44 protein-coding genes, 4 tRNA genes and 1 pseudogene (2 of these 49 only partly in view) are annotated in these 57,325 nt (G+C 64.6%); 20 read left to right on the forward strand and 29 right to left on the reverse strand.

What is annotated here, in order from left to right:
- The 11 genes from coxB to MTAI_RS02335 all read left to right on the forward strand — a co-directional run.
- On the forward strand, positions 1-668 hold the 3' portion of the coding sequence (gene coxB, locus MTAI_RS02285) for a cytochrome c oxidase subunit II (RefSeq protein WP_027887462.1). Its footprint begins 400 nt before the window's first position; the window shows 668 of its 1,068 coding nt (coding positions 401-1,068); its start codon lies beyond the left edge, outside the window; the stop codon is at positions 666-668.
- 19 nt (positions 669-687) lie between these two features.
- A complete protein-coding gene (locus MTAI_RS02290; RefSeq protein WP_027887463.1) occupies positions 688-3,141 on the forward strand; it encodes a cbb3-type cytochrome c oxidase subunit I in 2,454 nt (817 codons plus the stop codon).
- Positions 3,142-3,277: 136 nt separating this feature from the next.
- A tRNA-Lys gene (locus tag MTAI_RS02295) sits at positions 3,278-3,353 on the forward strand.
- A 565-nt stretch (positions 3,354-3,918) separates the two neighbouring features.
- Positions 3,919-3,994, forward strand: a tRNA-Glu gene (locus MTAI_RS02300).
- Positions 3,995-3,997: 3 nt separating this feature from the next.
- Positions 3,998-4,073, forward strand: a tRNA-Val gene (locus tag MTAI_RS02305).
- Between the two features lie 200 nt (positions 4,074-4,273).
- Positions 4,274-5,137 (forward strand): DUF4384 domain-containing protein, encoded by an 864-nt coding sequence (locus MTAI_RS15670; RefSeq protein WP_027887464.1) that lies wholly within the window; start codon positions 4,274-4,276, stop codon positions 5,135-5,137.
- 216 nt (positions 5,138-5,353) lie between these two features.
- Positions 5,354-6,442, forward strand: coding sequence for an aromatic ring-hydroxylating oxygenase subunit alpha (locus tag MTAI_RS02315; RefSeq protein ID WP_027887465.1), 1,089 nt, complete (start codon positions 5,354-5,356; stop codon positions 6,440-6,442).
- 42 nt (positions 6,443-6,484) lie between these two features.
- Positions 6,485-7,000, forward strand: coding sequence for a hypothetical protein (locus MTAI_RS02320; protein WP_027887466.1), 516 nt, complete (start codon positions 6,485-6,487; stop codon positions 6,998-7,000).
- Positions 7,001-7,029: 29 nt separating this feature from the next.
- Entirely contained in the window at positions 7,030-8,556 is a 1,527-nt protein-coding gene (locus MTAI_RS02325) for a carboxylesterase/lipase family protein (protein WP_027887467.1), read from the forward strand.
- Positions 8,557-8,585: 29 nt separating this feature from the next.
- On the forward strand, positions 8,586-9,230 hold the full coding sequence (locus MTAI_RS02330) for a DUF5639 domain-containing protein (protein WP_036196938.1): 645 nt from the start codon (positions 8,586-8,588) through the stop codon (positions 9,228-9,230).
- 6 nt (positions 9,231-9,236) lie between these two features.
- Positions 9,237-10,097, forward strand: a complete 861-nt coding sequence (locus MTAI_RS02335; protein WP_027887469.1) for an alpha/beta fold hydrolase — start codon at positions 9,237-9,239, stop codon at positions 10,095-10,097.
- Here the strand turns inward: MTAI_RS02335 and perR are convergent.
- From perR to MTAI_RS02370, 7 genes are all read right to left on the reverse strand, one after another.
- A complete protein-coding gene (gene perR, locus MTAI_RS02340; protein WP_024049921.1) occupies positions 10,084-10,482 on the reverse strand; it encodes a manganese-dependent transcriptional regulator PerR in 399 nt (132 codons plus the stop codon). The genes MTAI_RS02335 and perR overlap by 14 nt on opposite strands.
- Before the next feature lie 103 nt (positions 10,483-10,585).
- Positions 10,586-11,485, reverse strand: a complete 900-nt coding sequence (gene hemC, locus MTAI_RS02345; RefSeq protein WP_027887470.1) for a hydroxymethylbilane synthase — start codon at positions 11,483-11,485, stop codon at positions 10,586-10,588.
- A gap of 53 nt (positions 11,486-11,538) precedes the next feature.
- The gene (locus tag MTAI_RS02350; RefSeq protein ID WP_027887471.1) at positions 11,539-11,781 is read right to left on the reverse strand and encodes a hypothetical protein; all 243 of its coding nucleotides are present in this window, start codon (positions 11,779-11,781) and stop codon (positions 11,539-11,541) included.
- 33 nt (positions 11,782-11,814) lie between these two features.
- Positions 11,815-12,243 carry a hypothetical protein gene (locus tag MTAI_RS02355; RefSeq protein ID WP_027887472.1) on the reverse strand — a complete coding sequence of 143 codons (429 nt, stop codon included), beginning with the start codon at positions 12,241-12,243 and terminating at the stop codon, positions 11,815-11,817.
- 37 nt (positions 12,244-12,280) lie between these two features.
- Positions 12,281-14,110 carry a menaquinone biosynthesis decarboxylase gene (locus MTAI_RS02360; protein ID WP_027887473.1) on the reverse strand — a complete coding sequence of 610 codons (1,830 nt, stop codon included), beginning with the start codon at positions 14,108-14,110 and terminating at the stop codon, positions 12,281-12,283.
- A 123-nt stretch (positions 14,111-14,233) separates the two neighbouring features.
- Positions 14,234-14,563, reverse strand: a complete 330-nt coding sequence (locus MTAI_RS02365) for a YraN family protein (protein WP_027887474.1) — start codon at positions 14,561-14,563, stop codon at positions 14,234-14,236.
- Positions 14,560-16,158, reverse strand: coding sequence for a PASTA domain-containing protein (locus MTAI_RS02370; RefSeq protein WP_223299679.1), 1,599 nt, complete (start codon positions 16,156-16,158; stop codon positions 14,560-14,562). Before MTAI_RS02370 ends, MTAI_RS02365 begins: the two co-directional genes overlap by 4 nt.
- 187 nt (positions 16,159-16,345) lie before the next feature.
- On the opposite strand from MTAI_RS02370, the gene MTAI_RS02375 reads away from it, so the two are divergent.
- The gene (locus MTAI_RS02375; protein ID WP_027887476.1) at positions 16,346-17,140 is read left to right on the forward strand and encodes a class I SAM-dependent methyltransferase; all 795 of its coding nucleotides are present in this window, start codon (positions 16,346-16,348) and stop codon (positions 17,138-17,140) included.
- A gap of 189 nt (positions 17,141-17,329) precedes the next feature.
- Here the strand turns inward: MTAI_RS02375 and MTAI_RS02380 are convergent, their stop codons facing one another.
- Entirely contained in the window at positions 17,330-18,283 is a 954-nt protein-coding gene (locus MTAI_RS02380; protein ID WP_027887477.1) for a carbohydrate kinase family protein, read from the reverse strand.
- A 73-nt stretch (positions 18,284-18,356) separates the two neighbouring features.
- On the opposite strand from MTAI_RS02380, the gene MTAI_RS02385 reads away from it, so the two are divergent.
- A tRNA-Trp gene (locus tag MTAI_RS02385) sits at positions 18,357-18,433 on the forward strand.
- A gap of 225 nt (positions 18,434-18,658) precedes the next feature.
- On the opposite strand, the gene MTAI_RS15675 is transcribed toward MTAI_RS02385, so the two are convergent.
- Together MTAI_RS15675 and MTAI_RS02395 are read right to left on the reverse strand one after the other, a co-directional pair.
- Positions 18,659-18,796: a hypothetical protein gene (locus MTAI_RS15675; RefSeq protein ID WP_182482379.1), complete on the reverse strand. Its 138-nt coding sequence runs from the start codon at positions 18,794-18,796 to the stop codon at positions 18,659-18,661.
- Positions 18,797-18,889: 93 nt separating this feature from the next.
- Positions 18,890-20,149 (reverse strand): replication-associated recombination protein A, encoded by a 1,260-nt coding sequence (locus MTAI_RS02395; RefSeq protein ID WP_027887478.1) that lies wholly within the window; start codon positions 20,147-20,149, stop codon positions 18,890-18,892.
- Positions 20,150-20,247: 98 nt separating this feature from the next.
- Here MTAI_RS02395 and MTAI_RS02400 point away from each other — a divergent pair, with 98 nt between their 5' ends.
- Positions 20,248-20,979 carry a nucleotidyl cyclase domain-containing protein gene (locus MTAI_RS02400; protein ID WP_223299680.1) on the forward strand — a complete coding sequence of 244 codons (732 nt, stop codon included), beginning with the start codon at positions 20,248-20,250 and terminating at the stop codon, positions 20,977-20,979.
- Here the strand turns inward: MTAI_RS02400 and MTAI_RS02405 are convergent.
- Positions 20,976-22,091, reverse strand: a complete 1,116-nt coding sequence (locus MTAI_RS02405) for a pyridoxal-phosphate-dependent aminotransferase family protein (RefSeq protein ID WP_027887480.1) — start codon at positions 22,089-22,091, stop codon at positions 20,976-20,978. The genes MTAI_RS02400 and MTAI_RS02405 overlap by 4 nt on opposite strands.
- A gap of 210 nt (positions 22,092-22,301) precedes the next feature.
- Here MTAI_RS02405 and dnaJ point away from each other — a divergent pair, with 210 nt between their 5' ends.
- The gene (gene dnaJ, locus MTAI_RS02410; RefSeq protein ID WP_027887481.1) at positions 22,302-23,378 is read left to right on the forward strand and encodes a molecular chaperone DnaJ; all 1,077 of its coding nucleotides are present in this window, start codon (positions 22,302-22,304) and stop codon (positions 23,376-23,378) included.
- Here the strand turns inward: dnaJ and MTAI_RS02415 are convergent.
- The 16 genes and pseudogenes from MTAI_RS02415 to MTAI_RS02490 form a co-directional block, all read right to left on the reverse strand.
- Positions 23,375-24,895 carry a CoA-acylating methylmalonate-semialdehyde dehydrogenase gene (locus MTAI_RS02415; RefSeq protein WP_027887482.1) on the reverse strand — a complete coding sequence of 507 codons (1,521 nt, stop codon included), beginning with the start codon at positions 24,893-24,895 and terminating at the stop codon, positions 23,375-23,377. The two genes, dnaJ and MTAI_RS02415, sit on opposite strands and share 4 nt — an antisense overlap.
- Before the next feature lie 99 nt (positions 24,896-24,994).
- Complete coding sequence (gene rny, locus MTAI_RS02420; RefSeq protein ID WP_027887483.1) at positions 24,995-26,770, reverse strand: ribonuclease Y; 1,776 nt, start codon at positions 26,768-26,770, stop codon at positions 24,995-24,997.
- 336 nt (positions 26,771-27,106) lie between these two features.
- Positions 27,107-28,156, reverse strand: coding sequence for a recombinase RecA (gene recA, locus MTAI_RS02425; protein WP_027887484.1), 1,050 nt, complete (start codon positions 28,154-28,156; stop codon positions 27,107-27,109).
- A 25-nt stretch (positions 28,157-28,181) separates the two neighbouring features.
- Positions 28,182-28,693: pseudogene (gene thpR / locus MTAI_RS02430) on the reverse strand (RNA 2',3'-cyclic phosphodiesterase).
- Positions 28,690-29,892, reverse strand: coding sequence for a CinA family nicotinamide mononucleotide deamidase-related protein (locus tag MTAI_RS02435; protein WP_027887486.1), 1,203 nt, complete (start codon positions 29,890-29,892; stop codon positions 28,690-28,692). The pseudogene thpR and the gene MTAI_RS02435 overlap by 4 nt, the downstream one beginning before the upstream one ends.
- Before the next feature lie 89 nt (positions 29,893-29,981).
- Positions 29,982-30,959, reverse strand: a complete 978-nt coding sequence (gene ygfZ, locus MTAI_RS02440) for a CAF17-like 4Fe-4S cluster assembly/insertion protein YgfZ (RefSeq protein ID WP_027887487.1) — start codon at positions 30,957-30,959, stop codon at positions 29,982-29,984.
- 285 nt (positions 30,960-31,244) lie between these two features.
- Entirely contained in the window at positions 31,245-34,676 is a 3,432-nt protein-coding gene (locus tag MTAI_RS02445; RefSeq protein ID WP_187388582.1) for a DUF7933 domain-containing protein, read from the reverse strand.
- Positions 34,673-40,183, reverse strand: coding sequence for a DUF11 domain-containing protein (locus tag MTAI_RS02450; protein ID WP_027887489.1), 5,511 nt, complete (start codon positions 40,181-40,183; stop codon positions 34,673-34,675). The genes MTAI_RS02445 and MTAI_RS02450 overlap by 4 nt, the downstream gene beginning before the upstream one ends.
- Positions 40,180-42,807, reverse strand: coding sequence for a hypothetical protein (locus MTAI_RS02455; RefSeq protein WP_245453140.1), 2,628 nt, complete (start codon positions 42,805-42,807; stop codon positions 40,180-40,182). The genes MTAI_RS02450 and MTAI_RS02455 overlap by 4 nt, the downstream gene beginning before the upstream one ends.
- 150 nt (positions 42,808-42,957) lie before the next feature.
- On the reverse strand, positions 42,958-45,651 hold the full coding sequence (locus MTAI_RS02460) for a beta strand repeat-containing protein (protein WP_027887491.1): 2,694 nt from the start codon (positions 45,649-45,651) through the stop codon (positions 42,958-42,960).
- A 15-nt stretch (positions 45,652-45,666) separates the two neighbouring features.
- Complete coding sequence (locus tag MTAI_RS02465) at positions 45,667-46,185, reverse strand: hypothetical protein (protein WP_027887492.1); 519 nt, start codon at positions 46,183-46,185, stop codon at positions 45,667-45,669.
- Between the two features lie 419 nt (positions 46,186-46,604).
- Positions 46,605-47,087: a hypothetical protein gene (locus tag MTAI_RS02470; RefSeq protein ID WP_027887493.1), complete on the reverse strand. Its 483-nt coding sequence runs from the start codon at positions 47,085-47,087 to the stop codon at positions 46,605-46,607.
- A 37-nt stretch (positions 47,088-47,124) separates the two neighbouring features.
- Entirely contained in the window at positions 47,125-48,456 is a 1,332-nt protein-coding gene (locus MTAI_RS02475) for a dihydroorotase (RefSeq protein ID WP_027887494.1), read from the reverse strand.
- Between the two features lie 14 nt (positions 48,457-48,470).
- Complete coding sequence (locus tag MTAI_RS02480; protein WP_027887495.1) at positions 48,471-49,403, reverse strand: aspartate carbamoyltransferase catalytic subunit; 933 nt, start codon at positions 49,401-49,403, stop codon at positions 48,471-48,473.
- Positions 49,400-49,945, reverse strand: coding sequence for a bifunctional pyr operon transcriptional regulator/uracil phosphoribosyltransferase PyrR (gene pyrR / locus MTAI_RS02485; RefSeq protein WP_013013042.1), 546 nt, complete (start codon positions 49,943-49,945; stop codon positions 49,400-49,402). Before pyrR ends, MTAI_RS02480 begins: the two co-directional genes overlap by 4 nt.
- A gap of 258 nt (positions 49,946-50,203) precedes the next feature.
- The gene (locus tag MTAI_RS02490; protein ID WP_027887496.1) at positions 50,204-51,208 is read right to left on the reverse strand and encodes a tagatose 1,6-diphosphate aldolase; all 1,005 of its coding nucleotides are present in this window, start codon (positions 51,206-51,208) and stop codon (positions 50,204-50,206) included.
- A gap of 114 nt (positions 51,209-51,322) precedes the next feature.
- Here MTAI_RS02490 and MTAI_RS02495 point away from each other — a divergent pair, with 114 nt between their 5' ends.
- Positions 51,323-52,243: a carbohydrate kinase family protein gene (locus tag MTAI_RS02495; protein ID WP_027887497.1), complete on the forward strand. Its 921-nt coding sequence runs from the start codon at positions 51,323-51,325 to the stop codon at positions 52,241-52,243.
- Here MTAI_RS02495 and MTAI_RS02500 read toward each other — a convergent pair.
- Positions 52,240-52,653, reverse strand: coding sequence for a (R)-mandelonitrile lyase (locus MTAI_RS02500; RefSeq protein ID WP_027887498.1), 414 nt, complete (start codon positions 52,651-52,653; stop codon positions 52,240-52,242). The genes MTAI_RS02495 and MTAI_RS02500 overlap by 4 nt on opposite strands.
- A gap of 40 nt (positions 52,654-52,693) precedes the next feature.
- On the reverse strand, positions 52,694-53,740 hold the full coding sequence (locus MTAI_RS02505) for an NADH:flavin oxidoreductase/NADH oxidase (RefSeq protein WP_027887499.1): 1,047 nt from the start codon (positions 53,738-53,740) through the stop codon (positions 52,694-52,696).
- A 208-nt stretch (positions 53,741-53,948) separates the two neighbouring features.
- Here MTAI_RS02505 and MTAI_RS02510 point away from each other — a divergent pair, with 208 nt between their 5' ends.
- From MTAI_RS02510 to MTAI_RS02525, 4 genes are all read left to right on the forward strand, one after another.
- Complete coding sequence (locus MTAI_RS02510; protein WP_027887500.1) at positions 53,949-55,094, forward strand: acyl-CoA dehydrogenase family protein; 1,146 nt, start codon at positions 53,949-53,951, stop codon at positions 55,092-55,094.
- Between the two features lie 71 nt (positions 55,095-55,165).
- Entirely contained in the window at positions 55,166-55,912 is a 747-nt protein-coding gene (locus MTAI_RS02515) for an electron transfer flavoprotein subunit beta/FixA family protein (RefSeq protein ID WP_027887501.1), read from the forward strand.
- An 11-nt stretch (positions 55,913-55,923) separates the two neighbouring features.
- Positions 55,924-56,865: an electron transfer flavoprotein subunit alpha/FixB family protein gene (locus MTAI_RS02520; protein WP_027887502.1), complete on the forward strand. Its 942-nt coding sequence runs from the start codon at positions 55,924-55,926 to the stop codon at positions 56,863-56,865.
- 388 nt (positions 56,866-57,253) lie between these two features.
- A protein-coding gene (locus MTAI_RS02525; protein WP_027887503.1) for a hypothetical protein crosses the window boundary here: on the forward strand, positions 57,254-57,325 show its start. Its footprint extends 519 nt past the window's final position; only the first 72 of its 591 coding nucleotides appear in the window; its start codon is at positions 57,254-57,256; its stop codon lies off the right edge, out of view.

Here is a 57,325-nt window from a genome sequence, read left to right on the forward strand (position 1 = left end):
AGTTCTGGTGGGACTTCCACTACAAGGATTACGGGGTTCGCAACTCCAATGAGCTGATTTTGCCGGTCGGTAAGCCCGTGCGCTTCGAGATTACCGGCGGGGATGGCACCAACTACGACGTTATCCACTCCTTCCGCATCGCCAGCATGGTGGGGGCCCGGGATGCCATTCCGGGTGTGGTCACGCACATCGAGGTGACCCCGGAGAAAATCGGCACCTACTACGGCCAGTGTGTGGAGCTGTGCGGGGCCTCCCACGCCAACATGCGCTTCAGGGTCAAGGTAGTCCCGCAGGAGGAGTTCGACCGCTGGATTGAAGGGGCCAGGGCCTTCCAGGCTGCCCAGCCCACCGATCCAACCTTGGTACGGGGGCAGGAGCTCTACAAGCAGCAGTGTGCGGGCTGCCACGCCCTCAAGGGGGTTTCCCAGGGGGCGCCGAGCAACCCCGACCTGACCTTCTTTGGCAACCGCACCACGGTGGGGGCCGGGATGTGGCCCAATGTGCCGGAGTACCTCGAGCCCTGGATCAAAAACTCCCCCGGCATGAAGCCCGGCGTTAAGATGCCGGCCTTCCCCAACCTGTCCGACGAGGATGTCAAGGCCATCGCCGCTTACCTGATGAGCCACAAGGTGGAGGGCCTCGACTTTAGCAAGCTGGAGAAGTTCTAACGGGAGGATTGAACCAACTATGGCTGTTGCAACACCACAAAGCACTTCCCGTATGGGATTCTGGGCCGCGGTCTGGGATCTGCTGACCACCAGCGACCATAAGAAGGTCGGCATGATCTACCTGGTCACCTCCTTCGTGGCCTTTGGGCTGTCCGGCCTGATGGCGGTGGCCATCCGCTGGCAGCTGGCAGGCCCCGAGCGGCAGTTCCTGGTAGGGGACGCCTACAACCAGGTGCTCACCCTGCACGGCGCCACCATGCTCTTCTTTTTCATCATTCCGGCGGGGCTGTCGGGTTTTGGGAACTTCATCCTGCCCCTGATGCTAGGGGAGCGGGACGTGGCACTGCCGCGCATCAACGCCTTTGCGGCCTGGCTTTTTGTGTTCTCAGCGGCGCTTCTCTACACCTCGCTGTTCTTCGGTGGGGCGCCGGACGTGGGCTGGACCTTCTATTACCCCTTCTCGCGCACCACCGGCCTGGGCACCGATTTCTTCATGATGGGCGTGCTGCTGGTGGGTCTTTCGAGCTTGCTGGGTGCGGCCAACTTCGCCGCCACGGTCTACAACCTGCGGGCCAAGGGGATGGGCCTGTGGAAGATGCCCATCTTTGTGTGGGCGATCTTCGCAACCTCCATGCTTTCCCTCTTCGCCCTGGCCGGCATCACCGCGGCCAGCCTGACCGTGCTGCTCTCCCGCAAGCTGGGCCTGAGCCTTTTCGACCCTGTCATCGGCGGCGACCCGGTGCTGTTCCAGCAGTTCTTCTGGTTCTACTCCCACCCGGCGGTGTACATCATGCTGCTGCCCTACCTGGGCATCGCCGCCGAGGTGTCCTCGACCTTCGCACGCAAGCCGGTCTTTGGCTACCGCTTTATGGTGTTTGCCCTGGTGGGCATCGCGGTGGTGGGCTTTCTGGTCTGGGCGCACCACATGTTTACGGTGGGCGAAAGCCTCTTGTTCCAGCTGGTCTTTGTGTTCTTCACCGTGTTGGTGGCGGTGCCCACCGGCGTAAAGATCTTTAACCTGCTGGGTACCCTGTGGGGCGGCCAGCTCGACTTCAAGACCCCGCTGCTCTTTGTGATGGGCTTCATGTTCAACTTCCTGCTGGGGGGGATTACCGGGGTCATGCTGGCGGTGGTGCCCTTCGACTACCAGGTGCAGGACAGCTACTTCGTGGTGGCCCATTTCCACAACGTCTTGATGGCCGGTTCGGGCTTCTTAGCCTTCGCGGGGCTCTACTACTGGTGGCCCAAGATCACCGGGCGCATGTACCCCGAGTTCTGGGGTAAGGTGCACTTCTGGCTCTTCCTGGTGGGCTACCTGATTACCTTCATGCCGCAGTACGTGCTGGGCTTCCTGGGGATGCCCCGGCGCTACTACACCTACCCCGACGGGCTGTACCTGTGGAACGAGCTGAACTTTGCTTCTACTGTTGGGGCGGTAATTCTGGCTCTGGGCGGTATTGCCTGGCTCATTGCTATGGTTCAGAGCTTCCGCCAGAACGTCAAGGCCCCCGACAACCCCTGGGGTGGGTACACCCTCGAGTGGGCCACCTCCTCACCGCCCCCCTCGTATAACTTTGCCGTGCAGTTCCCCACCGTCTTCAAGTCTGAGCGGCCCCTCTACGACTGGGAGAAGGAGGGCCTCAAGCCAACCCCAGTAGACCCGGCCACCATTCACTTGCCGGCCCCTACTGTCTGGCCCTTCATGACCGCTGTGGGCCTTTTGATTACCGGCATTGGCATCTCGCTGGCCCCCAATCTGGGCAATGCCCCAGTGGGTGGGGTCGCGGGCTGGGGTGGCTGGCTGGCGGTGGGGCTGGTGCTCTTTATTTACAGCCTCTTCCAGTGGGCGCTGCGTAAAGAATACGACCACCCGGTGGTGCACCACACCGTCACCGGTAAGTCCAACGCCTGGGTGGGGATGGCCTGGTTTATCGTCTCGGAGATCGCCCTCTTCGGCATTCTGATTGCGGGCTACCTGTACCTGCGCCTCACCGGCGCGGCGGTGCCGCCCGAGGATCACCGCCCGGCCCTGTGGCTGGCCCTGCTCAACACCTTCTTCCTGGTCGCCAGCTCCTTCACCGTTCACTACGCCCACCACGATCTGCGCACCAACAAGTTCTCGCCCTTCAAGCTGGGGATGCTCATCAGCATCCTGCTGGGGGTGGTCTTCTTCCTCTTCCAGATCTGGGAGTTTGCCATTGCCTCGGGGCACTACGTGGAAGCCCTGAATGCTGCCGGCCAGTCGGAAGCGGCCCAGAAGGCGGCTCTGTGGTTCACTGCCTTCTTCCTGATTGTGGGTCTGCACGGGGCGCACGTGTTGATCGGTGGTACCGGTCTGGCCCTGGCCTATGCCCAGGGTCTGGCGGGCAAGATTGACAGTCACGAGCAGGGCACCCTCGAGGGCTCCTCGATGTACTGGCACCTGGTGGACGCGGTCTGGTTGTTCATTGTGACTATCTTCTACATCTGGTAGTTTCCCCTGAACCGAGGGCCGGAATACCTCCGGCCCTCGGCTTTTTTGGTGTGCCCACGCTATAGACAACTTCGGGCCATTTGCCTATAATCTCTAAGGCTGTTGGGAGTTGTTGGCTCCACAGGCCTAAAAAATTGGACCGCTAGCTCAGTTGGTAGAGCAACCGACTTTTAATCGGTTGGTCACAGGTTCGAGTCCTGTGCGGTCCACCAGTCCAGGACGCAAAACCGGAGGATGATCAGTCCTCCGGTTGTCCGTTTTACGGTGATTCTACGGTTTATGGTTCAGGCTTTCGCACGGGGTTTGATACCAGATTTGGTTAGTTCGGCACCGGAAGGCGGCGAACTAACCCGACCGAAGTTATCCGCGTAGCGGAGGGCGATACCGCCCCTTGGAAGGGATACGCTTTCTTCGCCGAGCGTAGCGAGGGGTGTGCTCTAGGATTCAAAGAGATAGCCTCTGAATGTTTCTTGTTTGAAGATTATCTTTTTGAATCCGGTATGAGCGGGCCTTCAGGGTCGAGTACCCACCCGGCAAAGACTTCTAGAGGCTATTTTGAGCACTTGCTTAGCTCGGCACTGGAAGGTGTCGGACTAACCGAGTCTGGTAAGAGTGGCCCATTGAGGGGTGGGCCGACGGGGTTTCTGAAGACAAGCTCCATATCCAGCGCGCCCCTGCGCAGGTTCGGGGGTTTATCTTTACGAATGGGCGGCCCTATGTTACTCTGATGAACGGTCTTGTTGATGGGTTCATTCCCACAACAGGAGCGACTCCAGCGGCCCCATCGTCTAGTGGCCTAGGACGCCGCCCTCTCACGGCGGTAACAGGGGTTCGAATCCCCTTGGGGTCACCACACGGGCGACTAACTCAGCTGGTAGAGTGCATCCCTTACAAGGATGAAGTCGGGGGTTCGAGTCCCTCGTCGCCCACCACGTCCAGAACGAGAAACCCCCTTTATGCACCCTTTGCATAAAGGGGGTTTTGGCGCAACCAGGGTGCCATTGCTTCCTGCTATATCCAGGCTTCCCAAAGACCGGCTAAAGAATCGCTCAACGCCAGGATTAAGCTTTGCTGATGCGGGCTTCATAGCACTGGGTCGTCTCTTTCCTACCTTTGAAGCAGGAGGAAGGAGATGAAGCGACTGATGGCAACAAGCCTGCTGGGCCTGATGGCCTATGCCACGCCGGTGCTGAGCCCCCAGGGCATTATCGTCAACCCGCTGCCCACCGACCTCGAGGTGCAGACCTGGGTAGACCGCGACCCTGCGGGGTTGGGCAACGCGACCTACTTTTTTGGCGACAAGATCCGGATTTACACCCGTGTCAACCAGAACGCCTACGTCTACCTCTTCAACATCAACGCCAATGGGCAGATCGACCTGATCCTGCCCAACCCTTATAGCCCCAGCAACTATTTGCGGGCGGGGGAGACCTACAGCTTCCCGGAGCCTGGGGCGCGCTACGAGTTCACCATCGGCGGGCCGGCGGGGGTAGACCAGGTGCTGGCGGTGGCCAGCCGCCAGCCGCTCTCGCTCGCACAGATTGCCGATATTCGCAGCGGGCAGATGCGGGTGCAGGGGGCCAGCAACCTGGCCAGGGCGCTCTCGATTGTGGTTACCCCGCTGCCCGAGCGCGACTGGGTAAGCGCAGTGGTGCGCTACAATGTGCAGCCCCGCCAGGCGGTCAACCCGCAGCCCGTGGTGCCCAGGCCGCCCATCTACTTCATCTCGCCCATGCCGGGGTACTGGGTGAACTGGGAAGACCGCGACGACACCGAGTATCGCGTGGCCTACCGTGGTGGCGATCTGGAGCAAATTTTCAGCTACTATCACCGCGACCTGACCTCCAAAGGCTGGGTGAGGGTGAGCTTCAAGTCCAAGGGGGGCAAGAAGAATCTGGCCTACGAGGCCGAGTACCGCCGGGGTGGGGATAGGCTCGAGGTCAAGGTAGCACCCCGCGGCGCCGAGATGGTTGTCAAGCTGGAGTGGGGCAGATAGCGCCCCCTTGCCCATAGGCCCCCGCTGGAGGCGCGGGGGCTTTGCTTTTATAATTGCCCTATGCACCCCTGGCTGGATATTCCAACCAAACAACTGCGCTTTGCCAGGGCCATTATTTCCGCGGGTAAATAAAACCCCTTTCGCCCTCGTACAGTCGGGAGGCTGTACGGGTTTGGTCTTTTGAGCCCTCGATTCCAAGCACCATAAGGAGCAACCATGAACAACCTCGAGGTTCACCCCGACATCGCCCAGGCCTCCACCCTTCCGGCCCGCTTCTACCAAGACCCTCAGGTATACGAAGCGGTAAAAGAGAAGGTGTTTGCCCGAAGCTGGCAGTGGGTGGGCGACACCGACGACCTGAAGGCCCCCGGCACCGTCAAGCCCTTTACCTTGCTGGAAGGCTGCCTGGACGAGCCGCTGGTGCTGACCCGCGACCACCAGGATCAGCTGCACCTGCTCTCCAACGTCTGCACCCACCGGGGGATGCTGGTGGCCGAGAGCGGCGGCAACGCCCGCTACCTGCGCTGCCGCTACCATGGGCGGCGGTTTGGGCTCGATGGCTGCTTCCAGGCCATGCCGGAGTTCGAGGGGGTGGTGGGGTTCCCCAGCCCCAAGGACGACCTGCCCAGGGTGGCCTTCGAGACCTGGGGCCAGGGGAAGTTTTTGTTTGCCAGCCTGAACCCGCCGGTTTCGCTGCAAGAGGTGCTGCGCCCTGTGCAGGAGCGGGTGGGCTGGCTGCCCTTTCGCGAGTTTTACTTCGAGCCCTCCCGCGCCCGCGACTACCTGGTGCGGGCCAACTGGGCCCTCTACTGCGACAACTACCTGGAAGGCTTCCACATCCCCTACATCCACGCCTCGCTCAATAGCGCCATTGACTACGGCAGCTACACCACCGAGGTCTACGACTGGTGCAACCTGCAGCTCGGGGTGGCGGCCCCCGGCGAGCCCTGCTTCGACCTGCCCAAGGACTCACCCGACTACGGCCAGCGCATCGCGGCCTACTACTACTGGGTTTTCCCCAACCTGATGCTGAACTTCTACCCCTGGGGGCTTTCGGTTAACGTGGTGCGCCCGCTGGGGCCCGAGCTTACCAAGGTCTCGTTTTTGCCTTATGTGTGGGATGCCAGCAAGCTGGACGCCGGGGCCGGGGCCGCCCTCGACCGGGTGGAGCGCGAAGACGAGGTGGTGGTGGAGGCTGTGCAGAAGGGGGTCAAGTCGCGCTTCTACGACCGAGGGCGCTTTAGCGTCAAGCGGGAGCAGGGGGTGCACCACTTTCACCGGCTGCTGGCGCGGGCTTTAGGGTAGTGCGGACTGTCCTGGTATGATGAAGCAGCGTTTGGAGGAACTATGCAGCGACTGCTTGCTTTGCTCGTCTTGGTGGTTGGTCTTGCCCTGGCCCAGGCCCCGGCCTATCCCGAGAACACCGTAGGGGTGGGTTTTGGGATTGGGCGTGGGCTGATGCTGCAGGGCAGCGCGGGCCTGCCCTTCAGCCCGCTGGGAATAGACACCGGGCTGGATGTGGAGGTTATCGTTCCCACCAGCTTTGATGCGCTGGAGGTCTGGGCGCTTTTGAAGGCCAACCTGCTGCCGGCTCTTACGGTGGCCGATTTTTCACTCTCGGCAGGCCTGGGGCTGGATGTGAGCTTCAACACGGTGGGGAACGTGTTTGGTCTTCACCTGGGGCCGGTGGCCAGCCTCGAGATTCCCGGTGGGGCCATCTCGGGCTATCTGGGGCTGGGCATCGAAGGAGGGTTTAACCTGGCCTATGGCCTGGGGGGGCGGCTCTACCTTGACCCGGTGGCCCTCGAGGTGGGCCTTTCCGACCGCTACCCCTTCAAAATAGCCTTGCTCTACCTGTGGTGATATCCTAAAGCACAGGAAAAAACCGGCCCATGCGCTGGATTGGGGTTCTGGCGGTTTTGTGGGGCATGGCCTGGGGGCACCCGGTTTTTGTGCTCACCCCCCAGGGGCGCCTTCAGGGTGGTTACAACCCGCAGGCCCAGGTGGCCTATTTTCTGGGCATCCCCTATGCCAGGGCCGAGCGCTGGAAAGCCCCGCGGCCGGTACTGCGCCTCGAGGGGGTGTTCAAAGCCACCCAGCCGGGCCCGGCCTGCCCCCAGCGCGGGGTCTTCACCACCCGCCTGGGGGGCTACCTCCCACCCCAGAGCGAGGACTGCCTGAACCTGGGCGTCTGGATGCCCATGGCCGCCCCTCCGCCTGAGGGCTACCCGGTGATGGTCTTTATTCACGGGGGCAGCTACACCGGCGGCAGCTGGGCCGAGCCCCTCTACGACGGCACGGCCCTGGCCTCGCAGGGGGTGGTGGTGGTGGGGTTCAACTACCGGCTGGGTTCGCTGGGCTGGCTGGCCCTGCCCGCGCTGCGGCATGAGGACCCCCACGGCTCCACCGGCAACTACGGGCTCTTGGATATGCTCGAGGCCCTGCGCTGGGTGCAGCGCAACATCGCCGCCTTCGGGGGCAACCCCGAGAACGTGACCCTCTTCGGGCAGTCGGCGGGGGGGATGGCGGTCTGCACCCTGCTGGCGGCCCCGGCGGCCCGGGGCCTCTTCCACAAGGCCATTATTCAGTCGGGGGGGTGCGGGTACGTGCGCACCCTGGAACAGGGGCTGGCCTGGGGGGTTCGCTGGGCGGCCCAGATGGGGTGTGAGGCGGGGGATCTGGCCTGTTTACGCCGGCTTCCCCTGGAGCGCCTCTTCCCACCCGAAGACCGCAGCATCGGGGCGCTTTTGCAAAGGGTTGAGGCCGGGGAGTTTGCCGAGGTGCCCTGGAAGCCCCATCTGGACGGGGTCTGGTTGAAAAAACTGCCCCTCCAGGCTTTGCGCGAGGGCGATGCGGCGGGGGTGCCCCTGCTGGTCGGGGCCACCGCCCAGGAGACCTGGGGGGAGCGCTTTGTGGGCCCTTCGGACTGGGCCGGGTTTGTAAAGCGTGTGGAAGAAAAGCTGCCGGGGCAGGGGGCTCGAGCCGAGCAGCTTTACCGGGCCCGTTCCGCTTCCCCCGCCGAGGCCTGGGCCTACTTCCAGACCGACCGGATTCTGCTCTGCCCCACGCTGGCCGCTGGGGCTGCCCAGGCCGCCCATGCGCCCACCTACAGCTACCTGGTGGACTGGGCCTCGCCGGTGCTCGAGGGGCTGGGGAGCTTCCACGGGATCGAGCTGCCCCTGCTCTTCGGAACCGAGAGGAGCTGGCCTGCGCTGGCTTTGTTCCTGACCCAGGAGGCCCTGGAAAGCTCCCGCCCCCTGGCCCAGGCCTTGCAGGCCCAGTGGCTCAATTTTGCCCGCACCGGTGAGCCTTTTCTGCTGGGCTGGCCCGAGACCAGGGCTGGCTACGCCATGGGCTTTTCCGCCCAGCCGGGCCGCATCCCCGACCCCTACCCCGAACGCTGTGGGTTGTTTCGCTAGGCCCAACTGAATAGCATAGAGGGGTGCCGGTGCTCCGGGTTTCCGCCGCCGACCAGTACCTCATCGCCAGCGGCGACACGCCGTTGCTGGAAGTCTGGGCGGCCCTGCCCCAAGGGCTGTTTCCGCCCTTTCCCCCGGTCGAACTGCCGGGGGGCCTGGACGGCCTGCTCAAGCGCGGCGGCTTCGCCCAGACTTTTTTTATGGGCAGCGAGGTGCTGGGGCTTAAGTTCAGGTCGCCCAAGGGGCACATCATCCAGGCTGGGGGCCTCACCGTAAAAAACGTGCAGGGCTACGACCTGGTGCGCCCCTTCGTGGGCAGTTTTGGGGCGCTAGGGGACGTGCTCGAGGCCACCCTACGCCTGCGCCCAGGGCGGGCCTCGGTGTTTTTGCGCCGAACAGGTGAGCTTTCCACCCCCCCCATCCGGCCCCGCTTTTTGTGGCAGGCCCTGGCCTATACCCATGCTTTTCACTTTGGGCACCCCCTCGAGGTTCAGCGCTTTGCAGAAACCTTCGGCGGAGAAGAGGTGCAGGGGCCGCTGGATTACACTGGGCTTTTCCCCCAGGGCATGGGGATAGGGCCGGGCAGCCTGAGCGATCTGCGCTTTAGCTGGGCCAACGGCGGGGCCCGGCCCGAGCTGCCCGAGGCCTTCCGGCGCCTGGCGGAGGCAATTTAGGAACCTATGAGACCCAAATTTACTGTTCCGGATCATCTGAGGCCCTACCAACGCCGGATCAGCGCCAACGGGGTGGGGCTGCACCTCTACGACTCGGGGCCGGCCCAAGCCCCAGACCCCACCTTTCTGCTGATTCATGGCCTGGGCGACGAGGCCGATAGCTGGCGTAAGGTGTTTCCGCTGCTCGCCGGGCGGGGCCGGGTGGTGGCCCCCGACCTGCCGGGGTTTGGCCGATCGGAGCACCCCCGGCGGGCCTACACCCTCAACTTTTTTGCCGATACAATGGCCGCCCTGCTGGAAAGCCTGAAGGTTTCGCAGGCCGTCCTGGTGGGCAGCTCGCTGGGGGCCGCGGTGGCCCTGCGGGTGGCCCAGCGGCGCGCCGACCTGGTGGGGCGGCTGGTGCTGGTGGGGGGGCCGCCGGTGCGGGGCCGGCTCAACCGGGTGCAGCTCATGTTTTTGATTCCGGGCCAGGGTGAAAAGCTATACAACAGCTTCCGCCGCTCACAGGAGGCTGCTTTTGAGAGCCTGCGGCCCTACTATGCCAGTCTGGAGGCCCTGCCGCCGGAAGACCGCCAGTTTTTGCGGGAGCGGGTCTGGGATCGGGTCTGGAGCGACGACCAGCGGCGGGCCTACTTCTCCACCTTCCGCTGGATGGCTTTGGAGAGCCTGCTGGGCTCGGCCCGCTTAGAACAGATAAAAACCCCTACGCTGCTGGTCTGGGGCGAGCAGGACGCAGTAATTCCCCTCGAGGCCGCCAGGGCCCTGCAAGGCCGGATACCGGGTTCACAACTTCAAGTGATCCCTGGCTGCGGCCACCTACCCCAGCAGGAAAAGCCCCTCGAGCTGGCCCGGCTTATTTTGCAGTAGCGGCCTGGCAGGCCGGACAGAGGCCCTGGTACTCGACCTGCACGTCTTCAATCACAAAGGCGGGGTACTTGGCCTTGACCTCGCTCAGCAGGTCGGGCAGCGGGTGCACGATGTCAAAGAAGCGGTTGCATTTGCGGCAGACCATGTGCAGGTGGCCGTCCAGGTTGGCCTCGTAGCGCAGGGCCTCTCCGGGTCGGGCCAGCGGCACCAGGTAGCCCTCCTCGGTGAGCGCGTCCAGGGTGCGGTACACCGTACCCAGGCTGATGCTGGGTACCTGCTTGCGTACTTCAGCATAGACCCAAGCAGCATCGGGGTGGTGGCCCTTGGCGCTGCGAACCACCTCGAGCACGGCTTTACGCTGCTTGGTTAGGCGCTTCATTCTCATAGCGATCCTTCGGGGATTGGCCGGGGTGCGTATTGAATCCCGACTATTAAGCTCAAGTTTACAACAAAACCCCTGAGGAAATTAAGCCGGGATACAAAACGCCTCAGCGTTGTGGTGCAGGTACTGCGCTGAGCAGCTCCCGCCCCCCTTCGGCCAGCAAATCCTGGGCCAGGTCGTGGCCCAGCTCGGCGGCTTCTTCGGCGTCGCCCTCGATCTCGGCCCGGATCAGCTCGCGGCCATCGGGTGAGGCCACCACCCCTTGCAGCAGCAGGGTGTCGTCGCTCTCGAGGGTGGCCAGCGCGGCGGCGGCACACCCGTCGCCCGCACCCAGGGCCTTCAAGAAGGCCCGCTCGGCAATGGTTCGGACGAAGGAGGCCCGGTGGTTGAGGCTGTAGGCCAGCTCCTCGGCCCAGTCGTCGCCCTGGCGCACCTCGAGGCCCAGGGCTCCCTGGCCGGGTGCAGGCAGCATGATCTCGGGGTCCACAAGCTGGTCGATGCGGTTTCTCAAGTCCAGCCGCAGCAGGCTGGCCGCTCCAATGATCATCGCGTCGTACTCACCGGTGCCGAGGGCGCTCAGGCGGTCGTCCACGTCGCCCTCCAGATCACACACATTTAGGTCGGGGCGGTAGGCCAGCAACTGGGCCCTGCGCCGCAGGCTGTTGACCCCCACCACGGCCCCTTTAGGCAGATCCTCCAGGCGTTTGGCGCTGCGCCCGACCAGGGCCTCGCGGGGCTCCATGCGCTTGGGCACCGCCACCAGCCGGAGGCCGGGTGCTTCCTGGGTGGGCAGGTATTTGAGCGAATACACGGCAATATCCACTTCCCGCTTGCTGAGGGCCTGTCGCAAGGCTTCGGCGGCGCTTTGCTCAGAGGCGTTTTTGGACTGTATGGTGCGTATTTTGAACTCGGTTTCGGGCCAGTTTTCTTTGAGGCGTTCCACCACCCAGCGGGTCTGGGCTTGCGCCAGCAGGCTCGCCCGGGCCCCTATTACGATGACGCGCATAACGCCCAATATATTAGCCGGAAATTGCCTGCGGTGGTATGCGCGGCGGGCTTCTATGGGCGGTATGGTGGGGGAATGCAGTCCGGCACGAGTTCGAAATCACCCTGCACGGCTTTGGCTCTGCCTTCTTTGACCAACAAAAGCAGGGTTTGGTGGACATACTGCTGCACACGCCGCAGCGGGAGGGTCTCGGCGGCCAGCTCGGGCCGGTGCAGCTTGAGGAAAGCCCGGTGAAAAGCGGGCAACTCGTTCAGCGGGAGGGCGGCCTCGAGGGTGCTCCAGCGCACGGTGTTCATGAGAGCCAGCCTACTCCTAAAGAAGCCCCCGCTCTACTTGGCGACCCCGAAGGCAAAAACCAGCTCGTCCCCCTTGCGCACCACAAACAGAAGGGCGGCCCGGCCGGCCTCGTTCCGCAGGTTGTAGCGGGTGCGCACCTCGCCGGCCACCTGGGTTTCCTGCTGGTTTTCCACGAAGTAGCCAGCGGCCGCAAAGCCGGTCAGAATCTGCTGGACAAAGCCGGGTTGCAGCCGGGCCGCCACGCCCCTGGCCGCGTAGACCTCCAGGTTGAACCGGCTGGCATCGGGGATGCGGGCCACAATGGCCTCGCTGCCGCGCCCGGCCTTAAAGGAGCCGGAGGGAAAGCGCACACTGGCATCCAGGCTAGAGGTGATGGCCGCCACCGTGGTCACCTCGACCAGGGTCTGGGCCAGGGCCGGAGCCCCCAGCAGGAGCAGCAAGCCAAGCAAAAGGGTCTTCATGCCTCGAGCATAGCGCCGGGCAGAGGGGGTTGCTGGGTTATTTGCCTCCGGACTGCCCCACGGGCACATCCCTGGGCGGCAAGGGGGGCAGCCCCAGGCGGCTCCAGCGCTCGTCTACCCGGCGCACGATCTCGGGGGACATCACAATTTTGGGCGGCCAGCGGCGGGTAAAGCCCTCCTCGGCCAGCTTGCGGGTGCCGTCCAGCACCAGCACCGGGCCCTCCACCCCCGGCAGCACCCAGGCGTCGCGCTCGGGGTCAATGTTGTTGAGCACCGCCCACATCACCTCGTCGAACTCGAGCGCGGTGTCGGCATCGGTCAGGAGCAGCAGCCGAATGCCGGCACTCTGGGGGGCTGCCAGCAGGCGCTCGGCCATCTCTCTGGCCTGGTGGGGGCGGGTTTTCTCGAAGGTGACCATCCAGATGCCCGGCAGCTGCTTCTGCCGCACCCCCGGGATGCCCGGCAGGCTGGGGTGGGCCTGGAGGGTAAAGGGCAGGGGGCCGCCTTCCTCCTCGAGCTTGGCCGTACCGTCCACAATCAGCTTGCCCCCGTAGCCCATGGCGCGGGAGGAATGGTCGAGCACGTCGATGGGGCCGCGCGAGATGAGCGTGTCGCGCCCTGGCACGGCCTGTAGAAGGGCTTTTTGCAGGGCCTCGGGCCCCTTCAGGGGAGCGCCCGCATCCAGCACCACGATCACCTTGGCAAACATCATCTGGCCCAGCCCAAACAGGCCGTTGGCCACCTTGTAGGCCTGGCCGGGGTAACGCTTCTCGATGCTCACGTTCACCCAGTTGTGGGCCACCCCGGCGGGCGGCATGTGGTAGTCGTGGATCTCCGGCAGGATGAGCTGGGCCGCGGGCAGAAAGAGCCGTTCGGAGGCCTCGATCAGGTAGGCGTCCTCCATGGGCGGGCGGCCCACGATGGTGGCCGGGTAAACCGCGTTTTTGCGGTGGGTGATGGCGGTGATGTGGAAGCGGGGGTAGTAGTCTTCCAGGGTGTAAAAGCCGGTGTGGTCGCCAAAAGGCCCTTCCAGCACCAGCTCCTCGGCAGGGTCGATGTAGCCCTCGAGCACGAACTCGGCCTCGGCGGGCACCGGCAGGTCTACCGTAACGCCCTTGGTCAGCTCGACCGGCTGCCCCCGTAGAAATCCGGCCAGGTTGAACTCATTGACGCCCGGAATGGGGGGCACGGGGGCGGTGGCGGCGTAGGTCAGGATGGGGTCGCCGCCCAGGGCCACGGCCACCTCCAGCCGCTTCCCCAGCTTTTTGGCTTTGTCGTAGTGCCGCCGCCCCACCTTGTGTAGCTGCCAGTGCATGGCGGTGCTCTGCTTGTCCAGCACCTGCATGCGGTACATGCCCAGGTTAAGCTCGCCCGTTTCCGGGTCTTTGGATATCACCAGCGGCAGGGTGATGAAGGGGCCGCCGTCTAAGGGCCAGCACTTGAGGATGGGCATTCTAAATAGGTCTACCTGCTCGCCCCGCCAAATCACCTCCTGCACCGGCCCGCCGCGCACTTTTTTGGGGAAGAAGCCCTTGAGCTCCCGCAGCTTGGGCAGCAGGGCGAGGGCCGCCTTGAGGCCGCCCTTGCCGGGGTTGAGGTTCATCAGCTGGGCCACCCGCACCGCCAGATCGTCCAGGCGTTTCACGCCCATGGCCCGCGCGGTGCGCTCGGCGGTGCCGAACCCCCCGATGAAAACCGGGAAGTCGCGCCCTTCGACGTTTTCAAACAGCAGGGCCGGGCCGCCCGACTTGACCATTCGGTCGGCGATCTCGGTGATCTCCAGCTCGCAGGAGACCGGCTCCTTGATGCGAACGAGCTCTCCGTGGCGCTCGAGGTCGCGGATGAAGGCCTGGAGGTTCTTGTACATCTGCTCCAGAATAGCCGATACGGCCCAGGGCAATATGGAAGCAGGTTCCGGTATTGGGGAAAGGGCCTGTCGCCCGCCCTTCAGGGATGGCCTCCACGACCTGGCCAACCGGCTGGGCAGGGGTCATGGCTCCAAAAGCAGGTGCTCGAGGCGAAACCGCCGAGGGGTTCCATACACCAGAACCGCCTCCAGCCGCACCGCCGCATCGTCCCGGCCCAGCAGATAGAGCACCGACCGGTAGATGCGCCGGTACTTGGTGGGCGTAAGGGCCTCGAGGGGGCTACCAAAAGCCTCGTTGCTACGCTGCTTGACCTCTACCGCCACATAGGTGGGGCCGTCCTGCATCCAGAGGTCAATCTCACCAAAAGGGGTGCGTTTGTTCCGCCCCAGCAACACATAGCCCTTGGCCTGTAGGTGCTGGCAGGCCAGAGCCTCGGCCCAGGCCCCCTTCATAACGGGCTTTCCAGCACCTGCTGCCCGTTGACCACCACCCGCAGCACCGCGCTGCCGCGCACCACAATCTCCTGGTTAAAGCTCCAGGGCTGCTGCACCGGCCCCTCAAACACCGTGTTGACCAGTACCTCGTCCTGCACGGTGATGATCACCACCGCGTTGGGGATGTCTTCCGGCAGGGTGTAGCTCACGTTCACCCGCCGTTCTTGCGGCCCGGTGGGTGTGGGTGTGGGGCTGGGCTGGTTTATGTTCGGGTTGGTGGGTGCTGGTGCGGGCTCGGGGGGCGGGGGTGCCTCTAGGCGAGCAGGGGCGAAGGGGGAGGCTTTGGGAAGGGTGGCCACCGGCTGGGCAGCCACCAGAACGCGTACCACCGTTTCACGGGGCAGCACCACGCCGGGGCCGGGTTCCTGGCCCACCACCAGCCCGTCGGGCGCGCCCGAGGCCACCCGCACCACCTGGGCCTGGAGTTCGGCCACCGTCAGGATGTAACGGGCCTCCTCCTCGGTCAGGCCGGTTAGGTCGGGCAGCAGGGTCTCGCGCACCGGCGGGCGGGTTCCGGTGGAGACCAGGAGCCGCACCCCCTCGCCGGGGCGCAGGGGCTGGCCTTCGCTGGGAATGCTGGCCAGGACGGTATCGGCAGTGTCGCCCGAGGCCATGCGGGTGATCCCGGCGACACGGTAACCGGCGGCCTCGAGGGCCTGGCGGGCATCCTCGAGGGAGCGCCCGCTCACGGTGGGTACGCTGCCGAGGCGGGGTTTGTTGACCACCAGCTCCAGCCTGCGCCCTGGCTTGACGCGGGTGCCGGGATCGGGGGTTTGCTCCAGAATCTGATCCTTGGGCAGCGAAACATCGCTGCCTTCGGTAAACTCCACCTTCAACCCGTAGCTGCGCACAGCCTCCAGGGCCTGCCGGGGGGTTTTGCCCACCAGGTCGGGCAGCACATACTCCGGCGGGTTCAGGTAGCGGTTGGTGGCCTGCCAGAGGGCCAGACTTCCCAGGGCCAGCATCAGCAAGCCCGGAAGCCAGCCGGGCCAGCTTCCAAAGTGAAGGCGCTGTGGGGCGCGGGGCCGGGTCTCGAGGTGGGCACGGGGGGCAGGTTTGCGGGGCATCTCGATCCTGGACGGGTGTTCTTGAGGCTGGACGGTGGAGGGGTCAAGGGGCAGGGTGGCTGGGTTGGTGCGGTTTGTGGCGGTGGGGGCTGGGGTAAGTTGTGGGTGCAGTTTCCCCACTAGGGGCCGCCCATCCACCTCGGTGGCCTCGAGGTCGCTCTCCTGGTAACCAAAGGGTTCGAGAAGCTCCAGAATTGGTCGGAGCCGCCGGGGTTTGAGCGCGATTTTGGGCTGCTCGGGCCAGAAGACATAGTAGCGCCCCGGATTGGCCGAGACCAGCACCCCTTGCGGTAAAAAACCCTGGTTTTCCAGCCGCCGAATTGCATTTTTGTAGCGGTGGAAAGCGGTGCGGGCCTCAGGGGTATGCACCTCGAACCAATACAAATGTCCTTTCAGGCCCTCGGGTATCTGCGCCTGATAGACGCGCAAAAAGCCCTGGGCAGGCTCCTCACCAAGAATTGTGAACTTGTCGTCCAGCAACGACACCACAAGCGATTATACAGACCCCCACGAGGGCATTATGAGGGTCTGCAATTGTACCCACAGCAAGAAAGCCGCCGCAGGCACCCGTAACGCTTTGCTGGATGGCCCAGGCCCAAAGGTCACACTCGAGTTCAACGCTTCAGGGTATGATTTGCAATTTAATTTTGCATTGCTATCATTAAAACCGAGCATGACTTCTCATTTTAGTCGGGTGGCCTTTACCTACGACCGAACACGGTACCATCCTCCTGAGGTTTCTGGGCGTATCGCTACCGCCCTCACGGCGCCCGTTGAGAAGTTATTCCGCGATCCCTTGTTTCTGGAGATTGGGGCGGGTACTGGTCGGATTGCAGTGCCGATTATTGCCCGTGGGTACCGCTATATTGCCCTGGACAACAACCCGGCCATGCTCGAGGTGCTACGGCAAAAGGTGGCCGGGGTGGCCCGTAAAGCCCGCCTGGTCGAGGCCGATGCTCGTGAGTTACCCTTCGAACGGGCCAGCCTCCATGCCGTGATTGCGGTGCACTGCTGGCACCTGATAGAAGGCTGGCAGCAGGCCCTGCAGGAGAGCCTGCGGGTGCTGCGCCCCGGGGGTTTTTTGTTTGAGGGCTGGGATCGATCCAATGGAGAAAGCGAGGACTGGCGTATCCAGCAAAAGTGGCAGGAAATTCTGGCTGGGTTGGGTTATCGGCTGGTTCGAGGCCGGCACCAGGCCCGCCTGGAGGAGGTGGAAAGAGAGCTGGTTCGTTATGGGCTCGAGCCCAGATCCAGGATTGTAGCTGACTGGGTAGAGCTGCGCAGCCCCCGAACCAGCCTGGAGATGCTGCTGGAACGCATTTACTCCTTTACCTGGGCTGTCCCCGAGGAGGTGTTCAGGCCCTCCGTGCTCGAGCTAGCCCGGTGGGTCGAGGCCACCTACCCCGATCCCGATGTGGAGTACCCAATTCACTGGCAATTTGTGGTGCGTAGCAGCCGGGTTGCCTAGGATGCGAATCGACCCTACGTAGCCGTGTTATATCGGATTCAATAAAGATAATCATCCAAAGCAAAAACCTCCAGAGTTTATCTTTTTGAATCCTATAGCACACCCCTTCGCTACGCTCAGCGCAGAAAGCGTACCCCTTCGGTTGGGTTGGTTCGGCGCCGGAAGGCAGCGAACTAACCCAGTCCTGTATTATCTGTGAACAAAACCGAACTGCTCGAGGCGCCGCTTGATTTCAGCATCCATGGGCGGGCGGGCCCCAAACCGTCCGATCACCCAGCCCGCCACCTGCACCGCGAGCTGCCCGGCGGCCAGGGCATCTTTAGAACGCAGGTAATGCCCCAGGAAGGCTCCCCCAAACGAATCCCCGGCCCCGGTGGCGTCTACCGGCTGGTCGCGGGTGGCTGGAAGCTCGATGAGCCGGCCCCGGTCGAGAATCAGGGCCCCATCGGCGGCCAGCTTGAGCAGAATCATGGCCTCGGGGTAGAGCTTTTGCAGCACCTCGAGGATGTCCTTGGGGTCTCGCGCCCCGGTGAGGGCCTGGCCTTCGTCCAGGTTGGGAAAGACAAAATCCAACGAGAGATCGCGGGTCATGCGGCGGAACTCCTCGCGCCCAATTTCCCGGATCATCTGGAACGAGGCCGGGTCGAAAGATACCGTTACACCGGCCTCGCGTGCGACGTGTACGGCTTTGAGCGCGGCCTGGCGTGGTGGGTCGGTAAAGAGCGACCAGGCCGTCACGTGCAGGTGCCCGGCCTGCCGGATCACCTCCAGCGGTACTTCCTCGGGACGCAGCTCGAAGTCGGCCCCCTGGGAGGTGAGCATGGAACGCTGTCCGGCAGCATCGATCAGCACCAGGATTACGCCAGTGGGGGTGCTGCTGTTCCAGATGATGTGGGGCTCTACCCCTTCGCTGGCCAACTCCTGCACCGCAAACTCGCCGAAGCGGTCGCGCCCTACGGCCCCGATAAAACCCGCCGGATAGCCCACCCGGGCTGCCCACACCGCCACATTGGCCGCACTTCCGCCGCCCATCAGCAAAACCCGCCCGGTGGTATCCCCGCCGGGCAGCAGCAGGGTATTGGGTTTGGCCAGCACATCCCAGGTAAGGTCGCCCAGGGCAACGAGGGGTTTGAGCGTAGTCATCGGGCCGATTCTACCCTGGCCTGCCCCGGTTGTCGGTTCTGTGTCCCTGTGCTACAATCCGATGCGCTAGTGTGGGCCGTTAGCTCAGCCCGGTAGAGCACTCGTCTCCAAAACGAGGTGTCGGAGGTTCGAATCCTTCACGGCCCGCCAGACTGTCCAGAACGCAAAAAACCCGAGGTGCCAATCCTTGGGTTTTGCTTTTGATACCAAGTCTGGGTGAATCATCACACATCGGAAAGCCGACCCCAGCCCTGACACCCCCGGATGAGGCCAGCGTGCCCCTGGTGGCACCCTGGCTCTTTGCGGCCCGTTCGAGTTCTTCCAGGCCGGGATTTTGTGTGACTATTTACCTAGATTCCGTATGACCCCAGATTTTTACCCCTGCGCCCTGACCCCCGGCAGGTCTTCAGGGCCAATGACCCAGCCCCGGCGCTCCTGCTGGAGTAGGTGACGGTACACCCCCGGAGTGATCTTGGGGCTGGTGTGCCCCATCCGTTCCGCCACCAATGCCATTTGCCAGCATGTGCGAGCCGTAGCCGTAGGAGTGTCTGAGGTTGTGCACCCGCACCGATGAGAAAGACTCCTCTAGACGTTCGACGAGCCGCCTTAGCGGCTCGTTTTTCCCCTCGAGGCAAACCGCGCCCGCAGGGTTTTGAGCCGCTCGCGCACCCGCTCTTCCCAGCCCTCGCCGGTGGCCTGGTAGAGCTCGAGGCCCTCCAACACCTCGGGCAGGTACCGCTGGGCGAAGCTGCCCTCGGGGTCGTCGTGGTAGTAAGCGTAGCCCCGGCCATAGCCCATCTGTTGCATGAGGGCGGTGGGGGCGTTGCGCAGGTGCAGGGGAATGGGGGCGGTAGGGTGTTTGCGGGCGGCCTCCTGGGCCTTGTGCCAGGCCACATAGACGCTGTTGGACTTGGGGGCCAAAGCCAGGTACACCACCAGCTCGGCCAGGGCCAGCTCGCCCTCGGGGCTGCCTAAAAAATCGTAGGCCTCCTTGGCGGCCATAGCCAGGCGCAGGGCGTTGGGGTCGGCCAGGCCCACGTCCTCCACGGCCATGCGGGCCAGCCGGCGGGCCAGGTAGAGGGGGTCGGCGCCGCCCTCGAGCATGCGGGCCAGGTAGTAGAGTGCGGCGTCGACGTGGTTGCCGCGCACCGACTTGTGCAGGGCCGAGATCAGGTCGTAGAAGTAATCGCCCCCTTTGTCGAAGCCCAGCGTGCCACGGCCCAGGGCTTCGCGGGCGGCTGTCAGGCTAATGTGCCCTTCACCCAGGCTGGCGGCAAGCTCCAGCGCCGACAGGGCCCGCCGGGCGTCGCCCATGGCGGCCTGGGCGATGAACTCCAGGGCTTCCGGCTCGGCCTGGGCTTGCAGGCCCTGGGGGTGGTGGAGTGCTCGCTCCAGAAGCCTGCGGGTGGCTGCCCCGTCCAGGGGCTCGAGCACGTAGACCCGCGCGCGGGAGCGCAGGGCGGGATTCACCTCGAAGGAGGGGTTTTCGGTGGTGGCCCCAATCAGGGTCAGGAGGCCCGACTCCACGTGGGGCAGGAGTGCGTCTTGCTGGGCTTTGTTGAAGCGGTGGATCTCGTCCAGGAAAAGCACCAGGCCGCCCTGTTCCTGGGCCTGGGCCACGATCTCCTTGATATCCTTGAGGCCGGCATTGACCGCCGAAAGCATCACCATGGCCCGCCCCACGCCCTGGGCCATCAGCCGGGCCAGGGTGGTTTTGCCGCTGCCGGGCGGCCCCCACAAAATGAAGGAGGAAAGCCGCCGGGTCTCCAGCATCCGCCGCAGGGGTTTGCCCGGCCCGGTGAGATGTTCCTGGCCCACCACCTCGTCTAGGGTCTGGGGGCGTACGCGCTCGGCCAGCGGTGCTATGCTCACAACATAATCGTACCAGAGGGCGGGGGTTTGTCACCCCGGCTTGTGTTTATTCTTGATGCAGCCGGGCGAGCTGTGATCGTATGCTAGGGGTTATGTGGTTGTCGCTGCTGCCCTGGGGCTTCGTCCTGCTGGGGCTGTTGCCGCTGTGGTTGTTTCCCCGGCAGGCAAGCCTTTATCCCGGTCTGGTATTTTTGCTGGCTGCACTGATGCTGGCCGCCGCAGCCAGCCTGTACGCCCGCGTACCGTTGGGCCCACAGGCACGGTTTTTCTGGGTGCTGGGGCTGGGTTTGATGAGCAGCGCTATGGCTGTAGCCGCCAGCCGTGACCTGGCCCAGATTCCTGAAGATCTGGCGGTGGTGGCCTCGGTAGCAAGTTTGATGGGAGCCTGTGCCTTCTTGATGGGATTGTTTTTCTTGCTTAGGCGCGAGGTGCCAAGCCTGCCACCTGCCACACAGATGGGTTTTCGCCATGAGGGGGGTGTTCTATCTCATACCGCTTTGCAAGCCCTGGCTCCCAGCCTCGAGGCCCTCTCGGCGGTGCGCCCTGTTACGCTTTTGTTGTTGCACACCCGTGCCGACCAGCCAGGGGCTGAACTGGTGCAGTACCTGCGTCAGCCCGACATGGTGTTTCAGCTTGGCCCTGGCCAGTTTCTGATTGTTTTGCAGGGTAGCAACCTGGAGGGGGCCCAGGTTGTCTTCCGTCGCATCCGGCAGAACCTGGCGATCCGGGCCTATGGGGTGCTGCCCCTGCAAGGCATCAGCGTTCAACAAGCGCTCGCACAGCTCGAGGGTGAGCTTCAACACTACTACCTGACCCAGCACTAGAAGGCTACCAGGCCCAGCCGCTCCTCGAAGGCCCGCTCGAGGCCGCTCTTGCCCAGCACCTCGCCCAGGGCCTTGAAGAATACCCGGTAGTGCTCGGGCCGTGCGCTTTCGCCCATCAGCCCCAGCCGCAGCACCTTACCGGCGGTGGGGCCGATACCCCCGGCTACCGAGACCCCCCGCGCATACAGCCCCTTGCGGATCTCGGCCTCCTCTAGGCCCTGGGGTGGGCGTACCACCAGCACCGTGGGCAGGCGGGCTCCCTCGGCTGCATAGGCGCTGAAGCCCAGCTCTTCCAAGAGCGACAGCACCGTGCCGTACAGCAGCTCGGCGCGTTTCTGGCGGTTCTCCAGGCCTTCCTCCAGGGCCAGCTTGAGGGCCTCCTCGAGCGCGTAGTGCAGCAGCACCGGCGAGGTGCAGAAGTAGCCCTCCTGCTCCCAGTAGACCGCCACCCGCGACAGGTCGGAGTACCAGCCCCGCACCTGCCCTAAGCACTCCCGCCCGCGCTGGGAGAGGGCAAAGGGGGCCAGCCCCGGCGGGGCCGAGAGGCATTTCTGGCTACCGGTGAAGGCGTAGTCAATGCCCAGCTTCTGCATCGAGAGCGGCATCATGCCGGCGGTGGTCACCGCGTCCAACATGAACAGCGCGCCGTGGGCCTGCACCAGCTCGGCAATCTCTTCTACCGGGTTGAGCACGCCGGTGCTGGTCTCACCGTGCACCAGGGCCACCAGCTTGTAGGGGCGGTGCTTCAACTCCTCGGCCACGGCCTGGGGGTCAATGGGGTGGCCCGGCTCGGAGCGCAGTACCTTGTAGTCGAACTGGTAGGCGTGAGCAATCTCCACCATGCGCTCGCCAAAAGTGCCGCTCACCAGCAGCAGCACGGCATCGCCCTCGTCGGCCAGGTTGGTGAGGCCGGCCTCCATGCCCAGGCTCCCCGAACCCGGCATGGCCGCCAGCAAAGCGCCAGGGCCGGGGTCGAAGAGCTTGTTGAGGTGCTCGCGAATGCGGCGGTTGGTGGCCAGCACCTCGGGGTCGAGGTGGCCGCGCATCTCCTTGCCGAGGGCGGTCTGTACCCTGGGGTGGATGGGGGTAGGGCCGGGGGTCAAGAGAACCATGGGTTTCCTCCAAAACAAAAAAGAGATTCCCCGCCGGGCAAACCCCTACGGCCTCTTCCGAAGAAGAGCGCCGCTTAAAGGGTAGCTCGTGCGGAGAATCGCATCTGGTTTGAATATACAGGGGTATATTGGTTTTGTCAAAAACCGGGTTGCAACGCCTCGTGTTTAAAACCACAAGAAAAATACCTAAGCCTGATAGACTAAACTTCGATGAACGACTACTACGCAACCCTGGGGGTAGACCGAAACGCGAGCGCCGAGGAGATCAAGAAGGCCTATCGCAAGCTGGCCCTCCAGTACCACCCCGATAAAAACCCCGGTAACAAGGAGGCCGAGGAGCGGTTCAAGCAGATTAACGAGGCCTACGCGGTGCTTTCCGACCCGGAAAAAAGGGCCCACTACGACCGCTACGGCACGGCCACACCGGGCGGGCTGGGCGGTGTAGGGGGCAATTTTGGCGACATCTTCGATCTGTTTGAGCAGGTGTTTGGTTTTCGCACGCCGGGGGGTGCGGGCCGTGCGCCACGGGGGGAAGACCTCGAGGCCGAGATCGAGCTGGAGCTGGTGGATGTGCTGCATGGTGTTCAGAAGGAGCTCGAGTACGACCGTCTGGTTCCCTGCGAAACCTGCCACGGGCAGGGGGGTAAGCGCCAGGCCTGCCGCTCGTGCGGGGGGCGGGGGACGCTCGAGCAGATACAGCGCACCTTTTTTGGCAACATGGTGGCCCAGGTGCCCTGCACGGCCTGCCGGGGCCGGGGTTACGTCTTTTCCGAGACCTGCTCAAGCTGCAAAGGCCAGGGCCGGGTGCGGCGCAGGGAAAAGATTCAAATCAACATCCCAGCCGGTATTGATGAGAACCAGCTCCTGCGGGTCTCGGGGATGGGCAACCTGGGGCCGGGGGGGCCGGGCGATCTGTTTGTTCGCCCGCACATCCACCCCCACCCGCAGCTCAGGCGCGAGGGTTCTAATCTGATTTACGAGCTCAGGCTGGGGCTGGCCCAGGCCGCGCTGGGGGCCAGGGTGCAGATTCCGGGCCTGGAGGGCGACCTCGAGCTCAGCATACCCCCCGGCACCCACGAGGGCGAGGTGTTCGAGCTCGAGGGCCAGGGTTTACCCCACCCCGGTAGCCGCAGCCGGGGCAAGCTGCAGGTGATCACCCAGATCGTGGTGCCACACAACCTTTCCAAGCGAGCCCGCGAACTCCTGCGCCAGTACGCGCAGGAAGTGGGCGAGGAGGTGGCCCCCGAGGGCTTCTGGGACAAGGTGAAGCGGGTATTCAGGGGCTAGCGCACCTGCGGGAAGCCCAGATCCACCTTGCTGGTGCTGGGGTCGGGCCAGCGGCTGGTGACCACCTTGGCGCGGGTGTAGAACTGCACCCCTTCGGGGCCGTACATGTGCAGGTCGCCGAACAGGCTGGCCTTCCAGCCGCCAAAGCTGTAGTAGGCCACCGGCACCGGGATGGGCACGTTGATGCCCACCATGCCGGCCTCCACCTCGAACTGGAACTGCCGGGCAGCCCCCCCGTCGCGGGTGAAGATGGCCGTGCCGTTGCCGTAGGGGTGCTCGTTGATGAGCTTCAGGGCCTCGTCGTAGGTCTTGACCCGCACCACGCTGAGCACCGGGCCAAAAATCTCGTCGTCGTAGCACTTCATGCCGGGCCTGGCGTGGTCAATCAGGCTGGGGCCCAGGAAAAACCCCTCGGACTGGGCGATGGGATCCTGCCGGCCATCCACCACCACGCTGGCCCCTTCCTTGGGGGCGTTTTCGATGTAGGAGGCCACCTTGTCGCGGTGCTCGCGGGTGATCAGGGGGCCCATCTCCACGCCCTCCTCGAGGCCCGGCCCCACCTTGATTCTGGGCATCCGCTCCTTGATGGCGGCAATCAGGGCATCGGCGGTCTGGTCGCCCACCGCCACCACCACCGAGATGGCCATGCAGCGCTCGCCCGCCGAACCATAGGCCGCGCTCACGGCGGCGTCGGCGGCCATGCCGATATCGGCGTCGGGCAGCACCACCATGTGGTTTTTGGCCCCGCCCAGGGCCTGCACCCGCTTGCCGTGTTTGGTGCCGGTCTCGTAGATGTACCGGGCCACCGGGGTGGAGCCCACGAAACTTACGGCCTTGATCTCGGGGTGCTCGAGGATGCGATCCACCGCCACCTTGTCGCCCTGCACCACGTTGAACACCCCATCGGGGAGGCCGGCTTGCTGCAGGAGCTCGGCCAGGAAGAGGCTGGGGGAGGGGTCTTTTTCCGAGGGCTTCAGGATGAAGGTGTTGCCGCAGGCGATGGCGTTGGCGAACATCCACATGGGCACCATGGCCGGAAAGTTGAAGGGGGTGATGCCCGCTACCACGCCCAGCGGCTGGCGAATCTGGTACACGTCCACCCCCCGGCTGGCCTGCTCGGAGAAGCCCCCCTTCAAGAGGTGCGGAATACCGGTGGCGAACTCCACGTTTTCCAGGCCCCGCGCCACCTCGCCCAGGGCATCGGCCAGAGTTTTGCCGTGCTCGAGGGTGATCAGCTCGGCAATTTTGCGACGGTTCTGGTCTACCAGATCGCGGAACTTGAACATGATCTCGGCCCGGCGGGAGAGGGGGGTCTGCCGCCAGGTTTTGTAGGCTTCCCTGGCCACCGCCACCGCCGCGTCGACCTCTTCCACCGAGGCGAAGTCCACGGTGGCCTGCGGCTGCCCGGTGGCGGGGTTCCAGACCACGCCGCTCCGCCCAGACCTACCCTCGACCAGCCTGCCGCCGATCCAGTGGGAAACGCGTTTCAGGGTGACTTGGGGTTCCTTGACTGCCATCTGCTACCTCCGTATGGGTTGGGCAATGAAACAGGGTTGAGGCCCGATAGGTTCATGGTAGGAGCCTGGGCCCCAGATGGCAATGGACAGTCTGTCTAATTACTTTGCGTACTCCACGGCCCGGCTTTCCCGCACCACCGTGACCTGCACCTGGCCGGGGTAGTTCATGTCGCGCTCGATGCGCCCGGCAATCTCGCGGGCCAGCAGGACGGCCTTGGCGTCGGAGATGCGGTCGGGCTTCACAATCACCCGCACCTCACGCCCGGCCTGCACCGCGAAGGCGTTGTCCACGCCCGGGAAGGACAGGGCAATGCGCTCGAGCTGCTCCAAGCGCTGGATGTACTCCTCCAGGCTCTCGCGGCGGGCGCCGGGACGGGCCGCGCTGATGGCATCGGCGGCAGCGGCCAGCACCGAGTAGAGGGTCTCGCCGTTTTCGGGGTCGTGGTGGTGGGCGATGGCGTCAATCACCTCTTTGGGCTCGCCAAAGCGGGTGGCCAGGGTGACGCCGATCTCCACGTGGGTGCCCTCGATCTCGCGGTCCACCGACTTGCCCAGGTCGTGCAGCAGCCCAGCCCGGCGGCCCAGGGCAGCGTCCAGGCCCAGTTCGGCGGCCATGATGCCGGTCAGGTGGGCCACCTGCACCGAGTGCTTGAGCACGTTCTGGCCGTAGGAGGAGCGGAAGTGCAGCCGGCCTAAAAGCTGCACCAGGCCTGGCTTGAGGCCCACCACCCCGGCCTCCAGGGCGGCCTCCTCGCCGCGCTCGTAGATGAAGGTTTTCATCTCGTTTTTGGCCTTTTCCACCACCTCCTCGATGCGGCTGGGGTGGATGCGGCCATCAGCCACAAGCTGCTCGAGGGCCATTCTGGCGATCTCGCGCCGCATGGGGTTGAAGCTGGAGAGCAGCACCGCCTCGGGGGTGTCGTCGATGATCAGATCCACCCCGGTGAGGGCCTCGAAGGTGCGGATGTTGCGCCCTTCGCGCCCGATGATGCGGCCCTTCATGGCGTCGGAGGGGATGGGTACGACCGAGACGGCCAGGGCCGCGGCGGTCTCGGAGGCCTGGCGCTGGGCGGCCTGGGCCAAAAGCTTCTGGGCCTCGCGCTTGACCTCGAGCCGGATGCGCTCGAGGTTGGCCTTGACCCGCAGGGCTTTTTCTTCCTCCAGCTCGGCGTCCAGGCGCGACAGAAGCAGGTTCTGGGCCTCCTCCCGGCTCATCCCGGCCACCTCCTGGAGCTTGAGGTCGATCTGCCGTTCACGTTGGGCCAGCTCGGCCTGGCGGGCCTCGAGGGCCTTCTCCAGGGCGTCGAGCTTTTCCTCCTGCTCGTCGAGCTTGGCCGCGCGGGCATCGAGCTGCTCGCCCCGCCTTGCTAAGCGCTCGGTCTCGCGCTTGAGCTCCTCGCGCTCGGCCCGGCTGGCCTGTAGGTCGGCCTGCAAGCGTTCGCGCTCGGCCTGGAGGGAGGCCCGCTCGCTCAACAGGGCCTCGCGCTCGGCCTGGAGGCTGGCCTGCAGGCGTTCGCGTTCCTCCCGCAGCTGCTGGCGCAGGCGCTCCTCGCCTTGCTGACGGAGGCGCTCGAGCTCGGCCTGGGCGCTTTGCCGCAGGTTTTGTACCTCCGTCTGGGCGCTCTGGCGCAGGCTCTGGGCCTCGGCACGGGCGGCCTCGAGCAGCGCCTGGGCCTGGCTCTGGGCCTGCTCGAGGGCGGTCTGGGCCTGGCGGCGGGCGGCCTCCAGGGTCTGCTGGGCCTCGCGACGGGCGGCCTCGAGTTCGCTTTTGTTAACTTCGGTCTGGCGGTTGCTGCGCTGCAAAAGCAGCACCACCACCGCCGCCAACACAATCACAATCAGGGTGAGTATCAAATCTAGGGGAGTAAAGGCCATCGGTACCTCCAAGGGTTGCATGGAGGTTCTCACAGTTTCTGATCGGCGTTTGGCTAAATACGTGTTCCAGTTTTTTCAGGCATACCCTTGCACTGAACGGCTCTTGAAAACAGCCCGCGCACCTGGCAGGGTTGTTTTGAAAGACCCACCACGCCCATCCTGCGGGGCACAGCGGGAACCGTGATCAGACTGGCCCGAGTCCGACGCCAAACCAGAAGTAGACCATTACCAAGCTCTACTGCGCACCGCTCCCTGGCCCAAAGCGCCACCGGACGGATGCTGAGCATTTGGGTTGCCTGGCCTTTCATACTGGGAGAACCCCACCTAACCAGCAGTCTATACCTCGGCAGCCACAGTGGAAGACTCCTCGTCTTCTTCTGAAGCTGCCAATACCGATAGCTTACCAGCTTGGGCCAAAACTTTCTCGCGGATCTCCTGAACCAGGCGCGGCTCGCCCCTCAGAAACTCGGCGGCCTTCTCCTTGCCCTGGCCCAGCCGGGTATCGCCATAGGAGAGCCAGGAACCCGATTTGTCTATCACCTCGGTGGCGATGGCGACTGTGACCAGGTCGGCCAGGGGGTCGATGCCCTTGCCGAAGTACAGTTCGATCTCATGCTCGCGGAAGGGTGGGGCCAGCTTGTTCTTGGTCACCTTGACCCGTACCCGGTTGCCCACCGCGTCGTTGCCCACCTTGATGGGCTGGCCTTGCTTGCGCACATCCAGCCGCACCGAGGCATAAAACTTGAGGGCCCGTCCGCCGGGGGTGGTCTCGGGGTTGCCGTACATCTGCCCCACCTTTTCCCGGATCTGGTTGATGAAGATGGCGGCGGTGTTGCTCTTGGAAAGCGCCGCCGTGAGCTTGCGCAGGGCCTGGCTCATCAGGCGGGCCTGGACGCCCACGAAGGCATCGCCCATCTGCCCCTCGATCTCGGCCTGGGGCACCAGGGCCGCCACCGAGTCGATCACGATAACGTCTATCGCGCCGCTGCGGGTGAGGAGCTCCACGATCTCCAGGGCCTGTTCGCCGGTGTCGGGCTGGGAGACCAGGAGGTCGTCGATGTTAACCCCCAGGCTTTTGGCGTAGATGGGGTCGAGGGCGTGCTCGGCGTCCACGAAGGCCGCCACCCCCCCGGCCTGCTGGGCCTGGGCGATGATGGAGAGGGCCAGGGTGGTTTTGCCGCCCGATTCGGGGCCGTAGATCTCGGTGATCCGCCCTTTGGGAATCCCCCCGATGCCCAGGGCCATGTCCAGGCCCAGGCTGCCGGTGGGGATGACCTCCACCTGTTGCCTGGGGGCCTCGCCCAGGCGCATCACGGCCCCTTTGCCGAACTGCTTCTCGATGGACTTCAGGGCCCCTTCCAGCGCTTTTTGCTTGTCTTTATCCATACACACTCCTACGATCAGAGGCTGTTCAACCGAGTGGAAACTGTTCCAAAACGCGGTATTGTGAACCTGAGCGCTCCAGCTTGGACTCTACCAAGCATACTGCTTGAACCTGAAAGCGAATATTCATCACCACGGGCCCCACGCGGGGGGCCGGGCCTTTTTTGCGGGCCAGGGTCAGGTGGGGCTTGAAGGGCGCCGCCTCGACCTCCGGCAGGGCTTGCTGCAGTCCCTGGGCCAGGGCCTCGAGCCCCTCCCCGCTGGCCTTGACGAACCAGACCCGGGGCGCGCCGGTAGGGGGAAGTAGCCGGTTCCGCCCAACTCCACCTCGAAGGCCTTGGTACGGGATGCCACCTCGCGCCCGATGCGGCGGAACTCCGGCAGGCGCTCGGGGGGCTGCTCCCCCAGAAAGAGCAGGGTGATATGGAGCTGGTGGGGGGGGCTGGGCTTCCAGCCCCGGTAGCTCTGCACTCGAGCCTGGGCCTCGGCAAGGGTGGCCTGCACCTCGCGTGGGGGGAAGATGGCATAAAAAAGTCTCATCGCAGCTCACTCACCAGAAAAGCCAGGGCCGCGTGGGCTGCCCGCTGGCGTATCATCTCGCGGCTGGCCCCCGGCAGCCGGAAATGCCGGGAGCTGACCCCCTGGGGGCCGGCCAGACCTACGAACAGGGTTCCCACCGGCTGGCCCTCCAGGGGCTCGGGGCCGGCCACGCCGGTGGTGGAAAGGCCGTAGGTGGCTCCCAGCAGGCTGCGGGCCGCCACGGCCATGGCTTCGGCAAAGGCCGCCGAGACCACCCCGTGCTGGGCCGCGACCTCGAGGGGAATGGGGAGCTGGGATTTGGCGAGGGGGCTGTAGGAGACCAGGCCCCCCAGGTAGCTTCTGGAAGCGCCCGGCACCCCCGTCAGGAGGGCGCCCAGCACCCCCCCGGTCATGGACTCGAGGGTGGCCAGGGTGGCTTTTTGGTCATCCAGCCGCTGCAGGGCCAGCGCCGGGAGGGTATCGCCCTCCCGGCCCCAGACCGCCTCGCCCAGCAGGGGCCGGATCTGCGCGGCCAGGGCTTCGACCGGGCCGGGCTCCCCCCGCACCACCACCGCCACCCCATCCATCTTGGCGTAGGTGCCCACCTCCACCGCCCCGCCCCGCCGGAACAGGTCGCCCAGGAGCTCCACGATGCGCGACTCGCCCAGGCCAAAGGTTTTGAAGGTAATCTGCCGGTAGGGTTTTGCTGGCAGCCCCAGCCTGGGCAGCAGCTCGGCCCACATCGGGCGCCACTCGGCGGGCGGGCCGGGCAGGCAGACCAGGTCTTGGCCCTCCCGGTGCACCCACCAGCCGGGCGCGGTGCCGCGGGGGTTGGCGATCCAGGTGGCCGAAGGAATCTTGAGGGCCTGTTTGCGGTTGGCCTCGGGCATCTTCCAGCCCCGATCGGCAAAGATACCCTCCAACCAGGCCAGCACCTGGGGGTCAATTTCCATCTTCTCGCCCAGGGCCGCGGCGATGGCCTCGCGGGTGATGTCGTCGGGGGTGGGGCCCAGCCCGCCCGAGAGCACCACCAGCCGGGCCTTTTGCCAGGCCTCGCGCACGGCCTCGGTCAGGGCCTCGAGGTGGTCGGCCACGCGCAGGGTGCGGCGGATCTCGAGGGCGTAAGGCTGCAGACTAACGGCAATTTCAGCGGTGTTGCTGTCCACCGTTTCGCCGTATAGCAGCTCATCCCCTACGCCAATTATTTCTGCTAAAAACATAATAGCTCCTATACACTACAACAACTTATTAAAAAGGTCAAAAGCCCGCACCTCTATCATACGGGCTGGTCTCGAGGCCGAGGACGCTTTTACGGCATTGGCAAGCCCGAAACGGTAGCCGACCAACCCTCGATGTGCACCTGGTCGCCGGGGGCCAGCTCCTTGCGCAGCAGGGCCAGTGCGATGGCCCCGAGCCGGGGTGACTCCACAGCGGTGCCCACCCTGCCAACGCGCTTGCCCTCGCGGAAGATTTCGGCCCCGCTGGGGAGCTCCTTCTGACCCAGAAGCCCCATGAGCTGGTAGCGGGTGTTGCCCCGGGCCTCGAGCCGGGCCATTATTTCCTGCCCCAGGTAGCAGCCCTTCTTGTAGCTCACCCGGCCCTCCAGCCCCACCTCCTGGGGCAGCTCACCCAGCGCCTCCGGCAGGTCGGGGATGCCGCGCTCGACCCGCCAGATGTGCCAGGCCTCGTGCCCTACCAGGCTGGCCCCGGCCTCCAGTATTGGCTGAACTAGCATGTGCGCTTGGCTGGAGGGCGTCAGCAGCCACAGGCCGAATTCGTCGCGGGCCATTACCCAATGCGGGGTCTTCCCAAGGCCCCAGCGCGGGGGCAGGGGGGCCAGCTTTTGGGCCACCGCCTCGGCATCCGGGCCATGCAGACGCAGCAATGACCAGGGCAGCGCTTCGATCTCGACCTGGTCGAACACAATAAACTTGCGAAAGCGCTCGGCCAGGGCCCTGGCGCTGGGGGAGCTAACCCAGAAGGAGTCGCCCAGGTTGAGAACCAAGCCCAGGTGCTCGATCTGGCCCCTGGCGTTCAGGAAGAGGGTCTCGAGCCAGCTATCCTGCAACATTGCGCGAATATTGGAGGTGCACTGGTTGTGCAGGAACTCGGTGCGGTCGGGGCCTCTAAGCTCCAACAGGCCGTGGTTGGAGAAGTCCAGCAGGGCCGCGCCTTGCTGGAGGGCCTCGAGTTCGGCCTCCACATCACCGTAGTTCCACGGGACGCGAAATTCATCCTGCTCGCGCCAGGTAACCTTCAACGATTCGTGTAAGTCTTGCAGATGCACACCTTTAGTCTAAGGCCAGACCCGTTTGAGTTTTTGGAAGGGGGGTTAGGTTTCGCTATCGATACCAGATCGGGTTGGTTCGGGCCGACAAATAACCCAACCGAAGGGGGTGTTCTAGAGCGTTTCCCACGAATACCCGGTACGGCGTACGGGGGCGGGTAATTGTGGGAAATGCGATAGGCTTCAAAAAGATGGCCTCTGGAAGTCTTTGCCTTGGACGACCATCTTGTTGAATCCGGTACGGAAAACCTGCTGCGCTGCAGCGAACCACGGCCGATGGGATGCTCAGTTCACCTGCACCCGGTACACGAAATACCCACCCTGACCGGGCAGCAGGGCCGGGGCGCTGCCGCCGCCAGGCTGAGGGGCGGTGGGGAGGGTGCAGAGCGTAGCCAGGTTCAGGGTGATGCTGCTGGTAGAACCCAGGTCGGGCCGTACCACCGCACCACCGGGGCAGACCAGCTCCACCTCGCCGGTGCCGCCGTAGGCGTTCTGTACCAGGGTGCTGAAGAAGGGGATGGGGTCATAGAGCACCACGTTGAAGATGGGCTGGCTGCCGATGTTCTGGTACTGGATGCGGTATTCCAGCACCTCCCCGGGCCGTCCCTGGGCGCTGGCGGCGAAAGCGGTGTTCTGGCTCACGTTACGCACCTGCTTTTCCAGCCTTAGCTCCCCACCCCGAATAACAGTGGTGGCATCGGTCAGGCCCCTGGTTTCCTGGACGGCAGGGTTGCTGCCCCAGGACAGACTGGCGCTGAGGCTGGCGATATCCACCTGGCCGGCGCTCACCCCTGCGGGCACCAGTACCTGCACCTCGAGGGCGCACCCTGCCAGACTGCCGTCGGATGCCCGCGGCCAGCCAGAGCCCACACTAAAGCTCTGCGGTAGCCCCTGGAAGCCCTCGCCAGCGTCGTCGAAGTCGCCATCGCAGTTCACATCGCGGCGGAGTTGGTAGCCAAACTGCGGGGTGTTGGTCAGGGCCAGGGTAACCGTTCCCATGGTGCCGGGCTTGAACTGGTGCAGATAGCGCACCACCCCTGGGCTGGTGGTCTGGCCCGACTGGTCGGGCCTAAAGAGCGAGCTGCGCACCACCCCAAAGTTGCGGGTAAGGCTGGAACCGGCCAGGCTGCTGGCCGAACCCAGGCTAATCACGGCACCGCTGGAGGTGGGGCTTGTGGCGTCGGCCCAGCTTCCTACCAGGGTGGCGCTGCTCCCGTTGTTCCAGCCGGTGGCCGGGCGCAGGGGGTGGGAGAGGGTCACGCTGCCCCAGGAGGCGGGAATCCAAAGGGTGTAGCCCCCGTTCCCATCGGTGGCGGCGGTGCGGGTGTAGGTGCCATCGGTGGCGCTGACCACGCTGGCGGCCCCGCGCTCACCCCCATCCTGCAGGGCGTTGTTGGCCGAGCCGCCGCTCTCGCCATCGTCGTAGAAGACCCGGCCCTCTACCCGCGCGCCGTGGAAGAGGCCAAAGTCCTGGTTCAGCAGGTTGCTAGCAGCCACGGTGATGGCCCGGCTCCCACCGGCTGGGTTAATAAAATGCCAGCCAGCGGGAGGGGTGGGGGTGGTGTCGGCGGTGCTGTTGTTGTTGTCCAGCACCAGGCTGTAGCTGCCGGGGGCCACCCCGCTAAAGCTGTAGGCTCCGGTTCCGGGACTCACGGTCTGAACAGCCAGCACCGTGCTGCCCTGCACAAGCTTCACATAGACCGTAACCCCCGTGCTCCAGTTCTCGCTGTTCCGCACCCCGTTGGGTTCTAGGTCGTGGTAGACCTGGCCGCTCACGTTGACACCGGTCACGTTCAACACTGCGCTGGCCGGGCTCTGGTTGCTGCCGTGGTTGGTTTGGAGGGCCCCGGCAGCCAGGGTGTTGGTGTAGCTGCCTGGTGTGCTGGCAGTGACGCTCACGCTTACAGTACAGCTTCCGTTAGCCGGTATCTGGGCCCCGGCAGCCAGGGTTACGCTGCTGCTGCCAGGCGTGGTGCTCACGCTGCCGCTGGGGCAGGTGGTGCTGGCATTGGCTGGGCTGGCCACCACCAGGCCCGCGGGCAGGTTGTCCACCAGGGCCGCGCTCAGGGTGGCAGGGGTGGGGTTGGGGTTTGTGAGGGTAATGCTGAGGGTGCTGGTGCTACCTACGGGAATGCTGGCCGGGGAGAAGGCTTTGCTAAGAGAAGGAGGGTTAGAGACCTGGCTATTGGCCGAGACGCTGGCCGTCTGGCTGAAGCTGGTGCCCAGGGTCTGGCTGTTGTAGCTGATCTGGGCGGTGTTGGTGATGGTCTGCCCGCCGGCGCTGGGCAGCACCTGTACCCGGAAGCGCACGCTGGCGCCCTGGCTCGGTAGGATTAGCCCGCCGCTCGAGGCGTTGGCCCCGGTGCCCAGGCGGAAAACCACGCGGTTGTTGGCGTTATCAAACTCGGCAATGTCGTCGCCAGCGGCATCGGTAAAGGTGCCGGTGGGGGCGCCAGTGGCGTTGGTGAGCACCTGCAGGCTTCCCGGCACATACTGGGTTCCGGCAGGAATGGGGTCGTACACGACCACATTGGTGGCCCCGTCCCCCCCAGTGTTAGAAAAACTGAGGGTGTACTCGAGGATATCGCCCGGCACCAAGTTGCCCCCGTTGATGTCCTGTCCGGTTTTACTGAAGGAACTGGTCAGGTCGGGAAGGTAGACCTGGGTGGCGAAAGTCAGCACGGTGGGGAAGTAAACGTCCTGAGAGGAGGTGAACTGGATGGTTGCAGTAGTGGATCCGTTGGGAAGGTGCCCTGTGGCGTCTATTAGGTCGACGTCCACCGCCATCTGGTTGAGGTAGTTGGGGGTTTTGGCAGTGAAACGGGTACCGAGTTGAGATACAGAGCTGTTGAAGAAGTTGTTGCTAGGGTTTTGTGCGTCGCCAAGTGGTACTCCATTCAGCACCAGTTGGTCACCTGTGATGCCGCCATCCCCCTCAAAGGCCACTGCCCCCAGGTAGGTGGTAAAGGAGCCTGTGATGGGGGTCAGGAAGCCGCTGGGGGTGATGGTGACGGGGTTGCCGTTGCTTACCGAGGCCAGCCCGTTGTAGACCGTGAGGTTGCGGAGGGGCTCGCTGGACAGCCGGTAAACCACCACCAGCGACCAGCCTGCATAGAAGCCCAGCCCGTCATTGCCGGTGTCAGCCAGGATACCCCCTACCCAATAGGAGCCGTTGCCGCTGGCTTGCACGAGGTCGGTTACATCAGCAAAGGCGGTGTAAGGGCGGGTGGTAGGGGTGCCCTGGTTTGTGATGGTGCCAATGAGGCTGCCCGAGAGGGGCTGGTAGGTGCTGCTCCCCGGAGGTTTGATGGAGATCTGGTTGCGGCCAGCGGCGTTTTCACCTGTTCTGGCACCCCAGTAAAGACCGGCAAAGAGTACCTGGGCCCCGGTGGGCAGGGAGAGGGTGGCGGCGCTCGAGCCTCCCCGGCCTGAAGGCCAGGTAGGGTTGGTGGGGTCGGCGTTGATGAAAATCATGTTTCGTGTGGTATCGAGCTGGTTGCTGGAAGTTACCGCCGTGTTGTTTTGGCTTGAATTATTCATCCGGGTTGTATCGCACTGGGTGGTGGAGTTGGCCTGACTCATGCACATTAGGGTGTTGCCCACCAGCATGATGTTGCCATTGGTGGTGTTTTGGTAGCGGATGCTAAATGAGGTTACCACCTGGGCCTGGGCCAGGCCCAGGAACGTGAACAGGGCCAGGAGTAGGATGCGGTTCATCGGTGCCCTCCTAAAAAGTCCAGGCGCAGATAGAAGCCGGGGGCGGTATCGGGGGTGAGGCCGGTAAAGCCGCCGACGGTGTAGCCCAGGTTGAACCACAGGCCCTCCACGATCCGCAAGGAGGCCTCCAGGGAGAAAGCAGTGGCGTTGCTTTGGGTGCCGGGCTGGAACTGGTAGTATACCCCCCCGCCCAGGCCCAGCCAGTCGGTGAGGTAGTAGTTGGCCCCCAGGCCGAGCTGGTAGGTGTTGCCGCTGGGGTCGTCGAGCTTGAGGCGGTAGGCCAGGCTGGGGCGGAGCTGGAAGGAGAGACCGGGGTGATAGCTGCTGGCCAGGGCCCCTTCGAAGATACGCTCACCCACAATGCTCAGGCGGTGGTAGGTGAGCAGCGACACATCGCGCCCGCGCAGGGCGTAGGCCAGGGTGAAGCGGCCTTCGGAGGTGGGCAGAACCTGGTAGCTGGCATCCAGCGAGAGGGTCTGCTGCTCGTCGAGCTGGCCGGTGGCCCCGGCCCGCAGCACCACCTTGGGCTGCCCCGCGCTCCAGGCGGTCTCGCCCCCCAGGGTGGCGGTGAAGCCCTGGGCCTGGTAGCGCAGGGCCAGGCCAAAGGCAGCCTGATCCTGGCCGGTGCTGAGGCTGCGCTCATAGCCGGCGCTGGCGTTCAGGCTCCAATGTTCGGAGAGGGGGAGCGGGGCCTCCAGGCCAAAACGGGCCCGGTTGCCCTCGCCGGAGGCACCGGGGAGCTGGTAGGAGAGCGAGAGGTTGCTTCCACCCAGTTTCTGCTTGAGGCCGAGCTGGCCGCTCATGCCCAGGCCCCAGGTCTGGATCAGGTCGGCCTCGGCGGTGAGGTTGGCATCGAAGGCGTAGGTGCTTCTGAGGCGGGTGGAGGCGCTTTTGGTCAGGCTGAAGGGCTGGGCGTGGGTCAGTTCGGTGCTCAAGGGGCCGCTCTTGAAGCCCAGCCGCCCCAGGCTGGCCCAGGCTGCTTCCTCCCAGGTGTAGCCCAGCCCGGCCCCTACCGAGAAGCTCTGGGAGAGGCGGCGGGTGTAGAGCAGGCCGGTGCGGTTGCTGGGGCCGGTCTGGTGCTCGAGGCTGAGGCGGTCGGCCTCGCTCAGGTTGTAGGAAAGTTGGGCCTGGCCCTGGAGCCTGCCTTCGTAGGTCAGGTTGGTGCTGGCCTCTAGGGCCCCGTTTTTACCGGAGAGCTCGAGGCCGTACCGCTCCGCCGTACCCCGGCTGTAGCTCACTTTTACGCCAAAGCCGGGTGGCTGGTAGGCGGCCTCGGCCCCGTAGCGCCAGCCCTGGGCGGGCAGGTAGGCCGCTCCCAGCCCAAGGCTAAAGTCGCCGGCCTTCCAGCGGGCCCCGGCCCCGTAGCCCAGCTCGCGCTGCCCGCCCTGGGGGGCGTAGGTGACCTCGAGGTAAACCGGCTGGAAGTCGGGGTCGCTGGGCCAGAGGGGTCTGCTCAAGGTGAGGAGGCCGGTATCGGCGTCCAGCACATAGTCCTTGAGACGCTCGAGGCGGGTCTTCTGGCTTCCCACCCAGAGCACCACCTGCTCGCTGCCGGGCTCGGCCGGGCTGGACAGCCGGTAGTAGCGGGTGCCGTCGGGGGTGATGCGCTCGGTGCGGCTGCCCGCAGGCAGGTAGCCCACAAAGCCCTGCAGGGCCAGCTCGCCGCGGGTCTCGAGGCGCAGGGCCGTGCCCTGGGGCAGTCCGTCAACCCCAAAGACCGCCAGCTTGTCGGCGTAGTAGCCCAGGCTGAACCCCTCCTGGTCGTAGCGCAGAGCAAAAGGCTCATCCGAGCGCAGGGGGAGGGTGGCCTCGTTGCCAGCGCCGGTGAGGGGGAAGCGTCCGGTGGGGTCGGGCTGGTCGCGCAGGTTGGATTGCAGCCGGGGCTGGCCTGCTTCAAAGCGCAGCGAACCGTCCAGCGCGCCTTGCAGGAGGCCCGGGCCCAGGGGGCTTTCCAGATAGCCCCGCCCCAGCCCGAACACCTGAAGGCTATCGCCAAGGCGCACCCCCAGGCTTCCTTGAAGCTGCCACAGGGTGCTCTGGCGGCCCAGCACGAAGAATTCGTTTTGCGCTTGCAGTTCCCCGGTTGCCAGCCGCAGGCGCAGGGTGGTGGGGGTGGGGGTGGGCTTCAGGCGCAGCCGGGCCACCCCGTCCTTCAAAAGCACCTGGTAGCCCGAGAGCAGCGGGAAGGCATCCTCCTCCAGAGGTTCTAACGAAGCCTCTACCGTGAGAGGGCCAAAGCCCGAGGCCAGGCCCAGCGCATCCACGGCCCGCACCTCGAGCTCCAGCGGGGTGCGGCCATCGGCCAGCAGGCGCAGGGGGCGTACTTCCAGCCGCACGGGGCTACCGGCCAGGAAGACCTCCACCCGATCCGAGCCCAGGGGGGTCTGCACCTCGATCAGGTTGCGGCCCGGCTGCAGCGGCAGGCCGTAGTACTCCAGGCGCTGCAGGCCGAGGGCGCTGTCGTAGGTGGCCTGGCCCAGGAACCTGGAGTCTACGGGGGCCCCGTTCACGGTCAGACGGGTCTCGAGGCCGTTGGGGGTTTGCAGCACCACCCGGGCTTTATCGCTGCGGAACACACTGCCGGGCATGGGCTCCTGGATGAAGCCGTCGCGGGCTGTAGCCACGATGGGCTGGGCTTTTTCCAGGTCGGCCAGGCGCTGCTGGCCCTGCAGGTAGACTTCCCGGTCGCCTACCTGCGCGGTCAGGGTGGGTTCGGGTATGGGGCCCAGGGCCTCGCGGTGGCGGAGCTGGTAGGTGAGCTGGCCCTGGCGCTGGTAGGGCAGCTCGAAGTAGAGGCGGCCCTTCTCGTCCTGGCGGGGGTCGGGGATGGGGCGGCCATCCAGCCGGGCTGAACCGGGTTCGTAGGTGCTTTGGGCGGGGGGCTGGTGGGTGAGCAGCAGGCGCTCGAAGGGGGCGCTGCCCTGCACCTCAAAGTCCAGGGTGACGGTGGAAAGCCGGCGGGGCTCGAGGATGGGCAGGGCCTGCAGGGTGGCTTTGGCGGGGAGGGAGGCCGGGGTGCTGCCCACAAAGGCCGTGACCTGGTTGTCGAGCGAGCCCACCCGTTCGGCCCGGGCCTCCAGCTCCATCTCCCGCACCTCGCCGGGCTGTAGCGTAAATTCCAGGCTTTCCGGCAGGCTCACCCGCAGGCCCTCGGCGGGCGACTCCTGCAGGCGCAGGTTGAGTGGGTGATCGGTGGGGTTGCCGAGCCGAATGGTGAAGCGGGCCTGGCCGCCCACCAGCACCCGGCCCGGTTCCACGGTCTTCTCGAGCTGCACCAGCACCCGCTGGAGGCTGTCGGGCGCGCTGGGGTGGCCGCCGTTGGAGGTGAGCTGGGCCAGGAACGACCCCTCAGCCGCCGGGCCAAAGCGCACCCGGGCTTTATAGAGGTGGGTGGCGCTGGCGCCGGGGGCCAGTTCACCGCTAAAGACCGGGGTTTGCGCCACCTCCAGCCACTCGGGGTGGCTGTCGCGCAGCTCGTAGTTCAGGGGGGCCTGGCCGGTGTTGCGCACCACCAGGCGCACCTCTACTTCTTCCCCCGGCACCACCCGGCGCTTATCCAGCGAGCGCGAGAGCTCGGCCACCGGGCGCAGCACCCGCACCTCGGCCTGGGCCGTGGCGATGAGGCTGCCATCGGGCCGGAGAAGCTGGGCCTGGTTGACGAGGAGGCTGGGGGCTGCCTCGCCCACCGGGCTGCGCACCTGGAAGCTGCGTCTTTCCCCCGGGGATAGCTCAAAGATCTGGTCAAACCCCACGGGCTCGTCCTTCAAGCGCACCTGCCCTTTTTCATCCCCGGTATTGGTTGCCGTCAGCTGCCATACGGCCTCATCGCCCACGGCCACCTGGGGGGTCAGGGCTACTTTCTGCAGGGTGAAGGTGGCCGGCCGAATGATGCTCAATCGGGCACTGGATTTTTGCCCCCAGGGGCTCAGGGTGGCGCCAACCTCGGGCTCGCCCTTGCACAGGGCCCGGGCCCGCACCTGCAACACCGCCTCGCGGCCCTGGGCGATGGGGGCCAGCAGGCGGGGGGCCTCGAGGGCCTCCAGGCAGGGGGGCAGTTCAAGCTCGAGGTCGGCGGGCAGCAGGCGCGGGAAGGCGGTGGTAGCGCGGGCGGTCAGGAGGGTCTCCTCGCCTACGCGCAGATGGGCCGGGGCGGCCTCCAGGGTCAGCCGAACCTCTGGATAGACTTTGAAGCGCACCTGCTGGGTCTGGTTGGTCAGGAGTTCCACAACCGAGGGCCCCTCGATGCGGGCCCCACCCAGTTGGGGCACGAGGGGGTAGGTGCCCGGCGCCAGGCTCAGACGGGCCCGGCCCTGTTCAAGTGCCACGGGCTGTTCGTTTACTGTGAGCGGCAGGTCGAAGGGCTGTTCGCCCTCCGGCAGCACCAGCACCGCCTCGAGTTCCAGGGTAGACGCGGGCGGAGCGGCGGGGCTTGTTGAAGCGGGGGCTGGCCTTTCCACCACATAGCGCACCAGGCCGCCCGCACAGCCGAAGCGGGCAGTATGGGCATCCAGGGCTTCCCCGCCTTCTACCTCCATCCGCACCAGGCGGTACCCCTCGGCCAGGGCCGGCAGCCGAAGGGTGCGGATCTTGTCGCCCTCCACGCCAGGGGTGATCTCGAGCGGCCGTCCGGCGGTGTCCTGCACCAAAGCCTGCACCGGGCGCGGGGGCACCACCCGGAAGGCCTCCCGCTCCACTTCCATACAGGCGTCCACCCGGAAGCCGATGGTGTTGGAGTACTGGGTGGCGGTTCTGGGCTGGCGGAAGCCGAAGCGCACCAGGCCAGGCCGCCGGATATCGAAGTAGGCCCAGGTTCGATCCCCGGAGACGGGCCGGGCCTCTGTGCTTCCGTCCTGCCAGCGCACCCGGCCCTCCATCTCCTTCGGGCCATCCTCGTCGTAGAAGCCCACGCGCAAGGGCAGCACCTCGGGGCTCACGTTGAGCACGAAGGGCTCGTGCCAGTCCTGCCCCCGGATGGTGGCCACCGAAAGCGGGGTCACTGCCTGAAAAGGCCGGACGTCGTAGAGCTGAAGGGTGGGGTCTATGAGCAGTTCGGCGGCCTCCGGCACACTGGTCTGGATGCGGTAGCGGAAGGCGTTCTTGCCCAGGCCGGCCAGGCGGCTCTTGAGCAGGTAGACCCCCGGCTCCACCTGGCCCCGGAAGAACAGCACCCAGCGGTGCGGCTCCACGCTAAAGTTCTCCTGGGCCAGCACTTTTCCATCCCGGATCAGCACAAACTCGGCCAGCATCTGACCTCGGCCCTTGTCGTAGCGCTCATCGCCGAGTTCTTCCTGGCCCTTTAGGGCCCGGCGGTAGTCGGTGGGGTCGAAGCCAGGGGAGTAGATCTGAAGGTTCAGGATGGTGGGTTTGCTTACCACCACGCTGGCCCGCAGCTCCTGGATTTCCCAGCCCAGCGCGTCCCCCGGCACGATGCCCTTGAGGTCGGTACGGGTTTGGCCCAGGGCCGGGAAGGCCAGCAGCAGGAGGAGCGGAGCAAGCCAGCGTCTCATGGGTACCTCCAGCGCACCTGGGGATCGGTTAGATGGGGTGTGCCTTCCAGGTCGTAGGTGAGGGTCTTCTGGCCCTGGAACTGCACAAAGTGGAAGCTGCGCTCACCGCCGCCGGGGAGGGGGTCGGTGAGGGTCAGGTCGGTGAGGGGCTCGTCGGATTCCAGTACCAGCACCACTCGAAAACCCTCTGGTAGCGGCAGCAGCTTTTTGCTAAGGCGCAGGGGGCCAAACTCCAGAACGGTCTCGCGCTGGGCACGGGCCAGGCCCGCTGGGCGCTCGAGGGGGAAGTCGCTCACGGTCAGGCCCTCCACCCGTACCCGGTGGCGGTAGCCCGCCCCCTGGGCCTCGGGGTGGGGGAGGGGCGGGAAGGGGGCCGAGGCCGGCTCGAGCATCACCTCCCACACCCCGCCGGTAAGGTTGCGGAAGCTGTAGCGCCCCTCGGCATCGGTCAGGGCCTGCCAGCCGTTGCCGAGAATCACTCGAGCCCCCGGCAGCGGCACATCCAGGCCGGCGGTGTACAGACCGTCGCGGTTGGTATCCAGAAAGACCCGGCCCACCAGCAGATGGGGTACGGCCAGCACGCCCTGCTCGACCTGCACCGAGGCCGAGGCCACCGCGCTGGCTACCGCGCTTCCGCCTGCGCTATCCCCGGTGGCCTGCACGGTGTTTTTCAGCTCGCTACCGGCCCCCGCCAGCACCCGCATGCGGTAGCGAAGCTCCACCCGCGCCCCGGGGGCCAGGGTGAGGTTTTCCCAGACCAGGCGGCCGTTTTGCAGAACGGGTTCCGTGGGGCTGGCGCTACCGGCCAGGTATTGCAGGTGGGGGTCGGGGGTGTCTTCCAGGCGCACCGTGAGGGGAACCTGCCCCACATTGACCGCGATCAGGGTGTAGGTGAGCAGGTCGCCCACCTTGACCTTTCTGGGCTCCACCCGCTTTTCCAGAAGCAGGGCCGCCGCCTGCACCCGCAAGGTGACGCTGTTGGAAACCAATGGGTTGCCAATATCGGCAGAACGCAGGCTGAAGCGGTTTACAATGGCTACATTGTCGGGCACGGCGGCGTTAACCCGCACGCGCAGGCGCAGGGTGAGGGTGCTCCGGGCTGCCAGCGTCAGGCTCCAGCGCACCGTGCGGCTTCCGGGGTCGAAGACCCCCCCGTCGGAAGCTGAGAGGAACTCGAGGTGGGCCTCCAGGGCATCTTCAATTTGCACGTTTGAGAGGGTCAAGGGCAGCGGATTCTCAACCTGTAAGGTGTATTCCACCCCCTGCCCGGGAATCACGATGGGCCCGCTCGAGCTGTTCTTGAACAGAACGATCTGAGAAAGATCCCAGACCTGTGCGACGCGATCCACGGTGGGGTCGGCGCTGCCAGTGCTCCCCGAGCGAGCCAGCAGGCTGAACTCAAAGGCAGGTGTACCGGCAGGCAGGGCCGATATGCAGGCCTGGAAGTCCAGGGTGTTTCCTGGGGCCAGCGTGATGGGGGTGGGCAGGCTGGCCCCGCCCATGGTGCGGTAGGTCAGGTTCACGCCGCTGGGCAGCCCAAGAGCCTCCAGGGTATAGGTATCGGGTGCATTGCCGCTGTTGAGCAGGGTATGGTGAAAGCAGTAAGGCTGCCCGGCCAGCACCTCGGCTTCCTGCCGGTCGGCAGCGCCTGCGGCCTGCGGGTTGCCGATGGGCCCCAGGGCGTGGGCGTAAAGGGCGGCAATTTGCAGCGAAACCTGGGTCTGTGCGCTGCTTTCGCTGGAGGTGGCACGGGCCAGGTTAATCCGCTCGCCCGGCGCGGTGTCGGCAGCGACCTGCATCCGGAAGCTAAAGACGGCTTCCTCGCCCACCTCGAGGCCATCCAGCACCAGCCGGAGGCCGCGCACGCTGGCGGGCTCGAGGCTGCTCCAATTAGCCCCGTCGAAGTACTCCAGGCGGCCTTTAACCGCACTTGCAGAGCCAGCCAGATATGCCAGGCCGCTCAGTTCGGGCACATCCAGCCGATCCTCTACGTAAACTGGCCCGCTGGCGCGCGCACTGCCCAGGTTTTGTACCCGCAGGGTGAAGCCCACGCTCTGGTTTTGTCGAACCGGGTTCGCATCCACCGACTTGGCCAGGCTCAAAGCTGGCCCGCTGCCGATGCGAATAGCGCCAAAGTTATCCTCATCGCGCGTACCGTCGGGGCAGGAGGCCACAGGGCTAATCAGCAGCTCGCCGCTGGCTGAGGGTGGGGTCTGTACGGCCATAACCAGCCGCACCTCCTGTCCCATATCCAGGGAGAGGCTGCTAACTTCCGGCTCGCCGGGGTCGAGCTGGGCGTTGGCGTTGACATCGAGATAAAAGCGCACTGTGCTGGGTGTCCAGGCGGCTCCGTTTTGCAACCAGCTCAGGTTGAACAGAAAACTTTGATTTCCACTGTTTTGCAAGCGATAGCTAAAATAGGCGGTTCCACCGGCTGGAGCAGTGGTGCGCTGGCCGGGGCTGGCAAGGTTGCCGTTGGGGGTCATGGCCGGAACGCACACCGCCTGTACCCGGGTCTCCACCTCGTTGGATAGATACACCTGGCCGTTCACAATGGCCGCAGCCTGGTTGCGAATTACCGTCCCAGCGGGCGCAGCCCAGGCCAGGTGTAAGCAAAACAACACCCATGCCAAACCTGCCCAGAGGGTGGAACCCTGGCTTCTCCTGGCCCTGTGGGCAGTTGGTATGGGTGCTTGGGTTTGCATGGGCTCTTGCTTTGGTTTATTCCCTACGAGGGCTCAGAGGCCCTCGCAGGGATGGGTATGTAATCCGGCTTACTGCACCTGCACGCGGAAGCTGAGGGTAATGGTAGCTCCGGGTGGCAGGATGTCGGCGTTGGTGATGGTGTTGTCACCGTTGGTGTCTACAGCCACGTAGAGGGTCTGGCCTGAAGACAGCGTGGTTGGGGCGGTGGTGCTCCAGGTGCTCCCGTTGGTCGAGTAGAGCACAGTTCCGCTGAAGCCGCTGATGCTGACGCTTGCGCTTACAAAGCTGGTGTAGCTGGGCAGCGGGTCGCTCACCACCACCTGGGTCAGATTGCCCGTGCCGATGTTCTGGGCCACCACGGTGTAGAGGATCTGGTCGCCGGGCAGGGCCACCGCTGCGTTGGCATCCCGTACAGTGCTGCTGCTGCCCACGTAGCTCACCGCGCTCTTGGTCAGGCGCAGGTCGCCACCCACCACGGTGGTGGTTTCCGAGGCTGTGGCGGTGGCCGTAGTGCTGGCAATGGTGCAGCTTGCGGTCAGGGCATTGATGTCGGTGCGCCCGATGGGCTGGCCGGCCGGGGTCAGCACCCGCACATACACCACCTGGCTGCCACCGTTGGCCGCCACTGCAATGCTGCTCAGACTGGAGGCCCAGGTGCTGCCATCCAGCGAGTACTGATAGGTCCAGCCGAAGCTCCCGCCGCTACCGGAGATGCTGCAGGTGGCAGGGGCGTTGGAGCTGTTGGTCAGGGTGTGGGTGTACTGGATGGTGCCGGGGCTGGTCACAGTCCCGCTGCGGTTGGGCGTCAGGCTTACCTGGGCCACCAGGTTCACGTCCACCGCGCCGGCGATGGTGTCGCTCACGCTGGGCAGGGTGGTGCTGGTAGCGGTGAACTGTACGTTATCGTTGGTGCCAGCGGTTACATCCACGGGGGCAGCACCGTTGGGCACCTGTACGGCTGCGATGAAGCAAGCGATGGTGCCTGCATTGATCAGGCCGGTGCTGCTCACAGGGGCCGGGGTGGGGGTGTCCATCACGCCGTCGCAGTTGGTGTCGGGGTAGAAGAGCGCCGTCCAACCCGCGGGCAGGTTGGCCGTGAGGTTATAGGTATCCGGGTTGGCGCCCGTGTTGTTGACCTCGAAGGGGAAGTAGGCCACACCGCCAGGGTTGACCGCAGGGTTGTAACCGGGGCGGGTGTCGTTGGCGGGGTCAGAACCTTCACCGCCGGAAGCCCCGTTGGTGTTGTGGGCGACATCCAGGCTGTAGCCCAAGACCACGTTGGTCACGGCCAGGGTGGTTGCATCCACCCCGTCCAGCAGGGTGCCCACGCTACCGCTGGGGTTGTTCACCGAGGTTGCGGTCAGGGTCACGCTGCCGCCGGTGGTCTGGCTGGCCGGAATGGTGCAGCGCACCACCACGTTGTAGGTTGCACCGGCCGCCAGCGGGCCCACCGGGCCGGAAAGCGGGGTTACGCCGTCGGATTGCAGGATGGTGCAGGTGCCCAGGGTGCTGGTGCCCAGGCTGAGGGTGAAGCTATCGGCGGCGTTGCCGGTGTTTTGCAGGGTGGAGTTGAAGGTCACCGTGCTGCCGGAAGTGGCGGTGGCAATGGTCTGGGTATCGGCCCCGTCTATAGCGCTGGCCCCGGTACCGCCGATAGCCACGCTGTAGCGGCTGGCCGCGGTGTTGTTGGTGGTGTTGGAGGTGGTGATCTGGTTGGCGGTTCCGTCGTTGTACTGGACGGTGGCCGTGTTGGGGTAAGAGGTGCCAGCCGGGGCGTTGGTAGGTACGGTGACCTGGAAGCTAAAGGTGTAGGAGGCGGTCTGGGGGAAGAAGGCCCCGCTGCCGCTGATGAACATACCTACCCGGTTGGAGCCGTTGCCCACGAAGGGGAAGGCAGGGGCGGTGGTACTCCAGGTGGTGCCGCCGTTGGTGCTGTAGACGATTTGCACGGTACCAGCGCCTGCGCTACCGGTGGGGGCGGCGGGCACGCTCAGGCCGGTGGGGATGGTGTCGGAGATCAGGATGCCGGTGCCGGTGAGGCCGCTCACGCTCACACCGCTGGCAGCACTGCCGCCGGTGTTGGCGCCGGAGATGGTGTAGGTGATGGTGCTGCCGGGGGTGACAGGGCCTGAGGGGCTGGCCGATTTAGTGGCGGTGAGGATGGCTGCGGTGGTGGCGATGGCCCGGGCCCAGTTGTTGTTGTCGGTGGTGGTGGGGCTGCCTGCCGAGGTGCCTACTAGGTTGAGGTTGCCAAACTGACCGCTGGTAGCCGAAGCGGGAATAGTGCCGGCCACGATTACACAGGCGCTGGCACCCGGGGTGCCCTGGCGGCTCAGGGTGACGCTGGTGATGGGGGTGGTTTCACCGGAGTCGAGCGTGCCGTTGCAGTTGGCATCCAGGTAACGGGCAGTCCCGGTCAGGTCGAAGTTGTCACCCGTATCCTGCGCTAGGGTCAGGTTGATGGTATCTGTGCCGTTACCGGTATTGCTGACCGTGTAGCTGAAGTAGACCGGGGCGCCGGCCAGGGCCGTGCGGGTCTGGCCGGGGGTGGTGGTGCTGCCGTCGGGGGTGATGCTAAAGCTGTAGACCTGTTGCACCACCGTGATGACCTGGTTGGAGGTGGTGGTGCGGGGCTGGCCAGCGGAGTCTATGTAGCTGGCTGAGGCCTGGTTGGAGATGTTGGTGCCAGCAGGCGTCTGCTGAGCGAAGGCCAGGCCCGGCAGCATCAGCGCTGCAAGCAAGATGGGATAGATTCTCTTCATGTATTTTCCTCCTATTTATCGCACGACAACGCGAAGCGTAAGGGTAAGGGTCTGTTGGGGCTCTATTTGCGGAATAACCCAGCGGGCGTGGGTGTATTCTTCGGGTTTGACTTCTACTTCCTTCTCTACCTCCTTGCCGTTTTCCACAACTTTGAGTTTTCGCTTGAGGGGGGGTCGGCCATAGCTTTTCCCTCCGTCAAAGCTAAACTCGGGAACAACCAGGGTATCTCCCAGGCGCAAAGGCAGTGCGCTTTGGGCCTGGTAGGCGGTGGTGGGGGGGATAGGAATGACCAGCGCCACCTGACGAAGCGGGCTGGTGAAGGTGTTCAAGGCGGTGAGTTGGTACTGGATGATCTGGCCTGGTTTTGCATCCAGGGCGGGCTCGAGCCGCTCGACGGTACGGCTTTGCTCCTGCACGCTCACCACCCGGAAGGCCTTGAGATCAAGCCGTATGTCGCTGCTGGCTTGAGCCAGGGCCAGACCAATCAGGCATAGTAGGCCTGTACCAAACCGCCACCCAAAGTGTTTCATCATCCTTGCTCTCCTCAAAAAAAACAACGACCGACTCAAAAAAAAGAGCCGGTCGCGCCACTGGCTACCTCCAGCCCCATGGCGCCCGTGTGGGGGACTGGAGGTCATCACCTCTCAAAGGGGCAGTTTAGTAGAGATTTTTCTGGTGTTTGTGACAAATGACCATAAACTTTTAGACTGATGGTTAGGATATTGTCCAGGACACATTTTTTCGCTCAATGCACCTGCATACCGTGGGTGGGTATACCATCTAATGAGCAATCTATAAGCATTTCGGTAGCATGGTTTGATCTTGTCAAAGTGAACGAATCGGTGATGAACGAACCGAATCTGGTATCAGAACCTCCAAACCGGCAGAAAACAGCCTGGCCTGAATATAGACCAGGGGCATTACCGGCCAGCTGTTTTGAAGGATGGGGGCGTTACGGAATGAGAACCACCCGCGCAACCATGTTGCGAAAATGCATGGTGCCGGCGGTGGCCAGGCCGCTATCGAGCTGTATCCCTATCCAAAGGTTGCCGCTGTTGATGCCGTCGGTTAGTTTAGAACCCCTCAGCTTCAGGGTTTGAGTAGGGCTGGACTGGAAGTTGGCCGTGCCAATCTCTTCAAAGCTCGTGTTGCGGTCGCAGATGTAAAAGCCTTGGCTCTGGGTGCTGCACGGTTCTGTATCGGTGGCGTAAAAAGTGAAGGAAACCCCGGTTTTGTAGGTAAGGTTGCCCTCGAGTTCAACCCTGGACAAGCTGACTGGAGGCCGGTCGAAGCTTTGTTTCACAAACACAATTTTGTTGTTCTGAATAGCCGCCACGTCCACATCAAAATCGCGCAGGGCCACGCTCAAGGGCGCATTGCTACAGCCGAACAAAAGACCGCTAAGAACAAGAAGCAGCAGTGAGAACGAACGCATAACACCTCAAGTTTAAATTAGCTCCTGAGTAAAGTATTTAGGGGGCGGACTGTCCGATTCCCTCACCCTCCATCGCTTTGCACACCATCTGCCCTTCCACCCAGGTGCACACCGGCCAGCCCTTTAATTCCCAGCCAGCCCAGGGGCTGAAGCGGGCCTTGGAAGCAAAGGTCTGGGGTTCCACTGCACGCTGGGCGCTCGGATTCCACAGCACCAGGCTGGCCTCGGCCCCTTCCTCCAGGTGCAGTGGGGGAAAACCCAGGACGCGCCGGGGGCCGTCGGTAAAGCGGGCTACCAGCACATCCAGGGGAAAGCCCCGCTTTTCCACCAGCTCGGTGTAGAGCAGGGGCCAGCAGACCTCGAGGCTGGGGATGCCAAAGGGGGCCCGCAACAAGTCGAGTTCCTTTTCATCCTGGGTGTGGGGGGCATGGTCGGTGCCGATGCAGTCGATGCTGCCGTCCAGCAATCCTTCGATAAGGGCTTCTACATCGCTCTGGGTGCGTAGGGGCGGGGCCACTTTGTAGAGGGGATTTAGCCCGTTCAGGGCTTCCTCGGTCAGGGTTAGATGGTGGGGCCCAACCTCGGTGGTAACGGGCAGACCCTGGTGTTTGGCCTGGCGGATGAGCTCGAGGCCCCGCCGGGTGCTCAGGTGCTGGATGTGCAGCAGACGGTCGGGCGCTGCCTTGGCCGCCAGGCGATCTAGTACATACCGCACCACCTCTAGGTCTCTGGCGATGCGCGCACTCTCGGCGTAGCCGCTGTTGCCGGGCAGGCCCAGCCGGTACGAGACCGCCCCTTCGTTCATCACCCCGTTCCGCCGCAGTCCGGCATCTTCGGCATGCACCGCGACCACCAGGCCCCAGGAAGCCGCATACAGCAGGCCCTGCGCCAGCACACCGGCATCTTCGTTGGTTTTTCCGTCGTCGGTGAGCATGACGGCCCCAGCTTCCTGCAGCCGATGGGCCTCGCTCAGAACCTTACCCTCCTGGCCCTGGGTGAGGGCCGCCGCGGGGTGCAGCCGGGCCTGCTGGATCTGGGCTGCCTTTTTCTTTAAGGCCGCTACGATCTCGGGGTTATCGACCACGGGGGTGGTGTTGGGCATGGAGACTATATCGGTATACCCACCTCGAGCCGCCGCGGTTAGGCCGCTTTGCAGGTCTTCTTTGACCTCTTGTCCTGGTTCGCGTAGATGGGCGTGGGGGTCAAAGAAGCCCGGCGACAGGATCATCCCGCTCGCATCCAGTACGCTTGGGGCCTCACCCCCTGAGAGCGAAAGAATACGCCCCTCACCGATCAGCACATCGGCTGTGCCGTGGACTCCTCGTCCGTCTACCAGCTTTGCCTTTTTGATAAGAAAATCGCCCTTCATGTGGCTCCTTGCAATCAACTTTTGCCCACCAACACGTGGTAAAGTACCGCCATCCGCACGGCCTGCCCGTTGGCTACCTGGCGCTCGACCAGGCTTTGGGCCGAGTCGGCCAGGGTGCCTTCCAGTTCCACATCGCGGTTCATGGGGCCGGGGTGGAGGAGGGGGGCCTGGGGTTTGGCCCAGCCCAGGCGTTCCCGGTTGACCTGATAGGCGGCGATATACTCCGGTAGTGAGGGCAGCAAACCCTTCTCCATCCGCTCTTTTTGCAAGCGCAAGACCATCACCGCATCGGCTTCGTACAGGGCTTCCCGCAGGCTGGTGGTGAGGGTGGCACCGGGCAGGCTACCGGGAAGCAGGGTGGCCGGGCCACAGGCCACCACGGTAGCACCCAGCATGGGCAGCAACTCGGCGTTGGAACGGGCCACCCGCGAGTGCAGAATGTCCCCCACAATGGCGATTTTTTTGCCCTCGAGGCTGCCCAGTTTTTCCCTCAGGGTAAAGGCATCCAGCAGGGCCTGGGTGGGGTGGGCCCGCCAGCCGTCCCCTGCGTTGATGACCGGCTTGTGCAGCCAACGGTGGGCCTGGTGGGGCACCCCAGCGGCATCGGTGCGCAGGATGTAGGCGTCGATGCCCATCTGATCCAGGGTTCGCAGGGTGTCCCGGTAGGTTTCGCCCTTGGTGGTGGAGCTGGTTGCGCCCGAAAAGCTCACCACATCGGCCGACATGCGCCGGGCAGCCAGCTCGAAGGAGATGCGGGTGCGGGTGGAGGGCTCGAAGAAGACCGTGGCCACCGTAAAGCCTGTGAGGGCCGGTACTTTCTTGACCGGACGGGCCAGCACCTCCTGCATCATCTGGGCAGTCTCGAGCAGGCTTTCTACCTGGCGGCGGTTCCAGTCCCGGAAATCGAGCAGGTGTTTAGGGAAGCTTGGGGTGGCGCTCTCGCTCACGATGCCTCCACCTCCCACAGCTCCACTGCGTCCTCTCCATCGTCTTCCAGGGTTTTGACCTTCACCACTTCGCTTTTGGAGGTGGGGAGGTTCTTGCCAACAAAGTCGGCGCGGATGGGCAGCTCGCGGTGTCCCCGGTCTACCAGCACGGCCAGGTAAATCCGGCTGGGGCGGCCCTGGTCGATCAGGGCATCCAGCGCAGCCCGTGCGGTGCGGCCGGTGTAGAGCACATCATCTACCAGCACCACGGCCTTACCCCCGAGGTCGAAGGGAATGCGGGTCTCGCGCACCTTGGGCTGCAGGCCGATCTCGCTCAGGTCGTCGCGGTAGAGGGTGATGTCCAGGATGCCCATTGGCACCCGTTTTCCCTCGAACTTTTCCACCAGATCGACCAGCCTTTTGGCCAGGCTGATGCCGCGGGTGTGAATGCCCACGAAGCAGAGGCGATCAACGCCCTTGTTTTTTTCGATCACCTCGTGGGCGATGCGGGTAAGGGCCCGGCGCACTTCGTCTTCGTTGAGGAGCTTAGACTTGAAGATCATGGCTGTTCCTCCTGGTGCACGAGCATACCCAGGCGAAGCTGCCTCTGGGGTAAAGAAAAAATGCGCCCTGAACAGGCGCACAACTCCGATTTGTAGTCTTCGATATGCTTCACTTGTACTCCTTTCCGACCTCGCAGGATCGGGTTAAAGGTGCGGGGAAAACCCCGCCCGTTATGCTACGCCCTGGGGATGCCCTGGGTCAAGGGCAAAAAAAATGTGGCCCCCGGGTTCGGGAGCCACCCAATACCGCATGCCCGGCTAGCCCCGCGCGGCCTCCAGGCTGCCGTAGAGCGTCCACCAGGGCTTAGCCCCTTTGGCCAGCACCTGGTTGAGCAACTGGATGTTCTTCACGCCCTGATCCGAAAGCCAGGCCTCGAGCGCCTCCAGCCCCTGCTTAGCGTAGACCGGAATCCCGTCTTGCCAGGTGGCCCGCCCACACAGCACCCCGCTGAAGGGTACCCCGGCCTCGGCGGCCATCTCCAAAGACTCGCGGAAGACCGCATCGCTGACCCCGGCCGAGAGGTAGATGAAGGGCTTGCCGGCTGCGCTGGCGGTGTCCTTGAGGAACTGCAGGGCCTGGGCGCGGGTGTAGGCTTCCTCGCCCTTGAAACCCAGGGTGCCGCTGGTGTAGGCGATGTTGAAGGGCAGCTCCACCTTGAGCACGTCCACCCCGTAGCGGTCTTTGGAGAACTCCTCCATGTACTTGGCTACGTAGCGGGGTTTGACTTTGGCGAACTCGAGGCCCTCGCCAAGCTGGTCGTTGTAGGCAATGGGCTCCAGGAAGAAAGGCACCTCCAGCGCGGCGCACTCGGCCCCCACCCGTTCGATAAAGGCGTGCTTGATATTGTTGATCTTGGGGTCGTCCTCGGGGTTGTAGTAAAGCAGAATCTTGACCGCGTCCCCCCCAAGCTCCACAATGCGCCGCACGCTGAGGTCGGGCAGCAGGTCGGGCAGGCGGCCTACCGTGCTGGTGTCGTACCCCGATTTCTCATAGGCCAGCAGCACACCGGTGCCGGGGGCTTTGTGCTTGAGCGCTGGCAGTCCGTACTCGGTGTCCATCAGAATCGCCGAGGCGTAGGGGGTGAGGATTTTGACCACCGCGGTTTTGAACTCGGTTAGCTCGGCGTCGCTCACCTCAGCACCGCGGGCTTTGGCGATGGCTTTGCGCAAGGAGCCCCGCTGATCCATCGCGGCCGCCGCGATCACGCCCTGTTCGTCGGCACAGGCCTGTATCCGTTCAAACTTTCCTTTGCTGAGTCCCATAGGTTTCTCCAACCAAGAGTTTACCCTACCTGCGGGCCTTTACATGCCGCACATAACTCCGGGCGCGAGGGTGTGTGGGCCTGTTAGACTCTTCATAGCTTTGTGGGAGGAAGCATGCTAATTGTTGCTGGTGAGGCCCTGATCGATATGACCCCCATAACCCACAACGGTGGTATGGCTTATATGCCGCATCCTGGGGGTTCCCCCTACAACGTGGCCATAGGCGCGGGCCGTCTGGGTACGCCCACTGCGTTTCTGGGGTGCATCTCGCGCGATGCTTTTGGGCAGCTTCTAAGGAGCCATCTGGCCGCCAGCGGGGTCAGCCTGGATTACCTAAAGGAAAGCGAGCACCTGACCACCTTGGCCCTGGTGACCCCATCCGAGTCGGGCGAGTTTTTTTCCTTTTACTGTGAAAACACCGCCGACCGCATGCTTTATCCCGAAGACCTGCCGGCCACGCTACCGCCCGGTGCGGCCCTGCACTTCGGCTCGTACTCGCTGGTGCTGGAGCCGGGGGCCTCGAGCCTCGAGCTTTTGATGCGACGCGAGGCCCGCCGCCGCCTGATCTCGCTTGACCCCAATGTGCGGCCTTTTCTGATTCCTAACCGCGAGGCCTACCTCGAGCGCCTCTTGGGCTGGCTCGAGCTGGCCGATCTGGTCAAGGTGAGCCAGGCCGACCTGGCCTGGCTCTACCCAGGCAAAAACCCAGAAACCATCGCCCAGGAGTGGAAACAGCAAGGCCCGGCGCTGGTGATCGTAACCCAGGGCGGCCAGGGGGCCTTGGCCGTGACCGGACAGTCTGTCCTTCGCGTTCAGGCCCCCAGGGTTTCTGTGGTAGATACGGTAGGGGCTGGAGATGCTTTTATGTCGGGTGCCTTGAGCTGGCTGTGGGAGCACGGTGCCTGGTCTCGAGCCGCGCTGGAATCGCTAAGCAGTGCACAGGTTACAGACCTACTGAACTTCGCCGCTAAAGTTGCGGCCATCACCTGCACCCGGGCCGGGGCCAACCCGCCCTGGCGGGCAGAGCTGTCCTAGTCCGCTTTCTGGCGGTACTCTTCCTCCGATACGCGCTCCAGCCATTCGGTGCTCACCCCCTCCACCGCAGCCTGAATGGCTAGGTGGGTCATGGCGTGGGTGGGGCTGGCCCCGTGCCAGTGTTTCTCGCCGGCGGCAAAGTAAATGGTGTCGCCGGCTTTCATCTCACGCACCGGCTCACCCCAGCGCTGGAACCAGCCAATCCCCGACTCCACGTGCAAAACCTGCCCTTGGGGGTGGGTGTGCCAGGCGGTGCGGGCCCCCGGCGCAAACATCACCCGCAGCACGTGCAGGTGCATGGGCGCGGGCGTGACCACCAGCTCGCTCAGGTAGACCGTGCCGGTGAACCACTCGGGCGGGCCTAAGCGGGTAGGGGCCTGGGGTACGAAGGTTTTCCACGGGCTTTCCATAGCTCGATGTTAGCGCACCTCAAGCAAAATGCCCGGGGGCCTAGAAAGCCCGCTCGTACTGCACCGGCCAGACCTTGGTGCCCAGGGCCTGGGCGGCCCGGTAGGGCCAGTACGGCTCCCGCAGCAAGACCCGGCCCAAAAGAACCAGGTCGGCCTGGTTTTCCTGAAGAATGGCCTCGGCTTGTAAGGGCTCGGTAATGAGGCCCACCGCCCCTGTGGACAAGCCTGTGGACAACCGCACCTGGGCGGCAAAGGGCACCTGGTAGCCGGGGCCAACGGGAATTTTCACCCCCGGCACAGCCCCGCCCGAGGAGCAGTCCAGCAGATCTACGCCGCGCCGCTGCAACTCCCTTGCAAGGGCCACCGTGTCGGCGATCTCCCAGCCCCCTTCAACCCAGTCGCTGGCCGAGACCCGCACCAAAAGCGGCAGCTCGGCGGGCCAGACCTCCCGCACCGCCTCCACGACCTCGAGCGGGAAACGCATACGGTTTTCCCGACTGCCCCCGTAGCGGTCGGTGCGCTGGTTGGTGAGGGGGGACAAAAACGAGTGCAGCAGGTAGCCGTGGGCCATGTGAATCTCCAACACTTCAAACCCGGCCGCCAGGGCCCGCCGGGCCGCCTGCCCAAAGGCCTGGCGCACCTCCTCCAGGCCCGTCTCGTCGAGGGCCTGGGGCACGGGCCAGCCTTCCTGAAAGGGCAGGGGGCTGGGGGCCACCGGCGTCCAGTGGTAAAGGGGCTTCCCCCCCTGCCAGGGGCTGGCCGTGCCCGCCTTGCGCCCGGCGTGGGCGATCTGGATGCCCGGTACCGCCCCGGCGTGGCGGATGCGCCGGGTGAGCTCTTTTAGCCCGGCGATGTGCTCGTCCGACCAGAGGCCCAGGTCGTCCGGGCTGATCCTCCCCCGGGCCTCCACCGCGGTGGCCTCCACGATCACCAGCCCCACCCCGCCCACGGCCCGGGTGGGGTAGTGCAGCAGATGCCAGTCGGTCGCGTGGCCGTCCTGGGCCGAGTACTGGCACATGGGTGACATGGCGATGCGGTTTTTGAGGGTGACGGAACGCAGCTTAAGCGGGCTAAAGAGCAGGCTCATAGCGCGGATTCTACGCCCTGGGCGGGCCGGGTTTGTGGACTTCAATACATAACGCTTTTTCTTCACAGGGCGCGTGATACGATGGACGAGAGCGAGAGAAAAAAGTTATACTAAGTACAAGAAGTTTTGTAAGGAGGTGAAGCAAAAGCCGAATGCCAAAAGCCAGACGCCAAAAACTGTAGCGGCTTTGGGCCTTCTGCTTTCAGCCATGCCCATTGATTTCACCCTGACCGAGGAACAAAAGGAGCTGCAAAAGCTGGCCCGGCGCTTCGCCAGGGAGCAGATCGCGCCGGTGGCGGCCGAGTACGACCGTAAAGAGGAAGTGCCCTGGGGCGTGATAGAGAAGCTGTACGAGGTGGGCCTGCTCAACGCTATCATCCCCGAGGCCTACGGCGGCATGGGTTTGGGGATGCTCGAGGAAGTCATCATTGGCGAGGAGCTGGCCTGGGGCTGCATGGGCATCTACACCATCCCCATGGCCTCCGACCTGGGCATCACCCCCATTCTGCTGGCCGGAACCCACGAGCAGAAGCAACGCTTCTTCAAGAAACTCACCGAAAAACCGGCCCTGGCCGCCTTTGCCCTCTCCGAACCCGGCAACGGCTCCGACGCCGCGGCCCTGCGCACGCGGGCGGTGCGGGACGGGGACTACTACGTTCTAAACGGCACCAAGACCTGGATCTCCAACGGTGGCGAGGCCGAGACCGTGGTGGTGTTTGCTACCGTGAACCCGGAGCTGCGCCACAAGGGTGTGGTGGCTTTGGTGGTGGAGAAGGGCACCCCCGGCTTCAAGGCCCACAAACTCCACGGCAAGATGGGCCAGCGGGCCAGCGGCACCTACGAGCTGGTCTTCGAGGACTGCCGGGTGCCGGTGGAAAACCGGCTGGGCCAGGAGGGCGACGGCTTCAAGATCGCCATGCAGACCCTGGACAAGACCCGCATCCCGGTGGCTGCGGGCAGCCTGGGGGTGGCCCGGCGGGCCCTCGAGGAGGCCACCAGGTACGCCAGGGAACGCGAGGCCTTTGGCAAGCCCATCGCCGAGTTTCAGGCCATCCAGTTCAAGCTGGCCGAGATGCTGATGGGCCTCGAGACCGCCCGTACCTACACCTACTACGCGGCCTGGCTGGTAGACACCCACCAGCCCCACGCCCACGCCGCGGCCATTGCCAAAGCCTATGCCTCGGAGATGGCCTTCGAGGCGGCCAACCAGGCCATCCAGATTCACGGCGGCTATGGCTATATGCAGGAGTACCCGGTAGAAAAGCTCTTGCGCGACGTAAAGCTAAACCAGATTTACGAAGGCACCAACGAGATCCAGCGCCTCATCATCGCGCGGCATATCCTGAAAGGGTAGGTTGTAGAGGGGCAACCCTTGTGGCCGCCCGCTCGTGAAGTCTAAAAATAGTTACAGCAAATGGAGGAGAGATGAAGTTCGTTGCGGTTATTCGGCAGGTTCCAGACGGTGAGTCCCGCCTCAAGATCGAGGGGGGCAAGGTAGACCTGGGCGGGGTCACCATGATCCTCGACCAGATGGACGAGTGGGCGGTGGAGGAGGTCATCCGACTACAGGAGAAGCACGGGGGCGAGAGCGTGGTGGTGGCCCTGGGCCCCGAGCGCTTCGAGGAGGCCATCCGCACCGCGCTGGCCATGGGCATTGACCGGGCCATCCACCTGGTGGCCGAGGGCTACCTCGACCCCATCACCCAGGCCGAGGCCCTGGCCAAGGTCATCCGGGCCGAGGCCCCCACCCTGGTCTTTACCGGCGGGCAGCAGGCCGACTGGGACTCCCAGGCCCTGGGGCCGGCCCTGGCCGAGGCCCTCGCGTGGCCGGTGGTGAGCTGGACGACCCAGATCGAGCTGGAAGGCGAGACCCACGCCAAGGCCAAACACGACCTCGACGAGGGGGCCGAGGTGGTGCGGGTGGCCTTGCCGGCGGTCTTTACCAGCCAGCAGGGCCTGAACGAGCCGCGCTACCCCACCCTGCCCGGCATCATGAAGGCCAAACGCAAGGAGCTGAAAAAGGTTCCGGTGAGCGCTAGCAGCAAGGTGGAGATTCTGGAACAGACCATCCAGGAGAAAAGCCGCCTGAACAAGATGATCGACGGTAAAGACCCGGTGGCTGCGGCCCACGAGCTGGTGCGGCTGCTGCACGAAGAGGCCAAGGTTATCTAATGGGGGAGTACATGATTCTGGTTGTCTTGGAACACGACGGCCAGCGCCTGCGTAAAGGCGCTCTGGAAGCCATCAGCCGGGCCCGGCAACTCAGCGCTCTGGGGGCCATTGCCGGGGTGGTGATCGGTGAAAACACCCAGGCCGTGGCCCAGGAGGCGGCCCAGTACCTGTCCACGGTCTATGCTGCCGAGGTGGGCCCTTACACACCGGAGAAATGGGCCGAGGCGGCCTATGCGGCCGCCCAGAAAAGCGGGGCCAGGGTGGTGGTGGCCAGCGGAGGCCGCCAAAGCCGCACCTGGACGGCCCGCCTGGCCTACAAGATGAAGGCTGGCCTGCTGGAAGACACCCTCGAGACCAGCACCGACGGCCAGCACATCATCGGCGTGCGCTATAGCTTTTTGAACCGCGTCACCGAGAAGCAAAAAGCGGCCCTGCCGGTGGTGTTTACCGCCAAACCCAACACCACCCCCCTGGCCGAGCCGGCCGGTAGCAGTGGGGTGGTGGAGGCCCTCGAGGTCGGCCGGCCCCCTACGGTGGAGGTGCTCGAGCGCCTGAGCGAGCAGAAGAAGGGCGTCTCGCTCACCGAGGCCACCGTGGTGGTGACGGGCGGGCGCGGGCTGGGCAGCCCCGAGGCCTTCGCGGGTGTGGAGGAGCTGGCGAGCACCCTGGGTGCCGCTGTGGGCGCGACCCGCGCGGTGGTGGACGCGGGCTGGCGGCCCTACAGCGAGCAGGTGGGCCAGACCGGCAAAACCGTTCAGCCCAACCTCTACATCGCCCTGGCGGTTTCCGGCGCGGTGCAGCACCAGGCCGGTATGAACAAGAGCAAGTACATCGTGGCGGTCAACAAGGACGCCGAGGCCCCCATCTTCAAGATTGCCGACTACGGCATCGTGGGCGATGTGCACCAGGTGCTGCCCGCGTTGATTGACGCAGCCAAGAAGCTGAAGGACTAATACCAGCCGGCGGGATACGCTTTCTTCGCCGAGCGTAGCCAGAGGTGTGCTCTAGGATTCAAAAAGATGGCCTCTTGAGGTCTTTGGAAGCTTATCTTTTTGAATCCGGTATAAAGTCCAGCACAACCCGAGGGCAGGCCCAGGCCTGCTCTTTGGTCTTAAAAAAAGCCAGTCATCCAACCGGTGCTGCACTAACCGAATCTGGTATTGTCGTTGACCACAGCACGGCGCACCCGGCGTGGTTCGGCCTCGAGGTGCAAATCACCCAGGGCGGTTCTGAGGCCTGGAGTACACTAACAGCGTATACCCACCTCCACGCGGCCGCGCGTGCTGGCGTGAGCCCCCCAGGAGTCCTATGGTTGCCACACCAACAGCAGAATCCAACAAGATGCGGGAAGTAAACACCCTTTTAGAAGAGGGTCGGCGCTTGCAAAACCGTCTGGCCGATCTGGGGGCCGCC

Origin of the sequence: Meiothermus taiwanensis WR-220 (assembly GCF_003568585.1) — a bacterium.
Taxonomy (GTDB): Bacteria; Deinococcota; Deinococci; order Deinococcales; family Thermaceae; genus Meiothermus; species Meiothermus taiwanensis.

Excerpts from the sequence above, each read along its gene's own strand:
- MTAI_RS02290 (WP_027887463.1), top strand. The coding sequence starts at position 688 with ATGGCTGTTGCAACACCACAAAGCACTTCCCGTATGGGATTCTGGGCC.
- MTAI_RS15670 (WP_027887464.1), top strand. The coding sequence starts at position 4,274 with ATGAAGCGACTGATGGCAACAAGCCTGCTGGGCCTGATGGCCTATGCC.
- MTAI_RS02315 (WP_027887465.1), top strand. The coding sequence starts at position 5,354 with ATGAACAACCTCGAGGTTCACCCCGACATCGCCCAGGCCTCCACCCTT.
- MTAI_RS02320 (WP_027887466.1), top strand. The coding sequence starts at position 6,485 with ATGCAGCGACTGCTTGCTTTGCTCGTCTTGGTGGTTGGTCTTGCCCTG.
- MTAI_RS02325 (WP_027887467.1), top strand. The coding sequence starts at position 7,030 with ATGCGCTGGATTGGGGTTCTGGCGGTTTTGTGGGGCATGGCCTGGGGG.
- MTAI_RS02335 (WP_027887469.1), top strand. The coding sequence starts at position 9,237 with ATGAGACCCAAATTTACTGTTCCGGATCATCTGAGGCCCTACCAACGC.
- perR (WP_024049921.1), bottom strand. The coding sequence starts at position 10,482 with ATGAGAATGAAGCGCCTAACCAAGCAGCGTAAAGCCGTGCTCGAGGTG.
- hemC (WP_027887470.1), bottom strand. The coding sequence starts at position 11,485 with ATGCGCGTCATCGTAATAGGGGCCCGGGCGAGCCTGCTGGCGCAAGCC.
- MTAI_RS02350 (WP_027887471.1), bottom strand. The coding sequence starts at position 11,781 with ATGAACACCGTGCGCTGGAGCACCCTCGAGGCCGCCCTCCCGCTGAAC.
- MTAI_RS02355 (WP_027887472.1), bottom strand. The coding sequence starts at position 12,243 with ATGAAGACCCTTTTGCTTGGCTTGCTGCTCCTGCTGGGGGCTCCGGCC.
- MTAI_RS02360 (WP_027887473.1), bottom strand. The coding sequence starts at position 14,110 with ATGTACAAGAACCTCCAGGCCTTCATCCGCGACCTCGAGCGCCACGGA.
- MTAI_RS02365 (WP_027887474.1), bottom strand. The coding sequence starts at position 14,563 with ATGAAGGGGGCCTGGGCCGAGGCTCTGGCCTGCCAGCACCTACAGGCC.
- MTAI_RS02375 (WP_027887476.1), top strand. The coding sequence starts at position 16,346 with ATGACTTCTCATTTTAGTCGGGTGGCCTTTACCTACGACCGAACACGG.
- MTAI_RS02380 (WP_027887477.1), bottom strand. The coding sequence starts at position 18,283 with ATGACTACGCTCAAACCCCTCGTTGCCCTGGGCGACCTTACCTGGGAT.
- MTAI_RS15675 (WP_182482379.1), bottom strand. The coding sequence starts at position 18,796 with ATGGCATTGGTGGCGGAACGGATGGGGCACACCAGCCCCAAGATCACT.
- MTAI_RS02400 (WP_223299680.1), top strand. The coding sequence starts at position 20,248 with ATGTGGTTGTCGCTGCTGCCCTGGGGCTTCGTCCTGCTGGGGCTGTTG.
- MTAI_RS02405 (WP_027887480.1), bottom strand. The coding sequence starts at position 22,091 with ATGGTTCTCTTGACCCCCGGCCCTACCCCCATCCACCCCAGGGTACAG.
- dnaJ (WP_027887481.1), top strand. The coding sequence starts at position 22,302 with ATGAACGACTACTACGCAACCCTGGGGGTAGACCGAAACGCGAGCGCC.
- MTAI_RS02415 (WP_027887482.1), bottom strand. The coding sequence starts at position 24,895 with ATGGCAGTCAAGGAACCCCAAGTCACCCTGAAACGCGTTTCCCACTGG.
- rny (WP_027887483.1), bottom strand. The coding sequence starts at position 26,770 with ATGGCCTTTACTCCCCTAGATTTGATACTCACCCTGATTGTGATTGTG.
- recA (WP_027887484.1), bottom strand. The coding sequence starts at position 28,156 with ATGGATAAAGACAAGCAAAAAGCGCTGGAAGGGGCCCTGAAGTCCATC.
- MTAI_RS02435 (WP_027887486.1), bottom strand. The coding sequence starts at position 29,892 with ATGTTTTTAGCAGAAATAATTGGCGTAGGGGATGAGCTGCTATACGGC.
- MTAI_RS02445 (WP_187388582.1), bottom strand. The coding sequence starts at position 34,676 with ATGAACCGCATCCTACTCCTGGCCCTGTTCACGTTCCTGGGCCTGGCC.
- MTAI_RS02450 (WP_027887489.1), bottom strand. The coding sequence starts at position 40,183 with ATGAGACGCTGGCTTGCTCCGCTCCTCCTGCTGCTGGCCTTCCCGGCC.
- MTAI_RS02460 (WP_027887491.1), bottom strand. The coding sequence starts at position 45,651 with ATGAAGAGAATCTATCCCATCTTGCTTGCAGCGCTGATGCTGCCGGGC.
- MTAI_RS02465 (WP_027887492.1), bottom strand. The coding sequence starts at position 46,185 with ATGATGAAACACTTTGGGTGGCGGTTTGGTACAGGCCTACTATGCCTG.
- MTAI_RS02470 (WP_027887493.1), bottom strand. The coding sequence starts at position 47,087 with ATGCGTTCGTTCTCACTGCTGCTTCTTGTTCTTAGCGGTCTTTTGTTC.
- MTAI_RS02475 (WP_027887494.1), bottom strand. The coding sequence starts at position 48,456 with ATGAAGGGCGATTTTCTTATCAAAAAGGCAAAGCTGGTAGACGGACGA.
- pyrR (WP_013013042.1), bottom strand. The coding sequence starts at position 49,945 with ATGATCTTCAAGTCTAAGCTCCTCAACGAAGACGAAGTGCGCCGGGCC.
- MTAI_RS02490 (WP_027887496.1), bottom strand. The coding sequence starts at position 51,208 with ATGGGACTCAGCAAAGGAAAGTTTGAACGGATACAGGCCTGTGCCGAC.
- MTAI_RS02495 (WP_027887497.1), top strand. The coding sequence starts at position 51,323 with ATGCTAATTGTTGCTGGTGAGGCCCTGATCGATATGACCCCCATAACC.
- MTAI_RS02500 (WP_027887498.1), bottom strand. The coding sequence starts at position 52,653 with ATGGAAAGCCCGTGGAAAACCTTCGTACCCCAGGCCCCTACCCGCTTA.
- MTAI_RS02505 (WP_027887499.1), bottom strand. The coding sequence starts at position 53,740 with ATGAGCCTGCTCTTTAGCCCGCTTAAGCTGCGTTCCGTCACCCTCAAA.
- MTAI_RS02510 (WP_027887500.1), top strand. The coding sequence starts at position 53,949 with ATGCCCATTGATTTCACCCTGACCGAGGAACAAAAGGAGCTGCAAAAG.
- MTAI_RS02515 (WP_027887501.1), top strand. The coding sequence starts at position 55,166 with ATGAAGTTCGTTGCGGTTATTCGGCAGGTTCCAGACGGTGAGTCCCGC.
- MTAI_RS02520 (WP_027887502.1), top strand. The coding sequence starts at position 55,924 with ATGATTCTGGTTGTCTTGGAACACGACGGCCAGCGCCTGCGTAAAGGC.